At 37.6% G+C, this 43,642-nt stretch carries 40 protein-coding genes and 1 rRNA gene; 21 read left to right on the forward strand and 20 right to left on the reverse strand.

Annotated features, from left to right (window positions below):
• Positions 1-114: 114 nt before the first annotated feature.
• A complete protein-coding gene (locus BMW64_RS19680; protein ID WP_090002299.1) occupies positions 115-357 on the reverse strand; it encodes a bacteriocin-like protein in 243 nt (80 codons plus the stop codon).
• Positions 358-509: 152 nt separating this feature from the next.
• Here BMW64_RS19680 and BMW64_RS19685 point away from each other — a divergent pair, with 152 nt between their 5' ends.
• The 4 genes from BMW64_RS19685 to BMW64_RS19700 all read left to right on the forward strand — a co-directional run bounded on the left by BMW64_RS19685 (position 510) and on the right by BMW64_RS19700 (position 3,106).
• Entirely contained in the window at positions 510-1,499 is a 990-nt protein-coding gene (locus tag BMW64_RS19685; protein ID WP_090002301.1) for a D-alanine--D-alanine ligase, read from the forward strand.
• Positions 1,500-1,571: 72 nt separating this feature from the next.
• Positions 1,572-2,036, forward strand: a complete 465-nt coding sequence (gene coaD, locus BMW64_RS19690) for a pantetheine-phosphate adenylyltransferase (RefSeq protein WP_090002303.1) — start codon at positions 1,572-1,574, stop codon at positions 2,034-2,036.
• Positions 2,037-2,070: 34 nt separating this feature from the next.
• Positions 2,071-2,430, forward strand: coding sequence for a four helix bundle protein (locus BMW64_RS19695; protein ID WP_090002305.1), 360 nt, complete (start codon positions 2,071-2,073; stop codon positions 2,428-2,430).
• A gap of 40 nt (positions 2,431-2,470) precedes the next feature.
• Entirely contained in the window at positions 2,471-3,106 is a 636-nt protein-coding gene (locus BMW64_RS19700; RefSeq protein ID WP_090002307.1) for a trimeric intracellular cation channel family protein, read from the forward strand.
• A 127-nt stretch (positions 3,107-3,233) separates the two neighbouring features.
• Here BMW64_RS19700 and BMW64_RS19705 read toward each other — a convergent pair whose 3' ends face one another.
• Positions 3,234-3,803: a hypothetical protein gene (locus BMW64_RS19705; RefSeq protein WP_090002309.1), complete on the reverse strand. Its 570-nt coding sequence runs from the start codon at positions 3,801-3,803 to the stop codon at positions 3,234-3,236.
• A 93-nt stretch (positions 3,804-3,896) separates the two neighbouring features.
• Positions 3,897-4,388: a dihydrofolate reductase gene (locus tag BMW64_RS19710; protein ID WP_090002311.1), complete on the reverse strand. Its 492-nt coding sequence runs from the start codon at positions 4,386-4,388 to the stop codon at positions 3,897-3,899.
• 76 nt (positions 4,389-4,464) lie between these two features.
• Here BMW64_RS19710 and BMW64_RS19715 point away from each other — a divergent pair, with 76 nt between their 5' ends.
• The 5 genes from BMW64_RS19715 to BMW64_RS19735 all read left to right on the forward strand — a co-directional run bounded on the left by BMW64_RS19715 (position 4,465) and on the right by BMW64_RS19735 (position 8,875).
• The gene (locus BMW64_RS19715; protein ID WP_090002313.1) at positions 4,465-5,073 is read left to right on the forward strand and encodes a LemA family protein; all 609 of its coding nucleotides are present in this window, start codon (positions 4,465-4,467) and stop codon (positions 5,071-5,073) included.
• 1 nt (position 5,074) lies between these two features.
• Positions 5,075-5,506 (forward strand): TPM domain-containing protein, encoded by a 432-nt coding sequence (locus BMW64_RS19720; RefSeq protein ID WP_090002315.1) that lies wholly within the window; start codon positions 5,075-5,077, stop codon positions 5,504-5,506.
• The gene (locus BMW64_RS19725) at positions 5,487-6,293 is read left to right on the forward strand and encodes a TPM domain-containing protein (protein ID WP_090002317.1); all 807 of its coding nucleotides are present in this window, start codon (positions 5,487-5,489) and stop codon (positions 6,291-6,293) included. Before BMW64_RS19720 ends, BMW64_RS19725 begins: the two co-directional genes overlap by 20 nt.
• Before the next feature lie 179 nt (positions 6,294-6,472).
• A complete protein-coding gene (locus tag BMW64_RS19730) occupies positions 6,473-6,994 on the forward strand; it encodes an NAD(P)H-dependent oxidoreductase (protein WP_090002319.1) in 522 nt (173 codons plus the stop codon).
• A 3-nt stretch (positions 6,995-6,997) separates the two neighbouring features.
• Positions 6,998-8,875 carry a monovalent cation:proton antiporter-2 (CPA2) family protein gene (locus BMW64_RS19735; RefSeq protein WP_090002321.1) on the forward strand — a complete coding sequence of 626 codons (1,878 nt, stop codon included), beginning with the start codon at positions 6,998-7,000 and terminating at the stop codon, positions 8,873-8,875.
• Here BMW64_RS19735 and BMW64_RS19740 read toward each other — a convergent pair whose 3' ends face one another.
• Entirely contained in the window at positions 8,876-9,697 is an 822-nt protein-coding gene (locus tag BMW64_RS19740; protein WP_090002323.1) for a GIN domain-containing protein, read from the reverse strand.
• Between the two features lie 228 nt (positions 9,698-9,925).
• Between BMW64_RS19740 and BMW64_RS19745 the strand changes: the two genes are divergently transcribed.
• From BMW64_RS19745 to BMW64_RS19755, 3 genes are all read left to right on the forward strand, one after another.
• Entirely contained in the window at positions 9,926-10,291 is a 366-nt protein-coding gene (locus BMW64_RS19745) for an SPW repeat protein (RefSeq protein WP_177175335.1), read from the forward strand.
• Positions 10,292-10,428: 137 nt separating this feature from the next.
• Positions 10,429-12,570, forward strand: a complete 2,142-nt coding sequence (locus BMW64_RS19750; protein ID WP_090002327.1) for a M3 family metallopeptidase — start codon at positions 10,429-10,431, stop codon at positions 12,568-12,570.
• 224 nt (positions 12,571-12,794) lie between these two features.
• Positions 12,795-13,172 carry a YchJ family protein gene (locus tag BMW64_RS19755; protein WP_090002329.1) on the forward strand — a complete coding sequence of 126 codons (378 nt, stop codon included), beginning with the start codon at positions 12,795-12,797 and terminating at the stop codon, positions 13,170-13,172.
• A 184-nt stretch (positions 13,173-13,356) separates the two neighbouring features.
• Here BMW64_RS19755 and BMW64_RS19760 read toward each other — a convergent pair whose 3' ends face one another.
• From BMW64_RS19760 to BMW64_RS19770, 3 genes are all read right to left on the reverse strand, one after another.
• Complete coding sequence (locus tag BMW64_RS19760) at positions 13,357-13,656, reverse strand: hypothetical protein (RefSeq protein WP_090002332.1); 300 nt, start codon at positions 13,654-13,656, stop codon at positions 13,357-13,359.
• A 41-nt stretch (positions 13,657-13,697) separates the two neighbouring features.
• Positions 13,698-14,198 carry an FKBP-type peptidyl-prolyl cis-trans isomerase gene (locus tag BMW64_RS19765; protein ID WP_090002334.1) on the reverse strand — a complete coding sequence of 167 codons (501 nt, stop codon included), beginning with the start codon at positions 14,196-14,198 and terminating at the stop codon, positions 13,698-13,700.
• Positions 14,199-14,301: 103 nt separating this feature from the next.
• A complete protein-coding gene (locus BMW64_RS19770) occupies positions 14,302-14,553 on the reverse strand; it encodes a VF530 family protein (RefSeq protein WP_090002336.1) in 252 nt (83 codons plus the stop codon).
• Between the two features lie 147 nt (positions 14,554-14,700).
• On the opposite strand from BMW64_RS19770, the gene sbcD reads away from it, so the two are divergent.
• From sbcD to BMW64_RS19785, 3 genes are read left to right on the forward strand one after another with little or no spacing between them, the layout of a single operon-like run.
• On the forward strand, positions 14,701-15,906 hold the full coding sequence (gene sbcD / locus BMW64_RS19775) for a metallophosphoesterase family protein (protein WP_090002338.1): 1,206 nt from the start codon (positions 14,701-14,703) through the stop codon (positions 15,904-15,906).
• 3 nt (positions 15,907-15,909) lie between these two features.
• Positions 15,910-18,945 carry an AAA family ATPase gene (locus BMW64_RS19780; protein ID WP_090002340.1) on the forward strand — a complete coding sequence of 1,012 codons (3,036 nt, stop codon included), beginning with the start codon at positions 15,910-15,912 and terminating at the stop codon, positions 18,943-18,945.
• A gap of 49 nt (positions 18,946-18,994) precedes the next feature.
• Positions 18,995-19,441, forward strand: a complete 447-nt coding sequence (locus BMW64_RS19785; RefSeq protein WP_090002342.1) for an STM3941 family protein — start codon at positions 18,995-18,997, stop codon at positions 19,439-19,441.
• A 206-nt stretch (positions 19,442-19,647) separates the two neighbouring features.
• Here BMW64_RS19785 and BMW64_RS19790 read toward each other — a convergent pair whose 3' ends face one another.
• The 3 genes from BMW64_RS19790 to BMW64_RS19800 form a co-directional block, all read right to left on the reverse strand.
• Complete coding sequence (locus BMW64_RS19790) at positions 19,648-20,667, reverse strand: LLM class flavin-dependent oxidoreductase (RefSeq protein ID WP_090002344.1); 1,020 nt, start codon at positions 20,665-20,667, stop codon at positions 19,648-19,650.
• Between the two features lie 74 nt (positions 20,668-20,741).
• Positions 20,742-21,818, reverse strand: a complete 1,077-nt coding sequence (locus tag BMW64_RS19795; RefSeq protein ID WP_090002346.1) for an acyltransferase family protein — start codon at positions 21,816-21,818, stop codon at positions 20,742-20,744.
• A 129-nt stretch (positions 21,819-21,947) separates the two neighbouring features.
• Entirely contained in the window at positions 21,948-24,089 is a 2,142-nt protein-coding gene (locus BMW64_RS19800; RefSeq protein WP_228400980.1) for a S9 family peptidase, read from the reverse strand.
• A 221-nt stretch (positions 24,090-24,310) separates the two neighbouring features.
• On the opposite strand from BMW64_RS19800, the gene BMW64_RS19805 reads away from it, so the two are divergent.
• Both BMW64_RS19805 and ygiD read left to right on the forward strand, forming a co-directional pair.
• Positions 24,311-24,823: a YceI family protein gene (locus BMW64_RS19805; RefSeq protein ID WP_042722281.1), complete on the forward strand. Its 513-nt coding sequence runs from the start codon at positions 24,311-24,313 to the stop codon at positions 24,821-24,823.
• A gap of 102 nt (positions 24,824-24,925) precedes the next feature.
• On the forward strand, positions 24,926-25,753 hold the full coding sequence (ygiD, locus tag BMW64_RS19810; RefSeq protein ID WP_090002349.1) for a 4,5-DOPA-extradiol-dioxygenase: 828 nt from the start codon (positions 24,926-24,928) through the stop codon (positions 25,751-25,753).
• Between the two features lie 60 nt (positions 25,754-25,813).
• On the opposite strand, the gene BMW64_RS19815 is transcribed toward ygiD, so the two are convergent.
• A complete protein-coding gene (locus BMW64_RS19815) occupies positions 25,814-26,086 on the reverse strand; it encodes a hypothetical protein (RefSeq protein WP_090002351.1) in 273 nt (90 codons plus the stop codon).
• A 684-nt stretch (positions 26,087-26,770) separates the two neighbouring features.
• Here BMW64_RS19815 and BMW64_RS19820 point away from each other — a divergent pair.
• Positions 26,771-27,940 (forward strand): carboxypeptidase-like regulatory domain-containing protein, encoded by a 1,170-nt coding sequence (locus tag BMW64_RS19820; RefSeq protein ID WP_143052743.1) that lies wholly within the window; start codon positions 26,771-26,773, stop codon positions 27,938-27,940.
• A gap of 33 nt (positions 27,941-27,973) precedes the next feature.
• Here BMW64_RS19820 and BMW64_RS19825 read toward each other — a convergent pair whose 3' ends face one another.
• From BMW64_RS19825 to hutH, 3 genes are all read right to left on the reverse strand, one after another.
• Positions 27,974-29,470, reverse strand: coding sequence for a S8 family peptidase (locus tag BMW64_RS19825; RefSeq protein ID WP_090002356.1), 1,497 nt, complete (start codon positions 29,468-29,470; stop codon positions 27,974-27,976).
• 115 nt (positions 29,471-29,585) lie between these two features.
• The gene (locus tag BMW64_RS19830; protein ID WP_317048331.1) at positions 29,586-30,035 is read right to left on the reverse strand and encodes a GNAT family N-acetyltransferase; all 450 of its coding nucleotides are present in this window, start codon (positions 30,033-30,035) and stop codon (positions 29,586-29,588) included.
• A gap of 273 nt (positions 30,036-30,308) precedes the next feature.
• Positions 30,309-31,796, reverse strand: coding sequence for a histidine ammonia-lyase (gene hutH, locus BMW64_RS19835; protein ID WP_090002358.1), 1,488 nt, complete (start codon positions 31,794-31,796; stop codon positions 30,309-30,311).
• A 132-nt stretch (positions 31,797-31,928) separates the two neighbouring features.
• On the opposite strand from hutH, the gene BMW64_RS19840 reads away from it, so the two are divergent.
• A complete protein-coding gene (locus BMW64_RS19840) occupies positions 31,929-32,690 on the forward strand; it encodes a hypothetical protein (RefSeq protein WP_090002378.1) in 762 nt (253 codons plus the stop codon).
• Positions 32,691-33,299: 609 nt separating this feature from the next.
• Positions 33,300-35,093, forward strand: a complete 1,794-nt coding sequence (gene uvrC / locus BMW64_RS19845; RefSeq protein WP_090002361.1) for an excinuclease ABC subunit UvrC — start codon at positions 33,300-33,302, stop codon at positions 35,091-35,093.
• A 40-nt stretch (positions 35,094-35,133) separates the two neighbouring features.
• Here the strand turns inward: uvrC and BMW64_RS19850 are convergent, their stop codons facing one another.
• The 3 genes from BMW64_RS19850 to BMW64_RS19860 are packed head-to-tail and all read right to left on the reverse strand — an operon-like array spanning position 35,134 to position 37,872.
• Entirely contained in the window at positions 35,134-35,889 is a 756-nt protein-coding gene (locus BMW64_RS19850) for a hypothetical protein (RefSeq protein WP_090002363.1), read from the reverse strand.
• A 9-nt stretch (positions 35,890-35,898) separates the two neighbouring features.
• Positions 35,899-36,978: a putative type IX sorting system protein PorV2 gene (locus BMW64_RS19855; RefSeq protein ID WP_446681780.1), complete on the reverse strand. Its 1,080-nt coding sequence runs from the start codon at positions 36,976-36,978 to the stop codon at positions 35,899-35,901.
• Between the two features lie 15 nt (positions 36,979-36,993).
• Positions 36,994-37,872: a DMT family transporter gene (locus BMW64_RS19860; protein WP_090002367.1), complete on the reverse strand. Its 879-nt coding sequence runs from the start codon at positions 37,870-37,872 to the stop codon at positions 36,994-36,996.
• Positions 37,873-38,268: 396 nt separating this feature from the next.
• Here BMW64_RS19860 and BMW64_RS19865 point away from each other — a divergent pair, with 396 nt between their 5' ends.
• Positions 38,269-39,897 carry an acyl-CoA carboxylase subunit beta gene (locus BMW64_RS19865; protein ID WP_090002369.1) on the forward strand — a complete coding sequence of 543 codons (1,629 nt, stop codon included), beginning with the start codon at positions 38,269-38,271 and terminating at the stop codon, positions 39,895-39,897.
• Positions 39,898-40,162: 265 nt separating this feature from the next.
• Here the strand turns inward: BMW64_RS19865 and BMW64_RS19870 are convergent, their stop codons facing one another.
• The 3 genes from BMW64_RS19870 to rrf form a co-directional block, all read right to left on the reverse strand.
• A complete protein-coding gene (locus BMW64_RS19870; RefSeq protein ID WP_090002370.1) occupies positions 40,163-41,602 on the reverse strand; it encodes an AAA family ATPase in 1,440 nt (479 codons plus the stop codon).
• 53 nt (positions 41,603-41,655) lie between these two features.
• The gene (locus BMW64_RS19875) at positions 41,656-42,777 is read right to left on the reverse strand and encodes a vWA domain-containing protein (RefSeq protein WP_090002372.1); all 1,122 of its coding nucleotides are present in this window, start codon (positions 42,775-42,777) and stop codon (positions 41,656-41,658) included.
• Positions 42,778-43,531: 754 nt separating this feature from the next.
• Positions 43,532-43,640: ribosomal RNA gene (gene rrf / locus BMW64_RS19880) — 5S ribosomal RNA — on the reverse strand.
• Positions 43,641-43,642 lie beyond the last annotated feature (2 nt).

Consider the following 43,642-nt stretch of genomic DNA (forward strand, 5'->3'; position numbering starts at 1 on the left):
TGATTACTGCTATTTTAATCGTATTTGCGGGAGGGGATCCCACAAAAGTTTTCAAAACATAAAAAGGTCGGAATTTCTTCCGACCATGACTAGGAAATACCCAACTTATTCTTTTTAATCATCGCAATGACTAACACCTCCATTTGATGTCAAATGATATATTTTACCATCACCTATGTTACAATAGTGACTACCTTGCGCATATCCGGTTCCTTCATTAGCATTTCCCATATGATAGGCACAACTACCGGAATGAGTTACCCAGGTACCATTACTTTGTTGAATTGCAATACTACAAGCACGCCCTCCGACTACACTTTTTAATTGTGTTCTTGAAAGTTTTTTTAAATTTTTCATAAAATATTTTTTTTGGTTTTCCTACTCTATAAGCTTTTCGGAATCCGCTGTTCCAAATTAAAAAAATTTTCTTTAAGAAAAAAAACTATTTTCAATTTCCTCCCCCAAGCGTATAATTTCATTAAATTTGCCTTACTTGATACTTTACAAATATGAGCAAAAAAAGTGTTGCCGTAGTGATGGGAGGCTATTCTGATGAATATGTTGTATCATTAAAAAGCGGACAATTAATCTATGATTCTCTGGACAGAAATCTTTATGATGTATATAAAGTGATTATTCTTAAGGATGAATGGTATTTTTTAGATGAAAACAATCACAAATTTCCGATCAGCAAAGGTGATTTTACAGTAGCCTTAGATAATAACAGGACCTTAAAATTTGATGTCTGCTTCAATATTATTCACGGAACACCGGGTGAAAATGGAATTCTCCAGGCATACTGGGACGCTATCGGACAGAAATATACCGGATGTGATTTTTACCAGAGTGCTCTTACTTTCAATAAAAAAGATACTTTAGCGGTACTTTCAAAATATGGTATTCCTTCCGCAAAAAGTGTGTACTTAAGAAAGGGGGAAAACATCAATGTTGATGAGATCATAGATAATCTCGGCTTACCTGTGTTTGTAAAACCGAATCAGTCGGGATCTTCTCTGGGAATTTCAAAAGTTAAAGAAAAATCTGAACTCATTGCAGCTACAGAAATTGCTTTTAAAGAAGATGATGAAATTTTAATTGAAAGTTTCCTTAATGGAATGGAGGTTTCAGTAGGAGTTATTGATTATAAAGGAGAAACTATCGTTTTAGGAATCACGGAAATTGTTCCTAAAAATGAGTTTTTTGATTATGAGGCTAAATATGAAGGCGCTTCTGAAGAAATTACCCCCGCAAGGATTGACGACGAAACAAGAATCCGCGTGGAGGAAATCGCAAAAAAAGCATACAACTCTCTGGGGATGAGCGGTTTTTCACGCAGCGAATTTATTCTGATGGACGGAATTCCTTATATGCTGGAAATGAATACAAACCCCGGATTTTCTCCGGCCAGTATCCTTCCGCAGCAGGCAAAGATTTATGGAATTTCCATCACCGACCTTTGTGGAAATGAGGTTGAAAAAGCTTTAAACAAAAGAAATTAGATATTAGAAGTTAACCATTAGAGTAAAAATACACTCTTAATTATTAGCTTATAACTTATAACTTTATCACGCATGAAAATTGCTGTTTTTCCCGGGTCATTTGACCCTATAACGTTAGGACATTACGATATCATAGAACGGGCAGCTCCGCTTTTTGATAAACTCATTATTGCCATCGGGCAGAATTCTCAGAAAAAATACATGTTTCCTCTTGAAAAAAGGATGGAGTTTATACAGAATTCCGTTGCCGAATTTCCAAATGTAGAGGTTGATTATTTTGAAGGGCTAACCGTTGATTACTGTTTTGAAAAAGATGCCCAGTATATCATCAGAGGATTAAGAAATCCTGCAGATTTTGAATTTGAAAAGGCCATTGCCCATACCAACAGAACATTGGCCCATAAAAAACTCGAAACGGTATTTTTGCTGACTTCATCCGGAAAATCTTTTATCAGCAGCAGCATTGTACGGGAAATCATCAACCACGGCGGCGAATACGAACTACTGGTCCCGGATTCGGTGAGAGTTGAAAGATGAGTAATAAGTAATCGGCAATAAGTAATTTTTAAATATGAATTTTAATCAGCTATTTAGGGACAGAACAAAGAATTTTTCTATTGCCATTATTAAATCATTGTCTCCATTACCTTATTCCGACGATCTTTCAGTAATCAGAAAGCAAATCATAAGATCTTCAACTTCAGTGGCCGCCAACTACAGAGCAGTTTCAAGAGCAAGATCTGAAAAGGAAAAATTTGCCAAAATATGCATTGTCGTTGAAGAAATTGACGAAACTCAATTCTGGCTTGAACTTATTGAAGAGCTAAAATATTTAAATCAGGAAAAAATTCTCGACTTAAAAAACGAATGTAATGAATTGGTAAAAGTAATGACATCATATAAATTTAAGTTGTCCCAAATAACAATATAATTGATATTATTTATTACCAATTACTCATTACTCATAAAACATGCACGAACAGTTTAATTTTGCGATAGAAGTTCTTGGAACGATATCCTTCTCAATGTCGGGAAGCTTTGCTGCCATGCAGAAACGGCTTGATCCGTTCGGGGTACTGATTATCGCCTTTGTTACTTCTGTGGGTGGCGGAACTGTAAGGGATTTACTCCTTGATATTCCGGTATTCTGGATGCATGATCTTCTGACCTGCGCTTTGATTATCCTGACCAGCATTTTCACAATGATCTTTAAATCTTTTGAGAAAAATTTCAGAGTTACTTTATTTATTTTTGACAGCTTCGGATTGGGGCTTTTTACCATAATCGGTATCCAGAAAGGGTTGAGCGAAAATATACATCCTTTGATCTGTATCGGACTCGGAACCATCACTGGTTGTTTCGGAGGAATTATCCGGGATATACTGCTTAATAGAATTCCATTAATTTTCAGGAAAGAGATTTATGCAACGGCGTGTATCGTAGGCGGTTCTGCTTTCTTACTATTGACTAAATTCACAACACTCACTTACACGATCATACAAATCTTCACCATACTTCTGATCGTTGCTATAAGAACGCTGGCTGTAAAATACCATTGGCAGATTCCTAAATTTTACGGGTATGATCACAATAATTCTGAAATGTAATTAACCATTGTGAAATTTATTTAAGAACTATAAATATCAGTTTCCTCACCTATTTATCTGATTTAAATTAAGCCTAAAAAAAATGCATCTGATTTCTCAAATGCATTTATATTTAATTTAAATTTTCTTAAAAGAATTTCCCTCGTTGTCTCATGTTCGGGTTATGCATATGCTTTTGCATAGAAGGCATTTTCAGCTGCTCTTTCATCATTTTGATCTGGTCGGTCATCATTCCTGCACTGTCTAATCTTTTTGCTTCTTCCAGCAATTTCTGACCTTCCTGCTTTCTTCCTTTAGAAATGGCTGCAGCAGCAAGATTTAAAGTAGCCATAGCTCTGTCATGCTTCATGTTAAGGCCATATTCCAACGCCTTTTTCATCAGAGGTTCCACTTTTGTAGGATGATCCTGAGCCTGCGTCAATCCCATCAGATAATGATAATAACCATATTGGGATTTGTGAAGCTGCATCTGATAATTCGAAATATTTTTCAGCCAGTCTGCTGCTTTCTCCATATTCTGTTTTCTCAGCTGCCAAAAAGCCAGCAGGATATATTCATTTTTAAAGAAAAGTAAAATCGGAGCTGCTGCCAGAAGAAAGACAACAATTCCCCAACCCAGATTTCTCGTAAAAATCATCATAAAAAGTCCCAAAAGTATGAGAACTGCAGCAACGGCAATTTTTATATACTTATTCATTATTAAATTTTAGAAGTGCAAAGATAAGAAATTTATGATTTAGGGGTTATGGTTCAACGTCTAAAGTTTTACATTAAACTCTGAACTAATAACTTAAACATTAATCTTTTCAAAGGTCTGAAAGTAAAAATCATACTGATTCTTTTCGTCTTTTTCATGGAAAACTTCGTTGGTCTTTTTCCATATCTTCTCATCAATATTTGGAAAATAAGTATCAGCTTCAAGATCAGCTTTCACCCTGGTAATTTCCAGTCGGTCAACAATATCCATCGTCTGTTCATAAATTTTTCCGCCTCCGATAATGAAAACTTCTTCATCAATCTTTTTCGCAAACTTTATAGCCTCCTTAATACTTCCTACGATAAGAATTCCTTCCTGAAACCAGTCGCTTTTTCTTGATACAACAATATTTGTACGGTTGGGAAGCGGTTTTCCAATGCTCTCATATGTTTTCCTTCCCATGATCACCGGATGTCCCGATGTAAGATCTTTAAAATGTTTTAAATCCTTCGGAAGATGCCAAAGTAACTGATTTTCAAAACCAATTTCGTTCTTCTCTCCCATTGCCACGACGATTGTTGTCATTAAAATTATTTTTTACAAAATTAGCACATAATTTGTATATTTGGTTAGCACAAAAAATTTTTAAAAAAATTAAACTATGAAAAACAGAGGCTGTCTGAGCGCCGGAACTATCGGCATTGCTCTTCTGATTATCGTTGCGGTTTTATTCTTCTGGGGAAAAAGCGGCTACAATAATTTTGTAACGAAAGAACAGAATGTCAATACCAAATGGTCTAATATTGAAACAGTATACCAGAAAAGAGCCAACCTGATTCCTAATCTTGAAAGAACAGTAAAATCATATTCGAAATTTGAACAGGAAACTTTGACAAAAGTTGTTGAAGCAAGATCAAAAGCAACTTCTGTGAACATCGATCCAACGAATATGACAGAACAGGATATGGCAAAATTCCAGGCTGCACAAGGTGAATTATCCGGAGCATTAAGCAGATTAATGGCTGTTGTGGAATCTTATCCTAATTTGAAAGCGGATCAGCAATACATTAATTTCCAGAGAGAATATACGGCTATTGAAAACAGCATCCGTACAGAAACGGTATATTACAACCAGGCAGCTCAGGACTATAACACATCGATTAAGACTTTCCCGAACAATATCCTGGCAAACTTTACCAATTTTAAAGAAAAACCATATTTCAAAGCAGAAGCTGGAGCTGAAAAAGCGCCTGAAGTATTTACAGAGTAAAATGGCCGGTAAATTCTTAACAAGTCAACAGATAGCTTCCCTCGTGGAAGCTATTCAGTCAGCAGAAGAACATTCTACCGGCGAAATCCGCGTACATATCGATTCGAATACAGACAACGACAATGCAAAAACGGCATTCAAGGTATTTGAGGAATTATGTATGGGAAAGACCGCTGAAAAAAATGCAGTTCTTTTCCATGTTAATTTTGAACAAAAATACCTTACCATTATAGGTGATACGGGTATTCATGAAAAGGTAAGTCAGTCTTACTGGGATCATCTGCACGACTATATTACTTCTGAATTTTCCAAAGGAAATTACTACAAAGCGCTGAAAAGTGCCATTCTGGAAACCGGTCTTGAACTAAAAAAACATTTTCCTGTCACAGGAGAAAACCCCAACCAGCTGTCTAATGAAATTACGTTCTCTTAAATTAGTACTTTCATTCATCCTTATATGCTTTTACACATTCGTATCAGCACAGTATTCTATTCCTAAAAAGCCAGCAGTACTGTATCCGGTTTTTGATGAGGCTAACCTTCTTTCTGAACAGGAAAAAAATGATCTTAATAAAAAGCTTATTGCTTTCTCAGACTCTACTTCAACTGAAATTGAAGTTATTATCATCAAATCGACACAGGGAGAAGATGTTAATTTTCTTGCTACCATGTTTGGTGAAAAATGGGGTATCGGGCAGAAAAATGTTGACAATGGAGTCGTTTTTTTAATCGCCAGCGAAGACCACACGATGTCGATCCAGCAGGGACGTGCAGTCGAGCAGTACTTAACAGCATCCGTGGCAGGCCAGATTCTGGATTATATTGTTACTCCACATTTTAAGCAGGGCGAATGGTTTGAAGGAATCGACCGCGGAACGTCTGCAATTATGGAAGCCGTTCAGGGTAAATTTAAACCTTTAAAAGAACACAAAAAAAACGGCGATGGAGGCCTTATTAAAATCATGATTATTGCCTTTGTCATCTTCATCATTTTCTCTATAATTTTCGGAAGCCGAGGTGGCGGAAGAGGCGGAAATGGTGATGACGACGATGTCATTATTTCAAGAAGAGGCCGAAGAAACTATCCTGGTGGATTTTTTCCTTTCCCGGGCAGTTTCGGGGGTGGTGGATTTGGCGGCGGAAGCTCTGGAGGCGGCGGATTTGGAGGCTTTGGCGGAGGCGGAAGCTTTGGCGGAGGCGGCGCTTCTGGTGGCTGGTAGGTTTTTATTGTCTGATATTATACCAATTACTTATTCATTTCGTAAAAAGACATTTTTTGCACACTTTTTTAATGTTCATTAGCTAAAATATGATTTATTGATATTAAAAAATTAATAAACCTGCCTTAAAACTGTTTTTAATTTAAAACTTTTTCATTATATTTACTGAAAACAGGTTTATGAAGAAGACATTGGTAGTTTTTGCGCATCCTTATTTAGAGCACTCAAATTCGAATGCAGAGCTCATTAATTACTATGTTCGTCAACAACATTTTACCCTTCGGGATCTTTACGAAGAATATCCTGATTTTCATATTGCAGCATTCAGGGAACGGAAAAGAATAAAGAATTATGAACGTTTTATTTTTCAGTTTCCTCTCATCTGGTTCGGCATGCCACCCCTGTTAAAACTCTGGATCGATGAAGTTTTTGATCGCGATTGGCTTAAAGAAGATAATTACAATCCATTACAGGGAAAAGAAGTTTATATCCTGGTCACAACAGGCGGAAAAGAAAGATCATTTCACAAAGAAGGAACGTACAAGTTTACGGTCGAAGAGTTGATCAGCGGTCTTATCGTATCTCTGAATGTATTTAAAGCAGATATCAAAAATATCAAAATCGTTTACGAAGCCAATAAACTTTCTAAAAAAGAAATTATTTTACACAAGCAGGAATTTTCGGAACTACTCAATCAATAAAATATGGAAACAAGCTTAGCCATGAATACACTTTTATTCCTGGGCGTTGCCATTATTATGGTTCCGCTGGCGAGGAAATTCGGACTAAGTTCTGTAATTGGCTATATTGCAGGGGGAATTATTATTGGCCCTTATGTTTTAAGGCTGACAGGAAAGGATGTTAACGACATTATGCATGCCAGTGAATTTGGCGTAATCATGCTTCTTTTTCTTGTCGGACTCGAGCTTGAACCCCGGAAATTCTGGGAAATGCGGAAGAAAATTGTCGGGTTGGGTCTTAGTCAGATGCTTCTTACCATTTCATTGCTTTTCCTTGTCTTTATAATGGTCGGGTGGCCTTTAGATAAAGCCATTGCTATTGCCATGTGCTTTGCCCTTTCTTCTACGGCTATTGTTTTACAGACTTTACAGGAAAAAAATAATTTAAAAACACTGGCAGGAGAAGCTTCATTTTCCACACTGTTGTTCCAGGATATTGCAGTGATTCCTATTTTGGCGATCCTCCCGCTGATTGCGCATTACAAAGCAAGACATCATGATAATGAAATTCAGGTACTGATTCAGACACTGCCTGAGTGGATGCAGTTTGCAACTGTGATTTTAGGAGTTGCCCTATTAATATTACTGGGAAGATATGTTTTTGTCCCTTTTTTAAGATATGTTTCAAAATCAGGAATGACGGAATTACTGACTGCTTCTTCCCTATTCCTGGTCATTGGAGTTTCGGAACTTATGGTGGCCATTGGTCTTTCACCGGCTTTAGGAGCTTTTCTCGCAGGAGTAATGCTGGCCAACAGTGAATTCCGGCACGAGCTTGAGGCTCAGATTGATCCCTTTAAAGGTCTATTGCTTGCTGTTTTTTTTGTAAGTGTCGGGTCTACTATGAATTTTAATATCATTCAGGAAGATCCTTTATTTATTTTCAGTACTGTTTTTGCCGTTTTAGTAATTAAGTTTATTGTTTTATTTGCAATTGGCAGGTTTTTCAAGATTGATACGCCCCAAAGTCTCTTTTATGCATTTGCCCTTTCGCAGGTGGGAGAATTTGCATTTGTACTGATCAATTACGCTTCAAATCTTTATTTGTTGAGTCCGGAGCTCAACGCCCAGATGATGGCCGTTACAGCCATTACGATGTGTATTACACCATTTCTTTTGATTATTAATGACAAGCTGATTACTCCAAAATTCATCAAAGAAGTTCCGGACCCTGAAAATAATTTCAATATTTTAGACAGCGATGTTAAGCAAAAGAAGATTATCATTGTTGGTTTTGGGCATTTCGGAAGTACAGTCGGGCGACTTTTAAAGGCTAATAAAATATCCGCCACGGTGTTGGACAGAGACTCTGACCGGGTAAAGTTATTAAGAAGCTTTGGCTTTAAAGTTTATTATGGTGACGCCACTAAAATTCCCACTTTACGCGCAGCCGGGATTGAAGATGCTGAAATACTTGTACTCTGCCTTGATGATCCTGATGACAATAAATTTATTGCTGATGTGGTACGCGATCATTATCCCAACGTAAAAATATTTGTGCGGGCCAAAAACAGAATCGATGCTTATAATTATCTGAATAACGGGATCAATAACATTTATCGTGAAACACTTGGTACAGCCGTTGATATGGCTGTAGACGTCCTTCATGAAACAGGTATGCGGAAGTATGCCGCCAGACGGCTCGGACAAAGATTTATGGCTATTGACAAACAATCTATTAGAAAGCTGGCGAAGGCAGAGGAAGACGATGAAATTCATCTTTTTACCACAAAAGAAATCCTCCAGCGAGAGGAGGAATTATTGGCTTATGATAATCTTAATTTTGAAAATAGGCAATGGGAAGATTCCTCCAATGATGATGAGGATGAAGGAGATAAATGATTATTGAATATTTACGCTTCCACCACTGCTTTCTTCTTTCGTTACTGAGGTTACATTTCCTTTTTTGTATACACTTACGCTGCCGCCGGAGGAAGCCTCTGCATAAATAGATGATGTCGCGCTGATATCTACGCTTGCACCGCTGGATGCGTCTACTTTCACCTTGTCAGCTGTAACATTCTTAGCAGAAATACTGCTTCCTGATGAGGACGAAATTTCAGCATTTTTTGCTTTACCTGAAAGATCTAAACTTGATCCTGATGAGGCTTCTATATCGAGATCTACAGCCCATATTTTTCCTGAAAAGCTGCTGCTGCTTCCTGCAGAAATTTCAAAATCATTGGCTTCAAGATTTCCGCTTACAGATGCTGCGCTCGATATTTCGATATCTGTTTTTTCCTGAACAAATTTATCTTTGATTGTAATTCCTGCCGCGGAATTGGCTTCAATTTTAGTAAAATCTTTAGTATAAATCTTTGCAGAAACATTGTGGTTATTCATCACCCTGATTCCTTTTTTATAATGGATGTGTAGTTTGCCTCCACTGATATCAACCAACACATCGTCAATAATATTTTCAGGAGCAGAAACCACTACTTTTTCCATGTCAGATTTTATAATTTCAGCTTCAATAGCCTGGGAAACTTCGATTTCATCAAAATTTCCGGTTACCTGCTTCTGTTGAATAGGTCCGTGATCGGTTGAAACTACGTCTTTCACCCAGCTTCCGTCTCCGTTATCACCGTGTTTTTTATCTTTCCTGCCATCACATGATGCCAGAAGTACAAATGCTGAAAAAATAAAAAGTTTTGTTGATTTCATAGTCAGTTGAATTTTATGATTACTTATTTATTAACAACTAATTTATAAAAAATATTACATTGCTGTTGATATAAATAAGACCCGGATCATATTAACCATTTTTCGGATATTATTTTTCTATTGCTTAAGTGATAAAACCATTTAAAAATCAATAACTTATACCACAATTTACCTTTCAATGGTATAAGTATTGAACTAATAGACCTACACATTACAAAAATATTGATTATGATTTCATCAAAAACTCACGCTATTTTGGATTACCTTGTAGGTATATTGTTAATTGCCGCTCCGTGGCTTTTGGGATTTGCTGATGACAGCGCAGCTACAACGATTCCGGTCATTCTTGGAATATCAACTATCTTGTATAGTCTTCTGACCAATTATGAATATTCTGTGGCCAGAATGATTCCTTATAAAGTACATCTTACAATCGACTTTTTAGCCGGAATCCTATTACTGACGTCACCATGGCTGTTTGGTTTTAGTGACAGAGTATATCTCCCTCATGTAATTGTGGGCGCATTTGAAATTGTGGCGGTACTGCTTTCCCGGAAAGCGACATCAACCGTTCCTGCACCAAAACAGATATAAGACTCCTTTAATTTTTCAATTTAATATGAGAGCTTTTCCTTATTTCGGAAAAGCTCTTTTTCTTTGATGATAAGATTTAATTCCTGCTCTTTTTAACATAAGATTTAATATCTTTAGGCATTATTAATAAATCGTTTATGAAGAAGATTTCATCAGTATTATTAATTTCTGCATTAGCATTTAATCAATCCTGTACAACAATGAAAAGTACCGAAACCCAAAAGGAAGTTCCTACTCCGGACGCTTCTCTTTCGTCAAATCCTTTTATGAAGAAAAGCAAACTTCAGTATGAGGCACCGGAATTTGATAAAATTAAAGACGAACATTTTAAACCTGCATTTGATTTTGGACTTAAGCAACATGATGCTGAAATCCTGAAGATTGCCAACAATCCTGAAGCGCCTACTTTCGACAATACGCTGGTAGCCCTGGAAAAAAGCGGCGAAATTCTGAAAAGGGCAATGATCGTATTTTCCAACCTGACAAGTGCCAATACCAATCCTACGCTACAGGCTTTGGATGAAGAATATGCACCAATCTTCGCAGCACATTCGGATAAAATGTATCTTAATGAGAATCTTTATAAAAGGATAAAAGCAATTCCGGAAAATGGTTTAGATTCTGAAAGCAAAAGACTTTTACAATATTACAAGCAAAATTTTGAAATTGCAGGAGCAAATCTTTCGGCTGCTGACAAAGAAAAACTAAAGCAGATCAACCAGGAACTGGCTTCACTGTCTACCCAATATTCCAATAAATTACTGGAAGCAAGAAAACAGGGAGGTGTTTTCTTTAGTGACGTTAAAGAACTTGACGGCCTTTCGGCTGATGAAATTGCTGCAGCTGCAAGCGATGCTAAAAATGCCGGAAAACCGGGCCAGTATTTATTGGCTTTACAAAATACAACCCAACAGCCACTTCTGCAAAATCTGAAAAACAGATCAACACGTGAGAAACTGTTTAAGGCATCATGGACGAGAGCTGAAAAAGGTGACGGAAATGACACCAGAGAAACGATTGAAAAATTGGCGAAGTTAAGGCTTAAAAAAGCACAGATTTTAGGTAAGAAAAGTTTCGCTGAATGGAAACTTCAGGATCAGATGGCCAAAACGCCTGAAGCAGCCACTCATTTAATGAATCAGATTGCAACACCGGCTGTAGAAACAGCGACACGCGAGGCAAAAGATATTCAGGACCTTATCGATCAACAAAACGGCGGCTTCAAAGTGGAACCTTGGGACTGGAACTTCTATGCTGAACAGGTTAGAAAAGCCAAATTTGACCTCGACGAAAGCGAGATAAAACCTTATTTTGAAATTACTACTGTTCTGGAAAAAGGCGTTTTCTTCGCAGCCGAAAAATTCTACGGACTGACGTTCAAGAAAAGAACAGACCTTCCAGTGTACCATCCTGATGTAGTAACTTATGAAGTTTTTGACCATGACGGTAAATCGATTGCAATTTATTACCTGGATTTCTACACAAGAGATTCTAAAAACGGGGGTGCCTGGATGAGCAACTTCGTTGAGCAGTCTTATTTATTGGGAACAAAACCTGTTATCGTAAACTGCTACAATTATCAGAAACCGGCTCCCGGAAAGCCCTCTTTAATAAGCTTTGATGATGTTTCAACGATTTTCCATGAATTCGGTCACTCAATCCATGGAATGTTTGCCAGCCAGAAATATCCTTCGCTATCAGGAACCAATGTTCCGAGAGACTTTGTGGAATTTCCTTCACAAATTAATGAACACTGGGCTTTAGATCCTGTCGTTTTGAAAAATTACGCTTTGCATTACGAGACCAAACAGCCGATTCCACAAACATTGGTTGATAAAATAAAAAAGGCCTCAACTTTCAATCAGGGTTATATGACTACAGAATTGGTTTCCGCTGCCGAATTGGATATGGACTGGCACACTGTAACCAATGAAAGTGAATTGATTCCTGTTTTAGATTTCGAAAAGCAATCATTAGCGAAACATGGCTTTACTTTGGCAACAGTTCCTCCACGATATCACACTCCTTATTTTGCGCACATTTGGGGAGGCGGTTATTCTGCAGGGTATTATGCTTATTTATGGTCTGAAACTCTGGATAATGATGCCTGGGAATGGATCAAAGACAACGGCGGACTAACCAGAGAAAACGGGGACCGCTTCAGAAAGTATATTCTGTCTGTGGGAAATTCGGTAGATCTGAATCAGGCATTCAGAGATTTCACAGGACATGATCCGGATATTAAGCCTTTATTGAGAAACAGAGGTTTTATTAAATAGTTTTGGAAAGCATTCATTTTTGGATGCTTTTTTTAGTTCTAAATATTAATGGTATGTATTTTCACGATGACGCTTTTTCTCCCGCTGATTTTGCAGATAACGCAGATTTAATAACTGTGAAATTATATCGAAAATCAAGCCCCGTAAAAACCTCCCCAATTGATACGAACTTTTGTGGACTCCGTGAAAATAATTCGTGTAATTTTGTGTCTTAAAATAAAAAAATGAATTGTCCCTGCTGTTCCGGAAAAATTTATGAAGAATGCTGTAAACCGTATCATACCGGAGAAAAGAATGCGCCGACCGCAGAAGCACTTATGCGTTCCCGGTTTTCTGCATTTGCCATTCCGAATGCTAATTATCTGATGGAAACTACGCTGCCCAGCAAGAGAAAATATCACAATAAAAAGGATTTACAGGAATGGGGAGAAATCAATACATGGGCAAAACTGGAAATAGTAGCAAAACCCGCCGTCAATAAAGTAGAATTTAAAGCCTTTTATACCGATGAAAATGGAGACCCTCAAATTCATCACGAGTTGTCAACATTTAAAATGATCCAAAACCGATGGTTTTACGCAACCGGAGAATTCCTGGAATAGTACTGTTGCATTCATTCTGACAAGAGATCATAAAGAATAGATTAATAAATGCTAATGAAAATCTTTGATTTTCTATCTTATATGTGAATTTGGAGGCTCCCACCTTCCGTTATTCCTCCAAAGAAATAATTTTTTATGGTTAAAATATCATCGGAACCTTGCCTACATCATGTTATGTTCTTCATTAGATACATTCTTTTAAAATACGCCATAAAATACTGAAAGATAACAAATTGTACTTGATCGGCTCTTCGGAGCACTTGATTGCTTCTTCGGACTGGTTGATCGGCTTTTCGGACTGGTTGATCGGCTCTTCTAAACACTTGATTGTGCATTCGGAGTAATTGATTGCCACTGCGGAGTAGTTGATTACCTCTTCTAAATGCTTGATTGTACATTCGGAATGGTTGGTTCCCCATTCGAAGTGGTTGATTGCTTTATCGAAGCTGTTTATCCGGCAAGCTGATTGTAAAAGTTTTATCATAAAATAAAAATGTCCGGCAAAACCGGACATTCATATTTTGGTTAGTGAGCTTCGTTTCCGTCGATCCCGTGTGCGTGACCATGTGACAACTCTTCTTCTGTTGCAGGACGTGTATTTAAAATTTCTACCTGGAAATCCAAAACTTTCCCTGCCATTGGGTGATTAAGGTCTGCAATTACCGCTTCCGGTGTAACCTCTACCACAAACGCCTGGAAATTGTTTCCCTGATTATCAGATAATGGCAAAATAGCTCCAACCGGCGGTGTTCCGGATTCCTGGAACATATCGATTGGCAACTGTGCAATGGCATCAGGCTGTCTTTCACCATAAGCTTCTTCCGGCTGAATTACAAATGCTGCTTTATCTCCAGCCTTTAATCCCAGAATATTTTGTTCAAATTTTGGGATCATCATTCCAACACCGTATAAAAACGTAAGTGGATTTTCTGCGGTGGTCTCTTCTACAAGAATTTTACTTCCGTCTTCTTCGATGGTGTGAAGTATGTAACTTACAGCTACAACATGATTGTTTTCGATTGTCATATTTTTTTCTTTTTTTTCGTGAATCTCACGATTAACGATACAAATATACTGTTTTTGAATTCACCGACAGAAGAGTAAGCCGTAAAGAAGTATCCGTGGCGTTCTATTTCTGGTTTCTAGCGTCCCTTCTTTTTTTCTCACTCAGCATAAAAAGATACAGACTTTCCACCTTGGTTCTTGCCCACGGCGTTTTTCGTAAAAACTTCAATGACGAGCTGATGCTCGGGTTATCTGTAAAGCATTTGATGTTGATCTGCTCACCCAATCTTTCAAAGCCCTGGTAATATTCTACCAGTTCTTCAAGAATGGCATCAAGTCTTTTTCCATGAAGCGGATCTTTAGATTGCTGTTCCATTTGGTAAAAATAGACATTAAATTATATTCACGACAAACAATTCTATAACAACAAAATATATTTTAGAACCAACTTTCACATCATCCGCTGAGAATAAACTTCAAGCCGCAACCTTTACTTTCAATTTATCTTCTTTAAATTTACAGGATGAAAATTCTGCACACTGCCGACTGGCATTTGGGTAAACGGCTCGACCGCTTTTCAAGACTGGAAGAGCAGATTCTGGTGATGGACGAGCTCGTACAGATCGCCGATGAAGAAAAGGTTGATCTTGTTCTCATTGCCGGAGATTTATTTGACAACTTTAATCCCGGAACGGAGGCTGTTCAACTGTTTTATCAAACCTTAAAACGGTTATCATTAAACGGAAAGCGCCCTGTCATTGCCATTTCAGGAAACCACGATTCTCCCAGCCTTATCGATGCTCCCGATCCTCTGGCCCGTGAATGCGGTATTATCCTGATCGGTCATCCCAAAGCGATCATCAATCCTTTTGAACTGGAGCATTTTAAAATCTCAAAATCAGCGGAAGGATTTATTGAACTCACCTTAAAAAATCATGATTTTCCGGTAAGAATTCTTCATACGCCTTATGCCAATGAAATAAGGCTGAAACAATATTTGGGTGAAGATAAAGAAGCAGAACTGAATCAGGTTCTTGCGGAACACTGGCAGAAAAATGCAGATCAATTCTGCGATGAAAATGGAGTCAATTTACTCATGACCCATTTGTACATGAACAAAAAAGGAGCTCCCCTGCTGGACGAACCCGAAGGCGAAAAGCCGCTCAAAATAGGAAATGCAGATCTTATTTTTTCAGAAATCATTCCTCATCAGATTCAATATACGGCACTCGGGCATCTTCACCGTTTTCAGAACATCGGAACGGACGAGAAACCTGTAGTATATTCATCTTCCCCGCTTTGCTACAGCTTCAGTGAAGCAGGACAGACTAAACATATTTCCATCATTGAAGCAGAACCCAATCAACCCGTTCAGTTTACAAAAATTCCGATCAAAAACGGGAAATGCCTGGAGAGAAAAAGTTTCGACTGTATCGAAAAAACGATAGAATGGCTCACTATAAATCAGGACACCTTTGTAGAGCTTACTTTGGAAAGTGAAAGCTTTTTAAAAGCCGATGAGAGAAAACTTTTGTATCAGACTCACAGCGGAATCGTACACCTCATTCCGAAAATTAAAAATCAGGAATTACATGAAAATCAGCTTCGGGATATCAACCTCAGTCAGGATATTCAGTCTTTGTTCAAAGATTATTTTAAATCTAAAAATGGTGGTCAGGAGGCTAATGAGGAACTTATCGATTTGTTTAACGAAATTATTAATCCTTAGCCCATGATTCCTGTTCAACTTACTTTAGAAGGGATTTATTCTTATCAGGAGCGCCAGAAAATAGACTTTGAAAATCTGACGGAAGCTGGGCTTTTTGGTATTTTCGGAGCGGTCGGTTCCGGGAAGTCTTCGATTCTGGAAGCTATTTCTTTTGCCCTGTACGGAGAGACGGAAAGGCTCAACGCCAGAGATAAGCGTGCTTATAATATGATGAATCTGAAATCGAACAGATCGTACATCGAGTTTGATTTCATCAATTACGAAAATAAAAAATACCGGGCCACCCGAGAATTTAGAAGGAATTCTAAAAATTTTAAAGATGTAAAAACACCTTCAGTCACATTTTATGAATGGAAAAATGAAAACTGGATTCCGCTTGACCATTCAAATGCGGAACAGATTGTAGGTTTAAGCTATGCTAATTTTAAACGAACCATCATCATTCCACAGGGTCAGTTTAAAGAGTTCTTGGAACTGGGTGCGGCTGAACGCACCAACATGATGAAGGAAATTTTCGGGCTTCAGCGTTTTGACCTTCAGAATAATGTTTCTTTGATTAATACCAAAAACAGATCAGAGCTTGATTACTTGGAAGGTCAGTTGAAAGGATTTGAGGAAATTACAGAGGAACAGATTAAAATCAAAAAAGAAAATTTAAGCCTTGAAGAACTTAAGTTTCAGGAAACACTGAAAAGATACCGCGAAACCGAAGAAAAATATATCAAACTGAAAAGTTTAAAAGATGATTTTGAATTATTAAATCAGAAAAAAGATGATTTTGAGAAAGTCACCCAACAAAAATCTGAAATAGATATTCTGGAAACAAAAACGGAAATCTACGACCGCATATCAAGGATTTTCACACCTCTTCTTTCGGAAAAAAAGAAACTTGCTCAGGAGATTTCGGAACAGCAACAGCAAAAAGAACGTCAGGAGAAAATTCTCAACACCACCGAATTTCAGTTTAATGAGCTTAAAGGCAAACTTACATCCCTCCAGCCTCAGTATGAAGCCTTGCCACAATCTAAAACGCAGGAAAATGATTTAGGTCTGATCCTTCAGATGATGAACGTTTCTGATGAAATCAAGACCTTAAAAGAAAGAACGGAAAACGGTTCCCAAAAAGTAAAAGAAGTAGAGGCTCACCAGAAAATGATTCAGCAAAAAATTGAAGAACTTTCTAAAAATGCCGAACTGCTGAAGCCGGGAAAGCTGGATCCCGGATTGTTAGTCAACGTAGGAAACTGGTTTCACGAAAACAAAAAACTGCAGGAAAACCTCAGCGGACAAATCAAAAAAGCGGATGCTAAAAATTTTGAAATCCGCAGAATTTCTGAAGAGCTGGAGCTTTTAAAAGTCAATCCCGAAACCTTTAAAGATGATTTCAGGATTCAGATCGAAAATTTAGAAAACAAAAAGAAAAAACTTTCAGAAAAGCGAAATCATTTGGCAGTTCAGCAGAAGCTGGCTCATTTTGCCAGTGAACTTCATGAAGGAGAATCGTGCCCGCTGTGTGGAGCTCTGGAGCATCCGAATATTGTGGAATATGATGATGTCACTTCAGAGTTAAATGAAATTCAGCTACAGCTCGACCACATTGATCATCAGAAAGAGCATATTCAGAAACAGTTATCAGAAGCGGAAAAGATTCTTGATAGAAAAAAAATCTTTGAAGAACAGCTGAAATCTGAAACAGAACTGGTAAAACAGATTCAGATTCAAATGGAAATTCATCATCAGAATTTTATCTGGAAAGAATTTAAGGCAGATAATGAAAGTGATTTTGAAGCCAAAAGACAGCATTCTTTCGCGATCGAAAAGCAAATGGAAGAACTGAATCTGCAGATCAGCCAGGAGCAGAAAAACCTTGATAAAGAAAGAAGCAATCTCGACAGTTACAATAAAGCGCTGGAAAAATTCAGGCTGGATGAAGCGAAAAAAGAAGAGCAGATCAGGACGAATGAATCCAACCTCAAAGTGCTGGAATGGAATAATTATGCTGAAAAAGAAGTTGCAGAAGTAGAAGAAATTTTCAATAAGCTGGCCACATCCAATCGAGAAACTGAACAGAATTACCAGCAATTACTGAAAGAAGAAAAGGAAATTTCGCCAAAACTAGCTGAACATAAAACCATTGTTTCCCAGCTGGAAAAACGCATTTCCGAACTGGAAAAAGAAATTGCGGACAATACTCTTTTAATAGAAACGGCTCTTGCAGAGCAGCAGTTTGATTTGCATAAGGTACTGGAAACGCTAGCTGAAGAAATTGATGTTCAGAAAGAAAAGAATATTATTCAGCAATTCAGAATCATTTTTGAAACGCTGAAGAACAGCATCCTTGAGCTGGAATACAAATTAAAAGATTTCACTTTTGATCATGAAGAATTTTCAGCTGTTGAAATACAGTTTGCCTCTTTTGAGCTTGAGGTAAAAACGGCCAATGATTCGGTGGTAAAAATTCAGGCGGAAATTGAAAGGCTTGAAAAAGAATTTAAGAAGAAAGAAGATCTTTTAAAAACTTTTGCACAGCTTCAAAAGCGTGCGGATAATCTTAAGATCATGATGAACCTCTTTAAAGGAGCAGGATTCGTGCAATATGTTTCATCCATTTACCTTCGTCAGCTTTGTGATCATGCCAATGTGCGTTTTCACAGGATGACGCGAAATCAGCTCAGCCTGCAATTGAACGATAATAATGATTTTGAAATTATTGATTACCTCAACGAGGGCCGCAGCAGAAGTGTCAAAACCCTTTCCGGCGGACAGGCATTTCAGGTTTCTTTAAGTCTTGCCCTTGCACTGGCAGAAAGTGTTCAGAGCAATGCAAAAGCGGAAAAGAATTTCTTCTTTATTGATGAAGGCTTCGGTACACAGGATCTGGAATCGGTGAATATTGTGTTTGAAACACTGGTCAACCTTCAGAAGGAAAACAGAATTGTAGGCATCATTTCTCATGTTGAAGAGCTTAAAGAAAAAATCCCCGTATCACTGAATATCATTAAAGATGAGGAAAGAGGCAGCCTTATCGAGGTTATTTAAACTGAATTAGACCTAAAGACTTTATTACATTTAAATCAATAAAATTATCATGCAAAATTTACCTCTTATTTTAAAACCCGGAAAAGTAAAAAGCAGTATTTTACTGATGATCAGCATTGGCTTTGTTATTTTAGGAATTTCCCTTTTAGACAAAAATAAACTCATTGCGATTCTGAATATTGTTTTTTTCGGAATGTGCTTTGTGGTTTTTCTTCTCAACCTCATTCCCGGCTCTTCTTATCTCAAGATCGACGAGAAGGGAATTGAAATGAAAAATCTTTTCAGGGTTACTTTTATTCCGTGGCATTCCGTCAATACCTTTGAAACAAAATGGATCGCTTTCAACAAGCTTGTGGTTTTTGACCTTAATAAAGCTCTGGTGGGTAACAAAACGAAACTGAGACAGGGAGGCCTTCCTGACACCTATGGAATGTCTGCCACAAAGCTTGCCGAACTTCTGAATGAATACAAAGCTAAATTTTCCCCTAACGCATAAATTAAAAAAGTTGTCCGAGAAGTTTAGATAGTCTCTTTAGTAAGACTTTTTAGTTTTTTAATCATAGCACACCTACGGCGTGCTTACAATATTGTATTGTTTTTTTCAGCTACACAGATATTGCTCCTCCGGAGCATAAAAACTACTTGTTCATTTTTGGTGAAAAAAAAAGAGCTGCCCAAACTTTAGGACAGCCTCTTGTTGTATTATTTTACCTGTGGACCAACCTTTTCGCCAAACAGTTCGATTGATTTTTTCATAATATCATCAGCCGGATCGCCAACATCCATATGGCCAATAAATCTTGTAATTCCGAAAATCTCTTTCATATAAGCAATTTTATCGGCAACTTCATTGGTATTTCCTATGAATAAAGCACCATCCTTGCTTCTTCCGCCTTCATACTGCATTTTGGTAAATGGAGCCCAGCCTCTCGATGACCCGATCCTGTCCATCTGTGATTTATAATTGTTGAAATATCCGTCTATCACATCCTTATCATCGCTCACAAAAGTATGCGAATGAATAGCAATCTGCATTTCCGATTCGGAGTGACCTGCTTTAAGATATTCCTGCTTATAAAATTCTATAAGATTTTTAAACTGTATCGGCATCCCGCCGATGATTGCTACCACTAAAGGCATTCCTAATTTTGCAGCGCTCAGAACAGATTGCGGAGTTCCGCCTACCGCTCTCCAGATTGGAAGTTTTCCGCCGTTTTTTGCTCTTGGATAAACCGTCTGATTCTGCATCGGAGCACGAAGCTTTCCTGACCAGGAAACGTTTTCTTCTGAATTGATTTTTAACAGCAATTCTAACTTTTCATTAAAAAGCTCTTCGTAGTCATTCAGAGAATATCCGTAAAGAGGAAAAGACTCAATAAAACTTCCGCGCCCTACAAAAATTTCTGCACGGCCATCTGAAATCAAATCCAGTGTTGAAAAATCTTCATATACTTTAACGGGTTCTGATGAGCTTAGTACAGTAACACCACTTGCCAGCTTGATGTTTTTGGTCACACTTGCCGCAGCAGCCAGCACAATCTCGGGTGAAGAAACCGCATAGTCCGGACGATGATGTTCGCCCATGGCAAAAACATCAATTCCCACTTCATCCATCAGTTTTACCTGGTCGATGATCTCACGGATTTTCACACCTGCATCTTTATATTTTCCGGTATTTTGGTCGAAACCTAAGTCGCCAAACATTCCAATTCCTAATTCCATATTGTTGATTTTATATTACAAAGATAACACAGTCAAAAATCAGGCACATTGATGTTTGATAAGAAAGGACAAGACTATTCCTTCACTTTCTTTTTGAGTTTCAGAAATTGTTTTTCAAAAAGATGATAGGATAAATAGGCAAGAACAGCTGTAAGCAAAAACGTTAAAGATAAAACGATCTTCCAATCCCAATGGTAATTTTCTCCGATTTTTCTGACCAGCATCACGGGCATCATATGAATCAAGTACAATCCGTACGTATACTTTCCGAGTTTTGCAAAAATAGTTTTATCTGAAATTTTAAATACGTTTTTATTTCCCAAGGTAAAAAGAATGAGCACTGAAAAAAGAATAGCAAAGAAAATATGTCGGAAATTAAAATATTTAAAAATAAGACCATCTTCAGGCATCATAATACACAAAATTACGATCAGAAAATAGATGTATTTATAAATGGCAGGGATGTTCTCAAGCTTTTCTATAATGTCTTTTCTAAAAACGAAAATATATGCCGGAATCGCACCAAGCGCAAAGTAATCTAAATTCGAAAACACATCACAATCTCTTACTCCGGAGAGCATATTAATAATTCTGAATACAAAAGCTGTAATGATACCGGTGATGAGAAGCCTGGGAATATTTTTAATTGAGATAAAATACATCGCAATCCCCCAAATCAGATAAAAATGCTCTTCCACACACAGTGACCATATTACCTGAAGCGGCGAGACATTCGGCTGCCCTCCTTTGTACATGACCTGATAATTTTCAAGGAAAGTGACTACCATCAGCCAGTTGGGCGCGAAACCGGCATCGGAAGACGGAATATGAAATAATTTAACCAAAAAAGGGGTGCAGAAAGCAAACAAAACCATAAGATAATACAATGGCCATATTCGCAACATTCTTCTCCTGAAAAAGTTTCCGAGATCAATCTTATGATTATTTAATTTTTCAACCAGCAATATGTAAGTGATTAAAAAACCGCTTAAAACAAAAAAGAATGCAACTCCTATTGCTCCTCGTGAAAAGTAATTTAGAAAATGATCTTTAGGAACTCCTGCATGAAAAAAGAATACCAATAGAAAAGAAAAAAATCTCAGTGAATCAAAAGTATGGAAGTGAATCCTTTCTATTTTTTTATTATTCATAAAAGGAATTAATATTTAATTTTAAGCTGTTTCCGTTGGTTATAAGAGTTTTATAAAAAAGACAGAAAACCTCAACGAATCAGCCGTATGAAAGTATTCTGCCTTGTAAAATTCATTGTATGATATGGATTATTTTTTCAGGTACTGATCAAAATAATCTGTTACTTTCTGCATTAAATGTACCCTGTCTTTTCCGATTACATTGTGCGGGTGCCCCGGGTATATAAAATAATCCAGCTGTACACCATTGTCCACCGCAGATTTTATAAACTTAACCGAATGCTGCCACACCACCACATCATCCTGCGCACCGTGAATCATCAGAAGTTTTCCTTTCAGATTCTGTACTTTATCCAACAGATTGGCTTTAGCATATCCCTGCGGATTTTCCTGTGGTGTATCCATATATCGTTCTCCATACATGATTTCGTACATGCTCCAGTCAATTACTGGTCCACCGGCAACACCTACTTTGAAAACTTCCGGGTGGCGAAGCATGAAACTTGTCGTCATAAATCCTCCGAAGCTCCATCCATGAATTCCCATTCTCGTTGCATCTACATATGGCAGAGATTTCAGGTAATCAACACCTTTCATTTGATCATTCATTTCAGTAGTTCCCAGGTTTCTGAAAACAGCCTGCTCGAATTTTAATCCACGGTTGGAAGAACCTCTTCCGTCCATTGTGAAAATAATATACCCATTTTGCGCCATATATTCATACCAGAGATTTCCGGAAGCAGGGAATGAATTGGTCACAAGCTGCAGGTGTGGTCCGTTGTATAAATAAACAATTACCGGATATTTTTTATTGGAATCAAAATTAGTCGGCAGGATGATCTTTCCGTATAGCGGAGTTCCGTCGTCAGCTTTTAAGACTACATTTTTAATTTCCGGACGCTGGTAATTCTTCAACGGGTTCTCTGCGGTAAGAATAGTTGTGGATTTCAGCGTATTTGTATTGATGATATTGGCCACTCTCGGCGTATTTGCATTCGTATAAATATCATAAAGATGGTTTCCGTCAGTACTTAAAATACCGGTGTGAACTCCTTCCGTATTATCCAGACGCTGCATTTTGAAGTTGGCCCAGTTGATTCTGTACAAATGCTTTTCGAGCGGCGTTTCTTTTGTGGACGCAAAATAAATTTCCTTTTTCTTTTCGTTAAAGCCTAAAATATCGGTTACCAGCCAGTCTCCTTTCGTGATCTGGGCAACAAGACCTTTTTCCAGACTGTAGTGAAAAAGATGGTTGTAACCCGTTCTCTGACTTTGCCAGATAAAATCCGTAGTAGAATTCGGGAAGAAGGTAAGCGGATGTTGCGGCTCAACATATTTGTCGCTGGTTTCTTCAAAAAGCGTTTTTACCAAATTTCCTGTAGCAGCATCATACTGATTCATTTTCATGTGGTTTTGTCCTCTGTTCAGAACACCTACAAAAATGTATTTAGAGTCAGGACTCCAGGTCACTGCCGTTAAGTATTGATCTTTTTCTCCTTCAATATTGAGAAATGTAGTCGCTTGTGTTCTGATGTTAAAAACACCCAAAGTCACCTGATGAGACGTTTGCCCGGCCATCGGGTATTTGATGTTGTGATTCACGGCAGGCGTTACCGACCAGTCGATGATCGGATAATCCGCAACCATGGTCTGATCCATTCTGTAAAAGGCAACACTTTCAGAATTCGGGGCCGGGAAAATTCCGGTATCAATCCCGAACTCATTTCGGTGTACATTGGAGGCACCGTTCAGAATATTTTCATCAGTATCATTCGTTACGGCGATCGTTTTACCGTTTTTATTAACAAATAAATTATTTTTTACCGTAAAAGCAAAAGTCTCGTTATCCCCAAAAACTTTCAGATCGGAAGCATTCTGGTCTATTTCGATCTGATTTTTTATTTTCCAGTCGTTTCCGGATTTTTCAACCCAGATCATCTTTCCTTCTTTATTGAAATACCCTTTCGAATTGCTGATAAATTTGATCTGCGGAACGGCTTTAAGTTTATTGTCTGCAAGATTTCTGTTCAGCTGTGTCAAAGAAACAAGCGTGTCCTGTTTATTTGTTTTCAGATCGGTAATGAGATAACCACCTTTCACAGCCTGAATGTATGATTTCCCATCCCCTGACCAGGAAAATTGGGAAATATTTTTCACCGCAAGATTCGTTCTCAGTCCGTTCACAGCCTCCGCCATCGTAAATTTCTGGGTCTGTGCAAATGCAGAACTCCCGAAAACCAGCATCAATAAAGATAATTTATATAATTTCATTGGATAAAAATTGAATGGCTCAAAAATAAGAAATAAATGTCATCCGTTAAGAAGTGTTAAAATAAAAGATTCACATCTTAATTCTGTGGTATGGCTTGAAAATATTACCTAACTTATCAATTAAAATAACACCAAAATCATTTCTTATCCTACGTCAATGACTTGAGTATATCTCTTGATATAAATTTGCATCATTAATAACAATCAAAAATATAAAGACAATGGCAACAAAATGGACATTAGACCCAGCACATAGTGAACTTACTTTTAAAGTAAAACACATGATGATTTCTAACATTAAAGGGAACTTCACCAACTTCACAGCAGAGATCGATGCTGATGACGATACTTTTGCAAATGCAAAAACTACCGCTACCATTCAGACAGATTCTATCTCTACCCACAATACAGACAGAGATAATCACCTGAAATCTGCAGAATTTTTCAACGCAGAAGTAAATCCTACCATTACTTTCGAATCTTCAGCATTGAATAATGAGGTAACAGGAAACCTTACCATCAATGGTATTACTAAGCCTGTAACATTGGATGTAGATTTCAACGGTATCAATGTTGACCCATGGGGAAATACAAAAGCTGGTTTTTCTTTCGAAGGAAAAATTAACAGAAAAGATTTCGGACTTAACTGGAACGCTGCTCTTGAAGCAGGTGGTGTTATGGTAAGCGAAGAAGTAAAAATCGCCGGTGAATTACAGTTTGTAAAACAAGCTTAATTTTTTCAACAGCGTTTTTAATTTCAACAAAAATAAATTAAAACATAAAGGTTCAGGGAGCAAAAGCCTTGAACCTTTTTTAATAAAGAATAGGATAAAAAAATGAACCTCAACGATCTTCAAAACATCAGTGATCTTTTCAGCAATACCGAAAAAATGCCCGTCTTGTTCCTGGGACACGGATCACCCATGAATGCTATTGAGGAAAACCAGTTTGTGCAGGGATTCCGCAAAGCAGCTGCTGAAATTCCCAAGCCTAATGCGATACTTTGTATTTCCGCTCACTGGTTTACCCAGGGAACTAAAGTAACCGCCATGTCAATGCCGAGGACGATTCATGACTTCGGAGGTTTTCCGCAGGCGTTATTTGATGTGCAATATCCTGCTCCCGGATCCCCGGAACTTGCGCATGAAACAGCCGGATTGCTGATGCCCGTTTCGGTAGAGGAAGACCATAGCTGGGGGCTTGACCATGGTGCATGGTCTGTGATTAAACATATGTATCCCAATGCCGATATCCCGGTAATTCAGATGAGTATCGACTATACAAAACCTGCCCAATATCATTTTGAGTTGGCTAAAAAACTCAATACACTCAGAGAAAAAGGAATTCTGATTATTGGCAGCGGAAATATTATTCATAACCTAAGACTTATTGACTGGAGAAACATCAACACCGTCGGAGCCGGCTGGGATTGGGCAGTGGAAGCCCGCGAGAAAACCAATAACTGGCTGCTGGATGGTAATTTCAACAATATTATTCAGTACCAGGATCAGGGAATTGCCCTGCAGTATGCCGTACCAAGCCCTGACCATTATCTGCCCCTTATTTATACATTGGGACTAAAAGACCAGACCGATGACCTGTCTTTATTTAATGATGAATTGATCGGCGGCTCGCTGAGCATGACCAGTGTGAGAATTGGATAAAATTTTACATAAAAAAATCGGAAGATAAAAATCCTCCGATCTAAGATATGCATAAAGTTGCTAGATTCTTGTGATAGCAGTAACGTGTGGTTTACCCTGAGTTGGCTGGTAAATTTCCACAATTGCCTGCCAAACCACATCTGCAGGTGGTACAGAAGCATCACATTTGAAACGGTAGTTGGTACCGTTTACCACTTGTGTTGATACTTCAAGAGGTGTATATTTTACCCCTACGAATCCTTCCATTGCTTCGTTGAATACTTTTTGATCTTCAGGAGTAACTGCGTGAAATCTTGTCCACCCTCCTACTAATGTTTCTTGTTGTTCTGTCATGATTAATATTTTTGTTTCCTACTCTTATGGCTTTTCGGATACGCCCCGTTTGAATGGTTTCTGGCTCCATAGTTATAAGTTTTTTAATACATATTGCTCCTGACCTTACGACCCTGATCAAAATGTATTGTTGTGATCACATGACAAAGCTACTTTAGATAAAGAAGATTTTGTAGAGTACATTTACTCATTTTTCGGAATACGTATAATTACTTAGAGCCTGTTCAGGTTCTTTAGCTTAAAAAACTCAGATTTTAAGCAATTCTCAAATCAATGTACTTGACCTGCTTACCTTGAGTATTGCTTTACTTACCTCTGGTAACGCTTTACCTACCTCTGGTAACGCTCTACTTACCTTTGGTAACAGTCTACTTCACTATGGTAACGCTTTACTTACCTCTGGTAATGCTCTACTTACCTTTGGTAACAGTCTACTTCACTATGGTAACAGTCTACTTCACTATGGTAACAGTCTACTTACCTTTGGTAACAGTCTACTTCACTATGGTAACGCTCTACTTACCTTTGGTAATGCTCTACTTACCTCTGGTAATGCTCTACTTACCTTTGGTAACGCTTTACTTACCTTGATACTCATACTACCTCATTTGATATTGTTTGATTCATTACACTTGTATAACAGCAACTTTTTTTATCACTAAAAATTTAGTAATATTGTTTACCATGAAAAAATCAATCGTATTACTCTTACTATTACTTCCTTTCTGCTTTTCATTTGCCCAAATGATTAAAGGAACTGTTGTGAATGACGCCGGAATGAAAATCGGGAATGTGAATATCTATATCGACGGAACCAAAACAGGAACGGTTTCCGGTGAAGATGGGAGCTTTACGTTAAATGTTTCCGGTAAAAATTTGGGAAATGTTATTTTCAGAAAAGAAAATTATGAAACTTTTGCAACACCGGTTTCTGAGGTTGCCAATAAAACCCTTAAAGTTGTCCTTCTTAAAAGCAACGATATTGAAGAGGTAACCATCGTTCCTTATACCGAAGAGGCTTACAAAAATTATATTAATTATTTCCTTGATAGTTTTATCGGGTATGACAAGCAAAATGTAAAAATTAAAAACCAGCGCTCCCTGAAGTTTTCCTTTGATAAAAAAAACAAAATCCTGAAAGTAAAGGCTCCCAAAACATTAATCATTGAAAACAAAAATCTTGGTTACGAAATTGAATATAACCTTGTGAATTTTTCCTCAGATTTTAATACTAAAATTATCAACTGTTCAGGGACGAGCCTTTTTAAAGAAACAAAAAACAATAACAAAACGAGGCTCAACAGGATGAATGCCTATGACGGCAGTCTGCTTCACTTTTTCAGAAGTATTTACAATAATAAGGTAGCTGCTGATCAATTTATCGTAAATCATGTCATAAAAGTTCCCAATCCAAAGTATCCATCGGAAGAAGAACTGAATACGTTGAAAGATTATATGGCGGTTGTGAAAAATACAAAAGTGATCAATTTCCCTGACAACATCCGAGATATTGCCGAAAGAAAAAGAAGAGAAAATCAGTATTCTCTTGCGATTGTGAAAACGTTGATTCCTGATTCTGATTATGTAAAAAGGAATAATGATGAAGTTCTGTTCTCTTTCAAAGATATATTGCAGGTAAATTATAAGAAATACGATTATGAGCTTAAGGGAAAAGATTTTGTTAAAGGTAAAATCCCCGTGGTTCAGACTTCATTTCTTCATCCTGAAGGGGAAACATTTGAAGTATCAAAAGACGGTAATATTACAACTCCTGATTTGCTGATCACCGAAGGAGAATTTACAAAAAATAAGATTGAAAATATGCTTCCTCTGGATTATCAGCTGGGAGATTAAATCGTACTATTACCGTCTTTAATTATTTAATGATTACTGTACAGCCTGCAATACATTGATATTACCGTATCCGTAACTGGAATTCGGAGTCGGATAATAGGTTGCCGACTGTCTCATTTTATTCAGCACCTGATCTCTCGTCCATGACGGATTTTTAGCCCATACCAAAGCGGCAATCCCCGCCGTGGATGCAGTGGCAACAGAAGAACCTCCTACATAATCGGTTTGTCCGTTGTAATAGCTCAGTACAGGAATATTACTTCCTGAAGCTCTTTCCATCTGGTATGTAAAATCAATCTCGTCACCGGAATGGCAGACATCACACTTCTGATTGGCTGTATTTTCCTTTACTCCTGTGATTGCCTGTGTTTCGGGCATCCACGCAGGAAAAATTACTCCAACAAAGTTCGTAAAGCTGGTGGAAGTTCCTCCCGCACAGAAGATCAGTTTGCCTTTCGAATAGGCATATTTCACTCCGTCTTCAATTTTACCCACTGAAAAAATATGTCCCATCGACATGGAGATGATCTTTACATTATTATTGTTTCCTAATTCAGTAAACGCAATCTTCACTCCGTTTTGTTCATGATAACCGTCCAGAACGACGTTAGATGCTGCTCTGTACGTTACCAGATTGGCATTATAGGCAATACCGACAGGCTGTCCCATATTATTTCTTGGGGCGGCCAACGCAGAAGCCATACTTGTCCCATGACCGCACTTGTCTGCAGAGCCATCATATCCCGAACTCCAGGGCCATACAGAATCTACATATACTCCGTTTTTACTGATGCTTCTTCCTGAAGAAAGTCCGTTATTGAAAGAAGATCCTAATAAAGACTGTTCAGAAGAAACCCCGCTGTCGATGACACCGATGGTAATTCCCGCGCCGGTACTGTAGTTCCAGGCACTGATAATATTGTGCTTTGTAAATGACCACGGCGCTTTTGCATTGGGAGAGACTGTTGTATAATCAGCTGCATTTAAAGCCGTAGATTCAAATCCGCAACCGGATGACGAGCTGCTTGATTTTGCTGCATTGCCAAATTGTTTTTCATTTTCAAAATACCGGTAATCTGCAGGCTCCACATACCGGATGTTTTTCATTTTGCGAAGCGCAATTATGGTTTCCTGCTTTTCAATCGCAACATCCATCTGGTTGAGATACTGATCAGATGAAAGGAGAATTCTGTCATTTTTTCCTTCATAATGCTCGATTACTTTTAAAATCTCCGCTTCTGTCGCTTTGCTGTCGGGTGTAAGATTTCTGTCAAAAGAAGATCCGAAACCGATAGAGGCAATTTTATTTCCCTGAAAAATAGCGCTCCACACAAAATGATCGGATGATTCTTTCCATGAAAACCTTCCTTTGGTTTTAATGGTTGCTTTAATTTTCTCATTGATCTGTCTTGCCGATAAAGGATCTTTCTGAACAATCTCCATATTTGAGGCTGAATTCTGAAGTTCATCCCTGTTACATGCCGTTACAACAAAGAACAGCATAAGTACGTAAAATACATGTTTCTTCATATAAAATAATATTTGATTGGTAAAACCAAGATATCATTTTACATTGAATTACAGAACCTTAAAGACAATGTTCTACTAAACTTTTATTATGCTTATAATAATATTCAAAAGAAATTTATAGAACTTTCTCGTAACAGACGCTCTTATCAATGCCTATGTATTGCCCATAATTTGGAATTCTCACATAACCACTTTTCTCATATACCGAGAGTGCTTCGTTCTGTCCCAGCGATGTTTCAAGAACGGCTTTTGTATAGTTTAATTCTTTCCCCCATGTTTCAAGCTCTTCCACTATAGTTGTCGCCAAACCTCTTTTTCTGAAATCCGGGTGGGTATACATCCTTTTTATCTCTATCGTCTCTTCATCAAACTTCTTGAATGCTCCACAGGCCGCAGGAACTTCATTAATATAAACAACAATACAATTTTTAATTGTATCAAGTTTATTAAACTGATCGAAGAACGCCTGAGCTTCACCATTACGAACCGCAAGATCTGCATCTAAGAGTTTTACCAGACTTTGAAAATCTTTATTGGTAGAATCTGTTCTTTTTAAAATCATCATGATTAATTTGATCTATTTATTGACACGTTTATTAATAAACCTTTTAAACCAATATCGGAATTAACCACAAAAGTTACAAAAGATAATAATGCTATGATTAGAATATTCAATGTTTTCAAAAGAGTAAAATCGAAAATTTTTAAAAACTTATGTGTTCTAATACGCAAAGCTTTATCCTTTAATCTAATGTGACTCACGTGTTTAAAAAGCTTAAACAGGCTTAGCAATAAAAAAGGCTTTCATTTCTGGAAGCCTTAATTTTATTTCGTTAGATTAATTCACTACAAATTTTCTTTCATTAATCAATTCTGCAATCGCAAGCATATCTTCACCGATAAGTCGGTCGTCTTCAAGCTTAGCCACTTTAGAGCGAAGAATTGCATAATTTTCTTCAATAATCTTTGAACATTTCGAAGGTCTTCTGAACTCTAATCCCTGCGCAGCAAACATTAATTCTACCGCTAAAATATTTACCAGATTTCCAAGCACCTGATTAAACTTACGTCCCGAGATACTTCCCATGGAAACGTGATCTTCCTGCCCAAGACTCGTCGGTATGGAATCCGCAGAAGCCGGGAAACACAATGTTTTATTCTCAGTAACCAATGCCGCTGAGGTATATTGCGGAATCATAAATCCGGAATTTAATCCTGAGCTTTCTGTTAACAATCTTGGTAATCCGTATTTTCCTTCTAATAATAAATAACTTCTTCGGTCAGAAATATTACCAAGCTCAGCCGCAGCCAAAGTTGCATAATCCAATGGAAGGGCCATCAGCTGTCCGTGGAAGTTTCCTCCTGAAATAGATTCTTCGGCACTTAATACGATCGGATTGTCGGTTACGGAATTCAGCTCTGTTTCGGCCATCATTTTAAGATGTTCAAATGCATTTCTGCTTGCGCCATGCACCTGCGGAACACATCTCATCGAATACGGATCCTGAACTCTTTCGCAATCTTCGTGAGCCTGCAGGTTTTCCGAACCTTTTAAAAACTTCAGCATTCTGGCAGCTACTTTTTTGCTTCCTTCAAAAGGTCTGATGTCGTGCAGCTCTTTCCTGAACGGACTGGCAGAACCTCTGTACGCTTCCAGGCTCATGGCAGCCGTCATATCTGCAAGATCCAGTAAGTACTCAAATTTCTCAAGGCCTTTGATGGCGTGGGAAAGGATAAACTGTGTTCCGTTGATTAATCCCAACCCCTCTTTTGGACCTAATGACAATGGTAAAAGATCGTTCTTTTCCAATACTTCTGCCGTATTGAAAATCTCGTTTCCAACCCATACTTTTCCTAGTCCTAAGAGTGGCAATACCAAATGTGCCAGTGGTGCGAGGTCACCGGAAGCTCCTACAGATCCCTGTTCAGGAACCACGGGAATAATATCTTTTTCCAGCATCAGGATCATTCTTTCGATCACTTCCAGAGAAACTCCGGAAAATCCTTTCGACAATGCATGTACTTTAGCGATCATCATAATCTTCGAAAGTTCTTTATCAATAGGTTTTCCAACACCTACCGCATGCGAAATAATCAGGTTGTACTGCAAAAGTGCCGTTTCATCCGCTGAAATTTTTGTATCGCAAAGAGGTCCAAATCCTGTGTTGATTCCATAAACACAACGGTCTGACTCTACAATTTTCTGAACGTTTTCCTGTGATTTTAAAATCTGTTCTTTGGCTGCTTTATTAAGTTTAGCTTTATTGGGAGTTTTACAGATCTCCAAAACATCATGGAAACTCAAAACATCTACACCGTATATCATTCTCTAAATTTTGTCCTAAAATTACACATTTGGCGATAATTGCGAAAACTAATTTTCCACGATGAACATTTTCTGAAAACAAGCAGATTAATTTCCTATTTTTACCACCGAAATAAAAAAATTAATATCCTTATGAAACTTAAAACTTTGATGCTTGCATTAGTTTTGGCAGGTACGGCATCTTTCGCACAGAAAGTAAAATACACCAAAGAAGAAATCAAAAAGATGGAACAATACCTTTTCAATGAAGGTTTTAATACACCATCTCCCAAGAAAACATCTACCGTTATTTTGAAAGACGGAAGCACCCACAAAGGGTTCTGCAGTAAGACAGACACTAAAAAAGGGCAGATTTTTGAGGTTGTTCTTAAAGACAGCATCACGAAAAAAAGCCAGACTTTTGAAGCAGACCAGATCGCAGAAATGTACATCTACCCAAGTAATGCTGAGAAAATGGCTAAAGTAGCTAAATATATGGGCAACATCAGAAACTATAGCACGAGAAAACTGTCTAAAACAGCCAACAATGACAGAATTTATTTTGTGAATCAAACGGTTTCTTTAAAGAACAAAAAAGATGACAAAGAATTCCTTATGCAGGTGATCAATCCTGGGTTCGACGATATTATTTCCGTTTATCATGATCCGAGGGCAAAGGAAACAGGAGGTGTCTCTTTCGGATACGGGCCTCAGCTGGGCGGTGGAGTTATCAAATCATTCTACGTAAAGAAAGGAGATAAAGTACTTTGGCTTCATAAAGATGACTTTGAAGACAATTATGATTTTCTTTTCGGAGACAACGCTGAATTCATGAAAAAATATCCGAAAAAATCGGTGGAATGGGATTATTTCAGTTTCCTGGTGAATGAATATACGCAGATGACTAACGGATAGTTATTGAAAGAAGGTTAAACTTTTTTAACCACAAAAGATGCAAAAGATTTAGATACTTTAATTAAAGTTAATCAGCATGAGAATAAAGAACACAATAGTCTTTAAAAATCTTTGATTTTTTATTCATTTAAGAACTTTTTTATCCAACAATAGCATTAAAAACAGTCTTTTTCTCTTTATGGTAAATTTAGTTTAACCAGTAAAATATTAAATGGTGCCGCCTTTATCAAGGTGGCATTTTCATTCAATTTATATAAGCGAGCAGGTTTTATACAAACGTCAGCATCTTTTATCTAAAACGTCGAGACCTTTTAAGTAAAACGTCGAAAGGTTTTGCCTGAAACGTCGAAAGGTTTTGTCCAAAACGTCGAGAGGTTTTCCTGCAACGACAAGCATCACTGATAATCAATACATTACATCAGTATTATTTAAGTTTAAATCCTTCAATTTTATCCGGATAGATTTCATTTAGATAAAATGCGATTAAAGCTATCATTTGTTTAAATTAATGTAACAATATACCAATGTAGCAGTTTACCAATAAATGCTTCTGAAACTGTGGTAGTTCTCCAGCTTTTTTTATGGCTTTAAATTCCTTAAATTTGTTATATGAATCCTTCTCTAGAATTACAGCTGAAAACTTTACCATCTGAACCTGGCGTTTATCGTTATTATGATAAAAACGATCAGCTTTTGTATGTGGGTAAGGCAAAAAATCTGAAGAAAAGAGTACTTTCTTATTTCAATAAAAATCTTTCCGGATACAGAACCCGGATCATGGTGGGAAAAATTCAGCGCCTGGAAACGACCATTGTCAACAGCGAATATGACGCTCTGTTACTGGAGAATAATCTGATCAAGGAACATCAGCCCTTCTACAACGTAATGTTGAAGGATGATAAAACATATCCCTGGATCTGCATCAAAAATGAAGATTTCCCGAGAATATTTCTGACGAGAACCAAAATAAAAGATGGTTCTGAATATTATGGACCATACGCCAAAGTGCGACCGGCAAAGATCTTACTTGATACCATTAAACATATTTATAAGCTCAGAACCTGTAACCTGAATCTTGCTCCTGCTAAGATTGAAGAAGGAAAATATAAGGTTTGCCTGGAATATCATATTAAAAACTGCGAAGGACCATGTGAAGGCCTGGAAAGCAAGGAAGATTATGATGAGAAGATTGATGCCATCCGCGGAATTATTAAAGGAGATTTCCGGAAAGCAAAAGAATATCTGATAAACCAGATGATGAAATATGCCCAAAACCTGAAGTTTGAAAATGCACAGATCGTAAAGGAAAGACTTGATGCACTGGAAGATTACCAGGCAAAAAATACTGTCGTAAACCCAAGTATTGATGATGTGGATGTTTTCGGAATGACCAGTGACGAAACGGCAGCTTACGTGAACTTCTTTAAAATCAGGAACGGAAATATCATCCAGAGTTTTACCACAGAGATCAAAAAGATTCTTGAGGAAACCGATGAGGAAATCATGGAAGAGGCTTTAATAGAGATCCGTCAAAAGTTTGATTCGAATTCTAAAGAGGTACTGCTGCCGTTCCATTTGCCTATTGAAATCCCAAATGTAAAACTGATCGTACCTAAAGTAGGAGATAAAAAACGTATTGTTGAACTTTCTGAAAAGAATGCAAAAGAATACCGTCTGGAAAAACTGAAGCAGGTGCAGATCGTAGATCCGGAAAGGCATACCAACCGTATTATGGCAGAGATGCAGAAGTTATTGAGAATGCCGGTAGAACCCCGCCATATCGAAGGCTTTGACAACTCCAATATTCAGGGTACCAATCCTGTTTCTGCCTGTGTTGTTTTTAAAGATGGAAAACCGAGTAAAGCCGACTACAGAATATTCCACCCAAAAACCGTGGAAGGACCGAATGACTTTGCAACGATGGAAGAAGTGATCTACCGCCGATATAAAAGAATGTTGGATGAGGGAGAAAGCTTACCACAACTGATCCTTATTGATGGAGGAAAAGGACAATTGTCATCAGCAGTAAAAAGCTTACGCTTATTGGGCTTATACGAGAAGATTACCATTGTGGGAATTGCGAAAAGATTGGAGGAAATTTTCTTTCCTGAAGATTCCATTCCTTTATATCTTGATAAAAAGTCTGAAACCTTAAAAATTTTGCAAAGGGTTCGGGACGAAGCCCACCGGTTTGGCGTAAAACATCACAGAACAAGAAGAAAGAACTCAACCATAAAATCTGAGCTTGAGGAAATTCCGGGTGTGGGAGGAAAGACGATTGAATTGCTTTTATCGAAATTAAAATCTGTGAAAAGGATTAAGGAATCAAGCCTGGAAACGCTGGAGGAGATATTGGGAAAAAGTAAAGCGAAGATTGTTTGGGAGTTTTTTAACAATGAATAAAAAAGGTTGGAAAATTTTCCAACCTCTTCAGTATCTGAAATTATCTCTTTGCAAATATCTCTTTAGTGTATTCTCCGTTCGACTGTGGAATTTCTATAACAATATTCCCATTCTCATAGTACCCTAACGTAGATTCCCCATTTTGCAGCTTTACCCTGAATACATCAGCTTTCGTTGTTGCCTTAAAAGTAGCGAAAGGTGAAGAACTGTTTTGAGCAACTAAAATAAATTGTTGATTATCGATCTGAATTTTCTGCAGTTCCGTTTTACCATTGCTGAATCGAACGGCACTGTTATCCATGGCTGTCGAAGAAACTGTATTAGAAGGAGCCGAAACTGCTTTCTCCGTAATGTTTGTCTGAGTAACAATTGTATTAGTCTGATTAACCGGATTTGAAGGAGAAATTGATATAAAAGTCTGTTTCAATGCATCCTGATAACCTTCCTTAAAATCTTTGATATTGGAAGCACCTTTTATAGAAGATACAACTTTATCATGGCAATCTTTAAACTGAAGCATCACTTTATTTCTAAGGAAACCACTGTCGTTTAATACAGCTGCCATTAAAACATTGCAGGGATTTGCCTGTGCATCTGCCGGCCATTGTAATTTATCCGTGGGAATTACTGTATAATTCTTACTTCTTAAAGTCTTGGTCAGCAGATCAGCCAAGCCGAAATCTTCCTTGAAAGTTTCAAACTTAGCCGGAAGTGAAATATATTTATAGTCGGAAACTTTTTGTCCGAAAGCAAGCATTGAGCATGCTGTTAATATAACAAATGATAATTTTTTCATTTCGTTGATTTAATCATTTCTAAATTGTCCCATATCCAGTTTCAGGGAAAAGAAGTTTGAGTAGAAATTGGATCCGCCAATTCCCGAATTGGTAATGGCATAATCCAACGTAAGACCTCTGTATTTGATCCCAATACCGGCACTAGGCTGAAAGGAAACTTTTCGTCTGAGATCTTCAATATCTGTAATCGACTGGAATCTGTTGACTCCAAGTCTCACAAAAATCATTTTCTGATAACCTAATTCCGCACCGGCGTAAGGTGTTAAACTCGCAAAATCTGTGGAAACCAAAGCTGCTGTTTTTGCAAAATCTACATTAATTCCCGCTTCCGGCAATACATATACACTGCTATTGATTTCAAACAATTTGCTTGCTCCCACATTCAGCTTAGGCATGGTAAGCTCCATTTTATCTTTTGGGGCAGGGTTGAATTCTTCACCGTTTACAACGGTGGAAAGTTCTTTTTGATTAACACTCCAGAAATTGACCGTAGTGGTCGCATCTCTCAGCATACCTCCCAATTTCCAGCCGTTATCCATTTTATAGATCGCACCAATATCAAAACCGAATCCGTATCCGTTGGCAAATTTACCCACATTTCGATATACAATTTTGGCATTGATCCCTACATCCAGTTTAGTATTCCCTCCGGGATTGAATGCATAAGAGAGAATGGCTGCATAATCAGACTGGGAGAATTTGGTGATCTTATCGTAATCAATATTTCCTTCTGTATCGATTAATTGGGTTGTGTTCAAGATGTTATCAACCCCCAATCTCACCACAGAAACTCCGAAAACACCAGTTTCCAATACTTTGGCGTAGGCGAGATAATCGTATTTTGCGATCGATTCAAAATATTCGGCGTGCATGGCGGCTCCCTGCCAATCTCTTTCAATGGCCATAAGTCCTGCCGGGTTCCACATCGGGGAGTAAACATCGTCCTGATTGGAAATTACAGCTCCCCCCATTGCCAGTCCTCTGGCACCGGCACCAATATTAAGGAATTCGTTGGAATACTTTCTGATGATCTGTGATTGCGATATCCCGAACACCAGAGAAAATACAAGTAAAAGATATTTTTTCATCATATAAATTGATGCTTAATTTAAAGTTTTTTGTTTCTTAGCTTTTATTAACCCATTGGCAATGATTGCCAATATCATAACGCCTGACGCCACATAAAAAACAGGGCTCATATGTTCTGATTCTCCAAAGATAAAAAAAGCTAGTATAATTCCGTAAACCGGTTCTAAATTAACTGTTAAAATTAGAGTGAAAGGCGAAATATATTTCATCAGATTTACCGATTCCAACATCGGAAAAGCGGTGAAAACACTTGCTAATAAGCATATTAACGCAATATCACGGTAACTTATTTCATTCATGTGAAAAATTTGTCCGGTAAACAAATAAATTAACATTAAAATACCCCATCCACAAAATATTTCATAAAAAATAATATTTCCTGAACTTGTTTTACCAAACATCTTTCCATTGAATACTGAAAATATGGTCCCGAAAATCGCACAAAGCACTCCGTAGAAGATTCCTTTTTTAAATTTGAATTCTGTTTTGAATATCAGTAAAATACAGGCAACAATCACTACGCCCATGATAACTTCTGAAATATCAATCTTTCTTTTAAAAATTACAGGTTCTAAAATAGAGGCAAACAAAGTTGATAAGGAGAGACAGCTCAATGCAATGGAAACATTTGAGATTTTGATAGAATAAAAAAAGCAGTACCAGTGTAAAGCCATTGAAAAGCCAATAGCAGCAAGCTGAAAAAAGATTTTCTTTGAAACTTTTATGCTTTCTTTTCTGAATACTCTGATGTAAATAAAAAGACAGATCGCGGCAAACAACATTCTGTAAAAAACCAGAATTTCTGCATTTGCATGAATCAGTTTTCCCAAAATTGCCGTAAATCCCCATAAAAATACAATCAAATGCAACCTGAAAAGAGCCAATTTATGCATATCCTACTTCTTTATATATTTTGTGCAAATTTACAAATCGCTTTCACAATGGTGTAAAATATTATGGCTAAATCATTATATTTTTAAAGATTGTAAGAAAATAAGTTGTTATATAAGAATAAATTAATGTATCAAAACAAAAACCCTGAAAATTTGTTCAACTTTCAGGGCCTTCAAATAATAAACTATTAAAAAAATAAACTAGGAACTTAGAGAAGTGTAAGATTTCACTCTTACTTTCTCTATGGTAAAGTTAGCAAATAACGAACCATAAAAAATATATTTTTTGTTAAAAATTTCATAAATTTCTGAAAACCAATTTCTTAAACAATTGTTTACATCAATTTTCATTCCATTGAAAAAATAGTATCTTTAAAAGGAAAAAATTGAGATTTTATGGACATTGAATTCAACAAAAGAGAAGATCAAAACAGATTAAAATTATCAGAAATAAATCGTTTGCTCTCTGAAATCAAAAAAGGCGGAGGAGAAAAAAGACTACAAAAGCTTCGTGATGAGGGTAAAATGACAGCAAGAGAAAGAATTGAGTATCTTCTTGATAAAGATTCTGAATCCATAGAAATCGGTGCTTTTGCAGGATATGAGATGTATGAAGAGCACGGCGGCTGTCCAAGCGGAGGAGTTGTTGTAAAAATCGGTTATGTTTCAGGAAGACAATGTATCATTGTGGCCAATGATGCTTCTGTGAAAGCGGGAGCATGGTTCCCGATTACGGGAAAGAAAAATCTGAGGGCACAGGAAATCGCCATGGAAAACAGACTTCCTATTATATATTTAGTAGATTCTGCAGGAGTTTATTTGCCAATGCAGGACGAAATTTTCCCAGATAAGGAAATGTTCGGCAGGATTTTCAGAAATAATGCTAAAATGAGTGCTGCGGGAATTATCCAAATTTCTGCTGTGATGGGAAGTTGTGTGGCAGGAGGCGCTTATCTTCCTATTATGAGCGATGAAGCAATGATTGTAGATAAGACGGGTTCTATTTTCCTTGCCGGAAGTTATCTGGTAAAAGCAGCTATTGGAGAGAGTATTGACAACGAAACCCTAGGTGGAGCAACAACGCATTGTTCGATTTCCGGGGTTACGGATTATAAGGCTAAAGATGATAAAGATGCTCTAAACAGGATCAAAAACATTATGAAATCTTTGGGAAGTACAGAGAAAGCTGGTTTTGACAGGATTGAAAGTGCACCACCTAAAGAAAAGCCTGAAAACATTTTCGGCATCATGCCGGTTTCAAGAGCGGAGCAATATGATACGTATGAAATCATCAAATGTTTGGTTGATCATTCCGAATATGAAGAATATAAACCTGACTATGGTAAGAGTATTATCTGCGCTACTGCCAGAATTGACGGATGGTCTGTTGGAATTGTTGCCAACCAACGGAAATTGGTAAAAAACGGAAAAGGCGAAATGCAGTTCGGAGGAGTAATTTATTCTGATTCTGCTGATAAAGCCACAAGATTTATCGCAAACTGCAACCAAAGAAAGATTCCATTGGTATTTTTACAGGATGTGACAGGTTTCATGGTTGGTTCAAAATCTGAGCATGGCGGAATTATAAAAGACGGCGCCAAAATGGTGAATGCCGTTTCTAATTCTGTCGTTCCTAAATTTACAATCATCACCGGAAATTCTTACGGTGCCGGAAATTATGCTATGTGTGGGAAAGCATATGACCCTAGGCTGATCGTAGCCTGGCCTTGGGCAGATCTTGCGGTAATGGGTGGGGCACAGGCAGCAAAAGTACTGGCCCAGATTCAGGAATCGACTTTGAAAAAGCAAGGGAAAGAAATTTCTGAGGAGGAACACAATGAAATTTTAGACTCCATTTCAAAAAAATATCAAAAGCAAACGGAAGCTACTTATGCAGCTGCAAGACTTTGGACAGATGCCATTATCAATCCTGTAGACACAAGAAAATGGATTTCCATGGGAATTGAAGCCGCCAATCATTCTCCGATTACTGAAAAATTCAATCTGGGAGTGATACAGGTTTAATGTTTGATGTTTGATGTTTGATTATAAATAAAAAAGATGCGGAATATCTCCACATCTTTTATTTTTTTCTATTTGAGGCTAGATGTAATATTACAATTTGTGAATACCAATATTTAAATCTACGACTACAAGCCTAGCCCTGATTGAAGCATTTGTTTGAGCTCATTTTTGCTTATTCGGCTGCGGCGGCTTCGCCGCCGCAGCCGAATAAGCAAAAATAGCGAGTGCGGAAAGCGGGAAAAAGCTCCTAAAAAATTAAAATTAATCAGGAAAAGAATACTCCCGTTCTGAATCTTTCCTTATTCAGTTTTTTATTAGCAGCCAGGCCCCAAAGGATAAATTCTTTCATAAATAAAAGATCTTCTTTTTTTGTATCCGGCTGGTATTTTTCAATCATCTGATCGAGTGCGCCAATTCTGTTGAGTGCCTTTGAATAGAACTCATCCGAAGATTCATCGGTGATTTCTATAAAGCCATCATCTTTCAGAAACCAGTCGGTGATCTGCTGAAAAGGCCCGGCAACATCTTTCTTTTCTAACTTTTCCACTTTTGGGAAATAAGTAGTGAACAATGTTTTTATCGCATTATCAATAAGAATCTGGGCAACGGCTTCTGACCCTTCCTGCTCACCTTCGTAAACCAATTCTACTTTTCCGGTAACAGCAGGGATAACTCCCATGAAATCACTTAACCGCACAGAAGTTTTCTCATCTCCTGACAAAAGTGATCTTCTTTCTGCCGTACTCAGAAGATTTTCAAATGCTGTAATGCTCATACGGGCACTTACACCGCTTTTATAATCTACAAACTCGCTGTCGCGGGCTTCAAATCCGATCTGCTCCAGAAGATCTTTTGCTAGATCCGGGACATATATTCCTTTTTCCTGTCTTTTATCTAAGCTGGATTCGTATTTCGTGATTTCTTTAGCAATATGAATATTTTCCGGATAATGGGTCAGAATCTGTGATCCAATCCTGTCTTTTAGTGGTGTAACAATACTTCCTCTGTTAGTATAATCTTCAGGATTGGCCGTGAAAACAAATTGTATATCCAAAGGCATCCTCACCTTAAATCCACGGATCTGGACGTCTCCTTCTTGTAATATATTAAATAACGAAACCTGAATTCTCGCCTGAAGGTCCGGTAATTCATTAATAACAAAAATACATCGGTTCGCCCTCGGAATCATTCCGAAATGAATTACCCTGTCATCGGCATAAGAAAGCTTAAGGTTTGCTGCTTTTATAGGGTCTACATCGCCAATAAGATCGGCAACTGTCACATCCGGAGTAGCAAGCTTTTCAAAGAATCTGTCATCACGGTGCAACCATTCTATAGGTGTATTGTCACCTTCTGCTTCGATAAGTTCTTTTGCATATCGTGAAATCGGATGATATGGATCATCATTGATTTCACTGCCACTTATAAAAGGAATCCATTCATCCAGTAAACTGGTCATCATTCTTGCCAGCCTGGTTTTTGCCTGACCTCTTAAGCCTAACAAATTAATATTATGCCTACTAAGAATAGCATGCTCTAACTGGGGAATAACAGTGTTTTCATATCCGAAGATGCCTTCAAAGACATTCTCTTTACTACGAATTTTATTGATTAAATTATCTCTTAATTCGTCTTTTATACTTTTAATTTTATATCCTGATGATTTTAATGAACCTAGTGTTTTTAAATCTGGCTTTGCAGTCATTGTATTTAAATATGATTATGTATTATAATTAAAGTCAATTAAGACTTAATGAATTAACGTATTCTTTTCTTACGATTTGTTTCATAATCTTCAAAGATCATTTGCCCTAAACCGTTAAGACCCGTATAAAATGCCTTACCTTGATTGGCTTCTGTAAATTCTCTGATAAATTGTTGAAGATAAGAATCCTGAGCGATCATAAAAGTAGTAATCGGAATATGAAGCCTACGAGCCTGTGAAGCCATATTATAACATTTTTGGACTACATATTCATCCAGTCCATAAGAATTCATATAATAAGTTCCGTCAGATTCTCTTACACAGCTCGGCTTTCCATCGGTGATCATGAAAATCTGTTTATTGGTATTTCGTTTGCGGCGTAATATGTCCATCGCTAACTGAAGTCCTGCAACCGTATTTGTATGATAAGGACCAACCTGTAGATAAGGAAGCTCCTGAATTTTCACCGGCCAGGCATCATCTCCAAAGACAATTATATCCAGTGTATCTTTTGGATAACGAGTTGTAATAAGCTCAGCAAGGGCCATAGCCACCTTTTTTGCAGGAGTGATACGATCTTCACCATATAAAATCATACTGTGGCTGATATCAATCATTAAAACAGTACTCATTTGAGATTGATGAATACTGTCTTCCACAACAAGATCACTTTCTGTGAGATCAAAATCTCCAATTCCATTATTAATCTGGGCATTTTTCAAGCTCTCTGTAATGGAGATCTTTTCCACTGGATCACCAAAATTGTAATTGCGCAATTCACCGGTATTATCCTCTCCTACTCCGCTTTTAATTGTTTTATGATTACCGGTTCCACTTTTTTCAAGGTTACCGAATATCTGTTTAAGTGCCTGTTTCCGGATATTTTGTTCCATTTTAGCACTGAGTCTCACACCGCTTCCATTTCCGTTGGGATCAACTTCTTCACGAATATAGCGTTTCTTCTTAAGATCTTCTATAAAATCATCAATGGTATAATCAGGAGTAGTGAGTTCATATTCTTCATCCAGCATTCTCAACCAGTCAATAGCTTCATCGAAATCTCCCGAAGTATGAGTCAATAAATCCGTAAAGATTTCCAGCAGCCTGTCAAATACAGACATCTCCGGCGGATTATAATTGCCAAACCTAAAACCTCTTACAATATGCTCTTTCATAAACATAAAGTTACAACATAAATTTTCGATTAATAAGAGATTTAGTCTATTTTAACTTTTAAGAATAAAAATAACATAATTGAATCCATTTTCCAGGAGCTTATTCTCGCTATCCGCTCTTACTCCTCGCGCCGTTGCTTGTCCCGGGTAAGGCTTAACACGCCATTCTCTGCTGTGGGGTAACCGCTCCTATCGAGGCTAGGATGTTTGTCGGTATTTCAGCACTGGCCTGTTACAAATAACTCTTCGGCCGGAAGTCGGAATTAAAATAAACTATGAGTAATAAGCAATAAAATTACAGTCTTTTAAGATGTTATTTATCCCGACTCTAATTCTATAAACTTCTAATTTTCCCTGATCTAAGTAACCCCTGATGCGATGCCTATATCCCTTTAGAATAAGATATGAATAATATTTTAAAGCAAGCCCTGAAGGGGCGCCATCCTATAGCACCGGGTACAACCCGGTGGAATGTTAATCCCAAATTCCATCGAACCCTAATGAGCGTAATTATGAGTAATGAATGACAGGTAATAAATAATAGGTAATAAGTGATTTAATGTTAAATGTTAAATTTTTAAACGTTAAATCTTCAATCTCATGGTCTTTTCTCGTTGGTTCTTTTTACTTTTTCCCTGGTTCTTTGTTATTGGGGTATGCTGTTTACCTTAAACTTTGAATCTTGAATCTTGAATCTTGAATGGTATAAACGAAAAAAGTCTCACACATTGCTGTATGAGACTTTTAATAAAAAAACTGGCGGCGACCTACTCTCCCGCTATTCGCAGTACCATCGGCGCTGGTGGGCTTAACTTCTGTGTTCGGAATGGGAACAGGTGAGCCCCACCGCTAAAACCACCCTAAA

The organism is Chryseobacterium taichungense, from assembly GCF_900109935.1.
Classification (GTDB): Bacteria; Bacteroidota; Bacteroidia; order Flavobacteriales; family Weeksellaceae; genus Chryseobacterium; species Chryseobacterium taichungense.

Coding starts and splice junctions, on each gene's coding strand:
- BMW64_RS19755 (WP_090002329.1), top strand. CDS start 12,795: ATGAATTGTCCCTGCTGTTCCGGAAAAATTTATGAAGAATGCTGTAAA.
- BMW64_RS19800 (WP_228400980.1), bottom strand. CDS start 24,089: ATGAAATTATATAAATTATCTTTATTGATGCTGGTTTTCGGGAGTTCT.
- BMW64_RS19855 (WP_446681780.1), bottom strand. CDS start 36,978: ATGAAAAAATATCTTTTACTTGTATTTTCTCTGGTGTTCGGGATATCG.
- BMW64_RS19695 (WP_090002305.1), top strand. CDS start 2,071: ATGAATTTTAATCAGCTATTTAGGGACAGAACAAAGAATTTTTCTATT.
- sbcD (WP_090002338.1), top strand. CDS start 14,701: ATGAAAATTCTGCACACTGCCGACTGGCATTTGGGTAAACGGCTCGAC.
- BMW64_RS19760 (WP_090002332.1), bottom strand. CDS start 13,656: ATGATAAAACTTTTACAATCAGCTTGCCGGATAAACAGCTTCGATAAA.
- BMW64_RS19720 (WP_090002315.1), top strand. CDS start 5,075: ATGGCCGGTAAATTCTTAACAAGTCAACAGATAGCTTCCCTCGTGGAA.
- BMW64_RS19750 (WP_090002327.1), top strand. CDS start 10,429: ATGAAGAAGATTTCATCAGTATTATTAATTTCTGCATTAGCATTTAAT.
- BMW64_RS19790 (WP_090002344.1), bottom strand. CDS start 20,667: ATGGAATTAGGAATTGGAATGTTTGGCGACTTAGGTTTCGACCAAAAT.
- BMW64_RS19865 (WP_090002369.1), top strand. CDS start 38,269: ATGGACATTGAATTCAACAAAAGAGAAGATCAAAACAGATTAAAATTA.
- BMW64_RS19725 (WP_090002317.1), top strand. CDS start 5,487: ATGAAATTACGTTCTCTTAAATTAGTACTTTCATTCATCCTTATATGC.
- BMW64_RS19705 (WP_090002309.1), bottom strand. CDS start 3,803: ATGAATAAGTATATAAAAATTGCCGTTGCTGCAGTTCTCATACTTTTG.
- BMW64_RS19875 (WP_090002372.1), bottom strand. CDS start 42,777: ATGAAAGAGCATATTGTAAGAGGTTTTAGGTTTGGCAATTATAATCCG.
- BMW64_RS19830 (WP_317048331.1), bottom strand. CDS start 30,035: ATGATGATTTTAAAAAGAACAGATTCTACCAATAAAGATTTTCAAAGT.
- BMW64_RS19685 (WP_090002301.1), top strand. CDS start 510: ATGAGCAAAAAAAGTGTTGCCGTAGTGATGGGAGGCTATTCTGATGAA.
- BMW64_RS19715 (WP_090002313.1), top strand. CDS start 4,465: ATGAAAAACAGAGGCTGTCTGAGCGCCGGAACTATCGGCATTGCTCTT.
- BMW64_RS19825 (WP_090002356.1), bottom strand. CDS start 29,470: ATGAAGAAACATGTATTTTACGTACTTATGCTGTTCTTTGTTGTAACG.
- BMW64_RS19780 (WP_090002340.1), top strand. CDS start 15,910: ATGATTCCTGTTCAACTTACTTTAGAAGGGATTTATTCTTATCAGGAG.
- hutH (WP_090002358.1), bottom strand. CDS start 31,796: ATGATATACGGTGTAGATGTTTTGAGTTTCCATGATGTTTTGGAGATC.
- BMW64_RS19735 (WP_090002321.1), top strand. CDS start 6,998: ATGGAAACAAGCTTAGCCATGAATACACTTTTATTCCTGGGCGTTGCC.
- BMW64_RS19765 (WP_090002334.1), bottom strand. CDS start 14,198: ATGACAATCGAAAACAATCATGTTGTAGCTGTAAGTTACATACTTCAC.
- BMW64_RS19785 (WP_090002342.1), top strand. CDS start 18,995: ATGCAAAATTTACCTCTTATTTTAAAACCCGGAAAAGTAAAAAGCAGT.
- BMW64_RS19740 (WP_090002323.1), bottom strand. CDS start 9,697: ATGAAATCAACAAAACTTTTTATTTTTTCAGCATTTGTACTTCTGGCA.
- BMW64_RS19870 (WP_090002370.1), bottom strand. CDS start 41,602: ATGACTGCAAAGCCAGATTTAAAAACACTAGGTTCATTAAAATCATCA.
- BMW64_RS19710 (WP_090002311.1), bottom strand. CDS start 4,388: ATGACAACAATCGTCGTGGCAATGGGAGAGAAGAACGAAATTGGTTTT.
- BMW64_RS19860 (WP_090002367.1), bottom strand. CDS start 37,872: ATGCATAAATTGGCTCTTTTCAGGTTGCATTTGATTGTATTTTTATGG.
- BMW64_RS19680 (WP_090002299.1), bottom strand. CDS start 357: ATGAAAAATTTAAAAAAACTTTCAAGAACACAATTAAAAAGTGTAGTC.
- BMW64_RS19700 (WP_090002307.1), top strand. CDS start 2,471: ATGCACGAACAGTTTAATTTTGCGATAGAAGTTCTTGGAACGATATCC.
- BMW64_RS19745 (WP_177175335.1), top strand. CDS start 9,926: ATGATTTCATCAAAAACTCACGCTATTTTGGATTACCTTGTAGGTATA.
- BMW64_RS19840 (WP_090002378.1), top strand. CDS start 31,929: ATGAAACTTAAAACTTTGATGCTTGCATTAGTTTTGGCAGGTACGGCA.
- BMW64_RS19805 (WP_042722281.1), top strand. CDS start 24,311: ATGGCAACAAAATGGACATTAGACCCAGCACATAGTGAACTTACTTTT.
- coaD (WP_090002303.1), top strand. CDS start 1,572: ATGAAAATTGCTGTTTTTCCCGGGTCATTTGACCCTATAACGTTAGGA.
- BMW64_RS19770 (WP_090002336.1), bottom strand. CDS start 14,553: ATGGAACAGCAATCTAAAGATCCGCTTCATGGAAAAAGACTTGATGCC.
- uvrC (WP_090002361.1), top strand. CDS start 33,300: ATGAATCCTTCTCTAGAATTACAGCTGAAAACTTTACCATCTGAACCT.
- BMW64_RS19815 (WP_090002351.1), bottom strand. CDS start 26,086: ATGACAGAACAACAAGAAACATTAGTAGGAGGGTGGACAAGATTTCAC.
- BMW64_RS19820 (WP_143052743.1), top strand. CDS start 26,771: ATGAAAAAATCAATCGTATTACTCTTACTATTACTTCCTTTCTGCTTT.
- BMW64_RS19795 (WP_090002346.1), bottom strand. CDS start 21,818: ATGAATAATAAAAAAATAGAAAGGATTCACTTCCATACTTTTGATTCA.
- BMW64_RS19730 (WP_090002319.1), top strand. CDS start 6,473: ATGAAGAAGACATTGGTAGTTTTTGCGCATCCTTATTTAGAGCACTCA.
- ygiD (WP_090002349.1), top strand. CDS start 24,926: ATGAACCTCAACGATCTTCAAAACATCAGTGATCTTTTCAGCAATACC.
- BMW64_RS19850 (WP_090002363.1), bottom strand. CDS start 35,889: ATGAAAAAATTATCATTTGTTATATTAACAGCATGCTCAATGCTTGCT.